The following is a 57,316-nucleotide window of genomic DNA, read 5'->3' on the forward strand; positions in this document are numbered from 1 at the left end:
GACTTTTTCATAATCTGACCCGATGTACAACCCTTCTGTGAGATTTCCGCGTCATGAGCCATCCCCTCAATCATCACACAAAAGAGGGAATCACAGAGAGAGACCTAAAACCAGAGGGTTTTTCGAACCCTCCATTTTTGTACAGAAACGGCTTTACCGCTTTTTTTGTGCGTGTGCGTCTGGGTTTCAACTTCATGCAGGCGCTGGCTGATTATGAGTAATTCCTTTGTCCGGCATGCGCGTTCTCATGCCACTTCAGTATGTCGCGGGTCTCGCGGGTTTGTTAAGGCAAGCTGTTCTTTAGTCGCACTCGGTCTGGCTGCTTTTGCCGCACCAGAGGAGGTGCGGGCAGAACAAACGCTTGTTTCCATTAAGGGCATCACCCTTCAGGGTGCGTTGGATATTGGTGGGTCTGCTTTTTTCCTGCCCAATACCAACTTTGGCGCCGGGTCTTACGGCACCAAATCCTCTGGTGCTCTGGTGCGCCATAAAAACAGCACGTATGGCGAATTTTACGGCAAGCCCATGCTTATGGGGTCTTGGCAGACAGGCTGGGGCTTTACCGTTATTGGCAAGGCTTCTGCTATTGGCGCCACCACGCTGGGTGATGGTGATGCGGAGGAAGTTTCTCAAACATCGGGTACGCCGCGCTCCATTTATCTGGAAGAAGCCAATCTGGGCGTAGAAGTGCCGCTCAAGATGGCGGGTGGTCACCAGATTCTGACAGTGCAGGGCGGCAGGCAGGCCTTTGCGGTGGATGATGGCTTCCTGATTGGTAAAGGCACCTACAGCGCGGGGGATAGAGGCGCATGGTGGTATGCCCCGCGATATGCGTTTTCTGGCCCCGGCGTGATCAAGCTGGAAGGTGATTCCGTGCGTGGGGATGTCTTTATGTTGGAAAGCAATTCCGACAACGACATTGACCGCGGATACGATCGCCCCAAAACCAAGTTTGTCGGGTTTGATGTCTCCTGGTTCAAGAACAAACCCGGTGGGCATGGTGGGTCTACATATGCAGATCGTGCGGCGTATGTAACGTTAACCTACTTCCATGTGCGTGATGCAGATGGGTCATCTCATTACGATTATTCTACACGTGCAGATCGTAACGGCATGAACGTAGCGGCCTTAAGCTGGGGTGGCACGTTGTTTCCCGTCAAGGCGTTAGGAATTTCAAAGAACTTTACGTTCTATGGAAACTTTGTATCTGAACAGAACAGCCACGCAGGCAATGGCTACAAATCTGTAGAAGCCTACGGCATGTTTTTCGAACCCGGCTATACGTTCTCCATGCTGCCGTGGAAGCCGCATCTGTTTTATCGGTACACGCGGTTTGGCGGCGGCAAGAATGCCGAAGGTTCGGTCAAGCGCAATTACGATACGTTCTTTTTGTATGATGGTAAGCGCTACACCTATGGCGGGTACTGGCCGGGTGAAATTGTGGGCATGTATCTGGCCCCGCTTTCTGATCTGGAAGTGCATCAGTTTGACCTAACAGGCACGCCGCCTGTGCACCTGTTCCGTAAAAAGGATGAGCTCAAGCTGGGTGTCCATTTTTACGATCTCTCCCTGCTGTATCCCTCCGGCATGGGGCTGAAGAACGTGGGCCGCCATGTTTCCAACGAAGTGGATTTTACGGCCGAATATATGCTGGACGAAACCACATCAGCCGCTGTTGCCGCAGGTACAGCCTTTAGTGGCCCGGCAGGGCGTGCGCTTTCTCGTGCAGGGGTACCAACGGGGTATCGCATGCACAATATCGGGCGGCATGCAGGCGTGCTGGAGGCCTATTTTTACAAGCATTTCTAACGAGAATTTCCCAAGACGTTTCGTTTTGGGGTAGAAACTTACAGGACAACAAGAATAAAGGATTTCCTGATGCCCGAACCGACGACCCTTCCTGCGGGAAAACCCGCAGACGGGCTGCGTAATCGCCACATAGCCATGATCGCTCTGGGTGGCACTATTGGGGCTGGTCTGTTTGTTGGCAGTGGCGCTGCCATTGCAGCAACGGGGCCTGCGGTTCTGCTGGCGTTTCTGCTGGTAGGATTTCTGGTTATCCTGGTTATGCGCATGCTGGGGGAAATGGTGGTGGCGGACCCCGGGCGCGGGTCCTTTGTGGAATACATTCGCGCCGCACATGGAGATAAGGTGGGCTTTACCGCAGGGTGGCTTTACTGGTTCTTCTGGGTGGTGGTGTTGGGAAGTGAGGCCATAGCCGGTGCCATTCTGTTGCAAGATTGGGTGCATCTGCCGGTTTGGCTGCTCTCTGTTGTGCTTATTCTTGTTCTTAAACTTATCAACTTTGCTGCCCCACGCGTTTTTGGTGAATGTGAATTCTGGCTTTCCGCCATTAAGGTTTTCAGCATTATCGCCTTTATTGCCATTTCCCTTTTGTATGCGGCGCATGTGTTTGGGCCGGGCGTTTCCGTAAAGGAAAATCTGCTAGGGCATGGCGGGCTTTTCCCGCACGGTGTTGTGGCGCTGCTTTCTATTATTCCCACCATTTTGTTCACCATGATGGGTTCAGAAATTGCCACAGTGGCCGCTGCTGAATCTCCAGAACCGGGTAAGAACGTGGCCCGCGTAACCCGCAGCCTTGGCCGCCGTATTACACTGTTTTACGTGGCCGCTGTGGGCATGATCCTGATTGTGGTGCCGTGGACAAACATTGTCGCCGGTAAGTCTCCTTTTGTGGCGGCTATGGATGTTATGGGTGTGCCCGGTGCCGGGCTGCTGATGCGCATTGTGGTGCTAAGCGCCATTCTCTCCTGCCTGAACTCCGCCATGTATATTACATCGCGCATTCTTACAGAGCTGGCGGCTCAGGGTGATGCTCCGGGCTTTCTGGCACGTAGCTCTGCCGCTGTTGTGCCGCGTAAGGCCATTATCGTCAGCAGCCTTGCGGGCACGTTGGTGGCTTTCTCATCCATTCTGGCACCGGGCACCATCTTTGCTTTCCTGCTAAGCTGTAGCGGTGGCGTTATCCTGCTGATCTACAGCCTGATTGTAACATCTTACATTGTTACGCGCCGTGCAGCGCGGCAGGCTGGCACAGAGGAAGAAAATTACACGCTGCCGCTTTTCCCGCTGTGCAATTACGTAACACTTGCTGGTGTGGTGCTGGTGTTCGTGGCCATGTTGCTCAACCCATCCGAACGGATGACAGCTCTGGCAACAATGGGCAGCTCGGTGGTGTGCTACCTTATGGCTGTTTACTTTGCCACCAATAACAAGAAAGCTGGCTGAGCTTTGTATTTACTGAGTATTCCCGTTGTTTAGGGAATACTCATTTTGTCCAGATGCAGGGCAAGAGGGTGGCGGCGCCAATGCAGCAGGCCACCCGCCGCAAAAACGGTAGCACCCGCCGCGGCAATACCAATTCCAACATTTTTATCAGAAACCAGAGTGCCAATGACGGCCCCCACAAACAGGCTGGCAATAGCGGCTAATCTGCGCCACGTGCCAGAGTTTGTGCCACCAGCCACCGTGCTGTTATGGGCCAGCCCGTGCAGCACCATAGTGGCAGCAGGCAGCACCATATCCGGTAGTTTGGCATGGCGCGTGGCAGAGGTTTGCAGCCCCATGGCCAGCGAGAGCATGCCAAGCGTAATGTAAATGCCGCCTCTAAGCTGTGCGCACCACACAAACGCGGCTAGCCCCACAAGGCAGCCAACACCTAGCAGGATATCCCCCACCACAAGGCGTGTATGGCGTTCTCGCCGTACCAGGCGGCCACCAATAATGGCCCCTGTAAAGTAGCAGGCAATGGCCTCCAGGCCAGAAAGAACAATGGCCTGAGACGTGGCAATGTTAACAGCCATAAGAATAATGGTGGCTGTCATATACCCTGCAAAAATCTTGAGATGCAGTAGGGATATGGCATCCAGCATGCCCATTGCCATTGTAACCATCAGAATGGCAATAACCAGCTTGGCATCATGTCCCGTACGGGCTGTCATAATGTCTCCTCTAAAGAAAAAGAATGAAAAGAGAGGTTTTATGCGCATTTTTTAATAGAAGGATGCGCGTTATATCACCATCTCTGCTCACGAAAAGATGATCTCTGGTAAGATGAGCCATGCCCTACGCTGGAGGCACAACCGTACAAACAAAACCCCCGGCGCACAAAAACGCCGAGGGCTGGGTGTATTCAGAGTAAGCTGATTAGTTCAGCGTCATCAGGCTGGCATTGCCACCCGCTGCGGTGGTGTTGATGCTGCGGGACTGTTCTTCCAGCACCACTTCAACAGAAGGCAATGTTGCGCCCGTTACAAAGGCGGAAACAATGGGGCCATTGGCTTCAGCCAGTGTTCTGCGTGCGCTGCGGAAGATGGCGTTATCATCTTCTCCTAGCAGAATAGAGCAGGGCAGGGCCGTTGCGCTGGCAACCGGGCGAATAGCCTGGCGCAGAATATCTGGCAGTCTATCCAGCCATCCTGTCAGTTCTTCTTCTGCCAGCACCAGTGCGGTGTTGCCACCAGCCAGTGCCAGAGAGATCTGATCATACAGCCCGGCCAGCGTGATAGGCACACACAGCACGTTGCCGCGTGCGCTCAGGCGGTAGATGTTCTGCTCACCCACAGGGCCGGGAAGGATGATTTCTCCGCCCACCAGCGGCAGGCGTGCAAGGTTGCCAGCAATCTGCGCGGCTTTGCTTTCACCCTTTTCACGCAGCCAGTCTGTCCACTGCGCCATTTCTGGCGTGGTGCGGCCACGCACAATCTGCGCCACGGTTGGGGCTTCGGATAGCAGGCGGCGCAGAATAAGCGGGCCACCCGCCTTGGGGCCGGTGCCAGAAAGGCCGCGCCCACCAAAAGGCTGCACGCCCACAACCGCGCCAATGGTGTTGCGGTTGACGTAAAGATTACCAGCCTCGACCTGAGAGAGCACGCTTTTGATTGTGGAATCCAACCGGGTGTGCAGACCGAATGTTAGCCCGTAGCCGGTATCGTTAATTTCCAGCAGCAGTTCTTCCAGCTTGTCACGCTCAAAGCGCAGAACATGCAGCACGGGGCCAAACACTTCTGGCCCAATTTCCCGAATGTTCAGCACTTCAATAAGCGTGGGTGGCACGTAGCTGCCGTTGGCGCAGGCTTCTGGCACAGGCAGCGCCATAACCGGGGCTTTGCGGGCCTTAAAGGCGTTAACATGCGCGGTAATGTTGGCAGCAGCTTCCTCGGTAATCACCGGGCCCACATCGCAGGAAAGATGCGCGGGGTTGCCAATGCGCAGTTCACGCATGGCGCCACGCAGCATGGCCAGAACGTGGTCTGCACAATCTTCCTGCACGCATAGAACACGCAGGGCGGAACAGCGCTGGCCTGCACTATCAAAGGCGGAGGCCAGAACATCGGCCACAACCTGTTCTGCCAGTGCGGAGGAATCCACGATCATGGCGTTCTGGCCGCCGGTTTCGGCCACAAATGGCACCGGCTGGCCTGTGGCTGTGCGCCGTTCCAGAAGCTGACGGTTGATAATCTGTGCCACGGTGGTGGAACCGGTGAACATCACGCCCATTACGCGCTCATCTGCCACGGCGGCAGCGCCTACGTCACCTTCACCAGTCAGCAGTTGCAGGGCTGCGGGGGGCACGCCTGCTTCTTGCAAAATGCCCACGGCCACGGCGGCAACAAGGGGTGTTTCCTCCGCCGGTTTGGCCAGCACAACGTTACCGGCAGCAAGGGCTGCGGCAATCTGGCCGATAAAGATGGCCAGCGGGAAGTTCCACGGGCTAATGCAGGTCACAATCCCTAGCGGTTTGTGGGTAGTGTTATCAAAATCCCGCCGGATAGTGGCACCGTAATAGCGCAGGAAGTCTACAGCCTCACGCACTTCCGCCACGGCGTTGGGGAGGGATTTTCCCGCTTCACGCCCCAGAAGTGCCAGAAGATCATCCGTGCGTTCTTCCAGAATGTCAGAGGCCTTTTGAAGAATGTCTGCGCGTTCCGCCGGGCTGCGGTTGGCCCAGTCCTGCTGGCCTTTCTGCGCGGCATCTACAGCTTTTGTCACAACATCTGGCATGGCGTAGGAGACCTTGCCCACCACATCGCGCCGGTCTGCCGGGTTGGTAACGGGGCGGAAAGCGCCTTTCTTTTTCACGCCCACAACCATGGGGCTGGCTTCCCACGTTTGCGGGGCATCTTTAATGCCGGTTGCCAGTGCGGACAGAACCTTGTCATCCGCCAGATCCACCCCTGCGGAGTTGATACGTTCTGGCGCAAACAGATCACGCGGGTTGCGGATTTCTGTGTGCGGTGCGCCATAAGGTGTGTAACGGCGGGCCACATCAATGGGGTTTTCAATCAGGGATGAAAGCGGAATGGCGCTATCCCCAATCTGATTGACGAAGGAGGAATTGGCCCCGTTTTCCAAAAGGCGGCGCACAAGGTAGGCCAGCAGGGTTTCATGCGTGCCAACAGGTGCATAAATGCGGCATGGGCGGTTGAACTTGTCTGCCCCCACAACCTGTTTGTACAGCGGTTCGCCCATGCCATGCAGGCACTGGAATTCGTAAGAGCCCAGCTCGAACTTTTCCCCCGCCAGTGTGTAAATGGTGGAAAGCGTGCGGGCGTTGTGGGTGGCAAACTGCGGGAAAATCACATCACGCGCGTTCAGCAGTTTGCGGGCGCAGGCAATGTAGCTGATATCCGTGTGGCACTTGCGGGTATAAACGGGAAAATCCGCCATACCTTCAACCTGTGCTTTCTTGATTTCGCTATCCCAGTAAGCGCCTTTTACCAAACGCACCATAATGCGGCGGTTGGTGCGGCGGGCCAGATCAATAATGTAGTCCAGCACATAGGGGCAGCGCTTGCCGTAAGCCTGCACCACAAAGCCAATACCGTTCCAGCCTTCCAGCCCCGGTGTAGCGCACAGGGCTTCCAGAATATCTAAAGAGACATCCAGCCGTTCTGTTTCTTCCGCATCAATGTTCAGGCCGATATCGTATTTGCGGGCCAGCAGCGTAAGTTCCTGCACAACCGGCAGCAGTTCACCCATCACGCGGTCATACTGCGCGCGGGCATAGCGTGGGTGCAGGGCAGAAAGTTTGATGGAAATGCCGGGCCGGTCATACACATTGTTGCCGGTTGCGCTGCGGCCAATGGTGTTGATGGCGTTGATGTAATCCTGTCGATAGCGTTCAGCATCATGCGCGGTAAACGCGGCTTCGCCCAGCATATCGTAGGAATAGGAAAAACCCACGGCTTCCAGTTTGGCGCTGTTCTTGCGGGCCTGATCAATGGTCTGGCCCAGCACAAACTGTTCGCCCATCAGGCGCATGGCGGCATCTACGGCCTTGCGGATAATGGGTTTGGATGTGCGTTCGGCAAAGTTGAGCAGAGAGCTGGCCAGCGTGCCTTCATCATGCTCGGTCACCAGCTTGCCGGTCAGCGCCAGCCCCCATGCGGCGGCGTTGGCAAACAGGGGCTTGCCGCGTGCTACATGAGAAAGCCAGTTGCTTTCACCAATCTTGTCCTGAATCAGCGCATCGCGCGTGGCAACGTCTGGAATACGCAGCAGCGCTTCGGCCAGACACATCAGGGCCACGCCCTCGGTGGAGGAAAGCGAGAATTCCTGCACCAGTGTTTCCACCAGCCCCGGGCTGCGGCGCGCACGCAGGGCTTCGGCCAGTTTGGCAGCCATGCTGGCAACAGAGCCGTTTTGCGCCTCTGTTAATGTGGCATCTGGTGTCAGGGTTTCCACGCACTGGGCTTCGGGGCGGCGCATGGCTTCAATGATGGCCTGCCGAAGTGGAGTGCGGGATGCAAAATCAGGAGCGAACGTGTCTGTGGATGACATGGGCTTTTCATTCCGGATTGGTGAGCCAGAACCGGGCCTGCCATGTGTGCAGGTAGTTTTGGCTTCATAATGATTATTCCCTCCTGACATGATAATATATGATTTGCAACATAATATATTATCCAGAAATGCACAGGTGTTCCGCTCTTTAAATCCGACCTGTAGCGCTGGGGTTTTTATGAATTCCCGTGAGGGGAATTCAGGTGCCTGTTGCGGCGGTTTTTGCGGCTTTGCGGCTGCGGAACACATCTATGGAAATGGCAGCCGCTTCCAGAATATGCGCGCGTGTGAGTTTGGCGCACAAATCGGCATCGCGGTTGCGGCAGGCATCCAGAATCGCCTTGTGTTCCAGATCTGTAATATCCTTGCGGCCCTCTATCACCAGATGCCCACGGATATAGCGATCAAGCCGCACGTGCAGGTCTTCTATCATTTCAAGCAGGCGGGGGCTGCGGGCCGAGGCGTAAATGGAATTATGAAAAGCCCGGTTGAGCGCGCCAGAGCGGATACGCCCAGAAGGGCCATGCACACCTTCTACAAAGGCTTCATACGCATCTTCCACGCGGGCAAAATCAACGCGTGTCATGTTGCGCACACCTTCTGCGGCGGCGCGTTCCTCTAAAATGGCGCGGATCTGGGAGTATTCCAGAATATCCGACTCATTCATGCCAATCACCATCGCCCCTTTGTTGGGCATGAAGGTGACAAGTCCTTCGGCTTCCAGATGTTTCAGGGCCTCGCGTACAGGAATAATGCTTACACCAAAGCCACTGGCCAGTTCAGATTGCGGCAGGGGTTGGCCGGGCTGAATCTGGTCTTCCAGAATGGCGCGGCGCAGGGCATCGCATATGGCTTCAGAAGCGGTGCCGTGGCCTGTTATTTCTGTTTTTGCAAAAAGGCTGGCTGGCAGCATGCCTGGATATTCCCGCTTGTCGTTTCTTTTTCGATACAAGTTAACGTTGTACCCTGCTCGCTGGCTGGCTGTCCAATCTTCGGTGGAAGTTGGGCGTATATTTGAGTAGGTGGCCTCACTTCGCCTATGCACTCACTAGATCGTGATCTGGCGTGAGGGCTGAAAGAAGCCGTCAATAATAGCTGTCGGGTACTTTGTTATAACATACACAGATCACTCAGGACTACCCGCTCATCCGGGGTAAGCGCAACAGCGAAGTTCACAAAAATCCGACTTTTCGTGTTGTGGTGGAATTGAGAAAAGTGAGGCAGATTCACCAATATTCGTATCTTTGCCATGCATAAGCGGGCAGGCGGCGCTTGCGGTGCTGGCGCTATATACAGGCAGGTGCATAGGACACGTAACGTAAGCGCTGGATGAGGGGTTGCGGAAAAACCCTGATATATCTGTGGTCTGCCATGTGCGGGGTGCGCAATGGGGCTGCTTGATCTTTCGGGCAGATACAGGGCAGTTTGAGGCATATTCCGCTAGGGAGATTCTGAATGAAACTGATTGCCGTACGTGCCCTGTCGGCGCTTGCCCTCACCACATCTCTGCTGGCAGGGGCTGCTGTGTCTGCCCATGCGCAGGAAAACACAGATGCGCCCGTAACACGCGCCGGAGATACGTCCCGCCTGACAGATGTAGATCCGTCTGGCTTTGTTGGTTCCATTGATCCGGCAGAAAATGCTGGCCTGCTGAACTACTGTGTGCAGAACGAATACGTTGATTACGACGACGGCTGGCGCACGCTGCAGGAATACAACAAAAAGACCAACGCCGTTCCAGAAGGGCAGGAAGGCAATATGTCTTACGCCAATGGTTCTGCCGGTCTGCTGCATGCCAACAACCGCACCTACACCATTGCCATGGCTATTCTGCCAGTGCGTCAGAAAACCTGTAAGGCTGTGCTGGAACGGGCCAAGGCTTCTCTGTAAGCACAAGGCTGTTATTCCGGTTTTGTTGATAAGGCCGGATCACGCTGAACACGGCATGATGGAAGGGTCAGTCACGCAAAGTGGCTGGCCCTTTTTCTGTATGAACGCACTTTATTTGGTGTTCATGCGGTGCAGGGTCTTTCACGCAGGCGTGCAATATGGTCAAACCAGTTCTGTTTCGTAACAAGAACAACAGAAGCCGAAAGGGCCAGACAGAGTGGTAGATGCGTTTTTCCCCGCAACGGATAACCCCGTTTCTGATCGGTATCAGGATCTTGTGCAGCGGGCGCAACGTGATCCGGAGGAATTCTGGCTGGCTCAGGCGCAAAGGCTGGCATGGCATACGCAACCCATGCACGCATCTCGCTCTGACTTTACCGGTGATGTGCGGATTTCCTGGTATGAAGACGGGCAACTGAATGCGGCTGAAAACTGTCTGGACCGGCACGTTCTGTATCAGCCCGATAATGCCGCCCTGATCTGGCAGGGGCAGGAAGACGGCCACCGCGAGGTACTTTCATACCGTGAACTGCATGCCCGTGTGTGCCGCTTGGGCAATGTGCTGCGCCGTTTGGGTGTAAAAAAGGGAGACCGCGTGGCCATCCATCTGCCCATGGTGGCAGAGGGTGTTATTTCCATGCTGGCCTGCGCCCGTATTGGGGCCGTGCACGTGGTGCTGTTTGGTGGTTTTTCTGCCGAGGGTCTGGCAGAACGTTTGACAGATAGCGGCGCTGTGGTGGTGATTACCGCAGATGTGGCACGCCGTGGGCCCAAGAAAATCCCCAGCAAGACCACAATGGATGAGGCCATAAAATTGTGTGGGGCACAAAGTGCCGTGCGCAATGTGCTGGTGGTGCCTGTAACAGGTGCTGATGTGCCCATGCAAAAAGGGCGGGACCTGTCCTACACAGCAGAAGTGGCGCTTGAAATACCGGATTGCCTGCCAGAAGTGATGAACGCGTGTGATCCGCTGTTTCTGCTTTACACATCCGGCAGCACGGGCCGCCCCAAAGGGCTGGTGCACAGCACGGGCGGGTATCTGGTGTGGGCATCTTTCACACAGGAGCTGGTGTTTGATGCCAAACCCAGTGATGTGTTCTGGTGTACGGCAGATACAAGCTGGATTACCGGCCACACCTATGTTGTGTATGGGCCGCTGGTAAATGGTGGCACCATTCTTGTGTATGAAGGCCTGCCATCATGGCCACAGCCCGGCCGCTGGTGGGATGTGATAGACCAGAATCAGGTTTCGGTTTTCTATACGTCTCCCACGGTTATTCGCGCTGCCATGCGTGAGGATGATTCCGTGGTGCAAAGCCGCTCTCTGTCCAGCCTGCGTGTGCTGGGCACGGTGGGTGAGCCTATCAGCCCGGAAGCATGGAAGTGGTTTTATGCAGAAGTAGGGCGCAATGCCTGCCCGGTGGTGGACACATGGTGGCAGACAGAAACCGGCGGTGTGATGATTACCGCCTGCGCCCAGAATGTTGCAGGCAAGCCGGGGGCCGCTGGGCTGCCTTTGCCGGGTGTGGCCGCTACGCTGACAGATACCAAAGGGCAGGATATTGAAGGCGAGGGCGAAGGCCTGTTGTGCCTTGCGCAATCCTGGCCCGGGCAGGCCATGACGCTGTGGCAGGACCACGAACGGTTCCGCAAAACCTATTTCACCACATGCCCGGGCCATTATTTCTCGGGTGATGGCGCACGACGGGATGCCACCGGTTATTACTGGATTACCGGCCGCGTGGATGATGTGGTGAACGTATCTGGCCACCGCATTGGCACGGCAGAAATTGAAGATGCCGTGGCCGAAGATCATGCTGTGGTGGAAAGTGCCGCCGTTGGCGTGCCGCATGATCTGAAAGGGCAGGCCCTTGTAGTGTTTGTGGTGCCCAAGGCGGAGGGCGCGTTTGATGCCACAGCCGTAAACAAGGCCGTGGCCGCAGGCGTGGGCCGCTATGCGGTGCCAGAAAAAATTTACGTGGTGCCGGATCTGCCCAAAACGCGTTCGGGCAAAATTGTGCGGCGTTTGCTGCGCAAAATTGCGGCGAATGATCTGGAAAATATGGGGGATCTGTCCACTCTGGCAGACCCGGATATTGTGGCCGAACTGGTAAAGCTGGTGGCTCAGCAGAACGGCTGATGAACCTGTAAAAGGCCGGGGCGTTTATGCCCCGGTTTCTGCCGCGTTGGTGGCTTTTAGCAACGTAAAGCGCGGTACGCCGTTTACACTTTCCTGCCACATGGCAAGGGGGCGCACCCAGTAATCTCCACGTGCCTCACTGCGGTAGGTTACAAGCCATTCTTCGGTTTCACTGTGGCGGCCTGTGCAGATCACAGTATAAAGTCCGCCCTTGTAATGTTTATAAAGACCGGGGCAGGGCATTTCTGGCACTTGGGTATCTGTATTATTCTGGTTATGTTCTATCATGATCGGGGTATCCTGCTGGGGTAGGTTATGATCCTGTGTTGCGGAAGGAGCGCACTTTTGAACCATCGTGTTGTGCTGTGTCAGGCGTTAACTGGCTTTATGTTTCTGTTTTGCGTTAATCCCGGCCATGCCACAACCACGGGCCATGCCAAAACGCATGCGCATACATCCAAGCGCACGCACCATGCCGCAGCAGCAGCCCGCAGCCCCGCTGGTGGCGCTCCGGTTGTGCTGACAAGCCAACCCGGTACATCGCTGGACAAGGAAGCCCGCCGTCTGAATGCCGAGGATATGGCCGCCGCCGCCCGGCATAAGGAACGGCCATTGGTGCTTATTGGCTCTGCCCCGCTCAGCACCAGTGGTGGCAGCATGGCGCTGTTTGTGCAGGTGCAATCTGCCAGCCTGTGCGGTTCTGCCGGGTGTTCAACAGACGTGTATCTCAAGCGCGGGAATGATTGGGACAAGATTCTGGATTCCGTCAGCGGGCCGATTGAGCTGATGTCTACCTCCCACGGGGGCATGAAGGATATTGTGGTGGATGGCACAGACCGCTGGGTCTGGAAGAACAATACCTATGTAGATACCATTGTGGCGCAGGATGTGCCGGGGCTGAAAGATTCCATCGAGCAGCATCAGGCGCAGATGCGCAAACACGGTAAGTCTTCTTCCCGGTAATTTGTTACGTGCCCGCACCTCAACCCGGTTTGGCCTATACGGCGCTGAAAACACTGGCCACGGTGGCAATGACCGTGGTGTTGATTGCCCTTTTGCGTGGCGGTTTGGCGCTGCTGCCAAAATTTGATTCTGCAACAGGAGGGCAGGTGGGTACACATCTGCTGCAACTTCTGGCAGGAGATGGGCAGGCCCGCACCCAGAATGCAGTATCCATCGGGCTGATGTTGGGCTGTTTTATTCTGGCTGTTCTGTTGGTGCAGGTGCTGGAAAAATGGTGGCGCAGGCGGGCCAGATAACGCCCTGCTAAAAAGTGGGTGTTATCTGGTTTTTGGCATGTCACTCTTACATTCGGTGTGTATTTAAGCGTCTTCTTGCGTAAGATTTGTGCCTGCCAATGTGGGCCTGTTTTCGGCTGCGGCTGTTTTGTTCCAGAAAAATGTCAGCTCATGTTTGTTATGGGCCAGATGCGCCAGGCTGCCACCCGGAATGGCCTCAAACGCGGCTACAATTTCATGGTCTGTTTCACCCTGAAATTTCACCGTCAGCACAATGTTGTCTGTGTTGCCAGAGGCTATCCAGTTTTGTGTTAGCCGTAAAAGGCGCTGCGGGTAGGCAATAATGTCTGAAAACATCCAGTCCACACCAGGAAGTTTTTCTGGTTCCAAACCAAAGGCGCTGGCCTGTTGGAAGGAGACGCCCGGCATGGCCGCCACTTTGGGGTCAAGCGGTGCGCGGTCAAATGCCGTTACCTGTGCACCAAGGTTGGCAATAGCCCATGTCCAGCCGCCGGGTGTGGCGCCCAGATCATAACAACGATCTTCCGGCGTGGGCCAGCGGCCAAGGCGCGTGCAGGCTTCCCACAATTTCAGATAGGCGCGGGAAGGTGGGCCAGTGCGGTTTTCTACAAACTGTGGCGCGCCGTTTACAAACGGGCTGGTTTTGCGCGCAGAAAAAAGCAGCGTGTTGGTGTCCAGCAATGTCCACGCACCCAAGGGGCTTGTTGGTGGCAGCGTGGGAAACACCAGTGGCGCGGCTTTAACCGGGGGCAGTTTGTCTGTGATCAGCGCGGTACGCCGAAAGTGATCGATAGTATACAGGCTCCAGTTCCGCTGGATGGCGCGCAACGTATCTGCGGCATTGCGGATGGAGGTTATCTCCACCACCTGAGGATCCAGCCAGATATCCAGCGCCCAAGGGGAATACACAGGCTTGCTGCTGGAAAGGGCCAAACGGCCATGCCAGCGGTCAATTGTTACGCCGCGCCATGCCAGATCAGCTTCTAAAACGGATGTCAGCCCATCGGCGGCCAACCATGCGGTGCGAATGGTGCTCATGCCCGGCACATCCAGCCAACGGAAAGCAAGAGCCACGAAAGAATCAGCAAACTGCCACCGGTTGGGGCAACGTGGGCTGCGTGGTGGCCCGTAAAGGCTGTGTAATACACGCCCGCGCAAAACAGCAGCGTGCCCAACACCAGCCCGCACCCGCCAGCCAGCAAGATGCGGCCTGCCTGAGGTTTAGCTGTAAGGCCCAGCGCAACAAGGGCAATGCCTTGCCACATCTGCATTTCCATGCCGCTATGGGCCATAACGCGGCCACCGGCAGCAAAGGCCGAATCTGGCAGGTGGGCGGTAAGTGCGCCCATAACGGTGCCGGTAGCGGCCAGAAGGCCCCCGCATATGCGCCATAGGCGCGGAAGAAGAAGTGAAAAGGACATAAGTTCTGCTGTATAGGCGCAGCCGCCGGAATGGAAAACAGGAAAGGCAACATGCCCGGCCATTTCCTGCATGGGCCTTTACTAAAGTGTGCGCCGCATTCTGGCGGAACAGATGCAAAAATGAGAGCAGGAAAATCTAAAACATGAGCATCAGGCTGGACCGAATTGTGACGCGCGGTGGAGATGGAGGGCAGACATCTTTGGGCAATGGCGCGCGTGTTGCAAAAAGCAGCGCACGGATAGAGGCCCTGGGCACGCTGGATGAAGTAAACGCCATAACCGGCCTTGTGCGTGCCCACGCCCCGCAAGAGAGCGCCGTGGTGGGCCAACTGGCAGCCGTGCAGAACATGCTGTTCGATATGGGGGCAGATTTGTGCCAGCCAGAAGAAGGCCCAAAAGCAGCCCGTGCCAAGCGTATGCAGGAAAGTGCCGTTTTAAAGCTGGAAGAATGGGTGGAGCAGTTGCGCGCTGCCCAAAAGCCATTAACCAGTTTTGTGTTGCCCGGTGGTTCTGTTCCCGCAGCGTGGGCGCATCTGGCCCGTACACAGGCGCGTGCGGCAGAACGGCGTATGGTGGCGCTGGCTGAGAAAGAAACAATCAATCCTGTTCTGCTACAGATCATGAACAGGTTATCTGATTACTTTTTTGTTCTGGCGCGTCACTTTAATGCAGATGGGCAGACCGATCTGGTATGGATTCCTGAAAAATAAGAGAAAACCTTATGAAATCCCTGTCTTGTGCTTGAACATGGCAGGGAAGACATGATAATAGTAATCAGTAAGAACCAAAACACATTATAAAACGTGTGTAATAATTCTGTCTGTCCGTTTGTAATGTGTGCCCTCATGCCTGCTGTAACGCATCATGAAGGAGTGGCTGGAACCGTGTTGGGTATCGCGCGGGCAAATGCCAGAATATAACGGCTGATGGAATGTTTAAGAACTGTATCAACAGACCATTTTTCTTAAAGTGACTTCCAGATTTATGAACACAACATCTTTTATGCCACCCTTGGATGCCGATAGAGAACGGGATGAAGGGCTGGAAGAAGCCTCCATGCGCAATGCGCTGGAACGGCTTGGCGCATCTCACAAAGGGCGCTCTGCGCCGTCCTCCCCCCGCCCTGCGGCAGATGCCACAGGCAACAAGCGGCGAAGATTTGTGCGTGATGGCGAAGTGCCAGTAGAAAAACATTCTCTGGCCCGTATTACGCCCCGCACGGTTGCAGCCCCCCGCACTCCCACCACATCTCGCGCTGTTCATTTTTCTGAAGAAGAAAATAGCGAAGTTTCTCGTCTGCGCCGTTTGGTGGCAGAAGAAAAGCTGCGTGTGGAAGACATGGAACGCCAGATGGGTGAAGTGCAGGCCGCCCAGCGTGCTCTGCAAACCCAAAAAGGCCACGCCGATATGATGGTGCGTGAGCTGAAGGCCAAAGTGGCGGAGCAGGAAGCTGAACTGGCTGAATCTGGCCGCCAGTTGCGGGCTGCGCACCGTTTGGTAGCAGAGCGTGATGAAGAAATTACCAGCCTGAAACGGCAGGTAGAAGCCAAGCCGCGTGGCCGCCCGCGCCGCCAGTATGAACTGGCAAAAGAAGAAGTGGTTGAAGATGAACCACAGCCCGTAAAGTGGTGGAAGGACTAATATCCTGCTTCTGTTTGTAAAAAGACACTCTGCGTGAGAAATCCTCCTGTCACGCCAGCGTTGGTGTTGCTGGTGGCGGATATTGCCGTAGGGGTGGCCTGTGTGTTGCTGCCGCCTCTTGTTATGGGTTTTCTGGCCCTGTTGAAGGATATTTTTGGCGTGCTTATTCTGCCGTTCAGCTTTTTGTTTGGGCTGGCAGGGTGGTCATCCGATATGTCCTCTCTGGAAACCATGCAGGGCGGATTGGTGCCAGATATGATGGCCCATCCGTTCCGGGCCGCTTCTGCCGCTGCGTTGCTGGTGGTAGGGGGCGCGTGCTCTCTTATGGCGTGTGGCACGCCAGATGGCGCACGTATGGAGCGTAACCTGGCACCGGTGTTCACCTTTGCCGCCATGGTGCTGGTTGGGGTTGATCCGGGGCTTGTTGTGCTGCCTGCATTTGTTTTGCAGCTGCTGGCGTTGCGTTATCCTGCTATGGATTTTTTAAAAATCCGCCGGTAATTCTGTAATCTGGAATATCTGTTCAAGTAATAAAAAGGGCGACCATTGAATTGGCCGCCCTTTTTCTTGTGTAGAGTATTATATTATTTTCAGGCTGCGGGAAAAATCTTGCCCGGGTTCATCAGGTTTTTGGGGTCCAGCGCATTTTTGATCCGGCGCATGGTTTCCAGCTCCGCACCGCCACGCCATTCGGGCATCATGTAGGTTTTAAGCTGCCCCACGCCGTGCTCGGCAGAAAAGGAACCGCCAAGTTTGCGCACAATAGCTGCCACAGTGTCCATCATGGCATGATCCTGCGCCAGAAATGCCTTGGGGTCAGCGCCTTCGGGCTGCACCAGGTTGAAGTGGATGTTGCCATCCCCAATATGCCCAAACGGTGCCACCCGAATACCGGGAATAAGGGCTTCACACGCTTTGGTGGCTTCATCAATAAAGGTGGGAATAGCGGCCAACGGCACGGACACATCGTTTTTAACAGACGCCCCGGCACGTTTCTGGGCTTCTGCATGTTCCTCACGGATCATCCATAGGCTCTGGCGCTGGGCTTCACTTTCTGCCAGCACGGCATCCGTTACCAAACCATCTTCCAGCGCGGTGCCCAGCACGTCTTCCATAAGAGAGCGTAGGCTGTCATCTCCACGTGGGCTGCCCAACTCTACCAGCGCATAGGCGGGTGCGGGTTCGCTGAGTGGCAGTGGCGCGCCTTCAATCAGTTTGTTCACCAGCGCCATGCTTGTGCCGGACATGAACTCAAAAGCCTGAATGGCAGAAGGGTCCTGCTTGCGGAAAGCAGCAAACAGATCCAGCGCACCCTTGGCATCCGCCACGGCGCACAAAGCCGTCTCGCGCGAGCGGGGAGCTGGCTGAAGCTGAATAATGGCCTGCGTAATAATGCCCAGCGTGCCTTCAGACCCAACCAAAAGCTGCCGCAGGGCGTAGCCGGTGTTATCCTTGCGCAGCTTGCGCATCAGGTTCAGCACGTTGCCATCGGGCATTACGGCTTCCAGCCCCAATGCCAGTTCACGCGCATTGCCGTAGCGCACGGTGTTGTTGCCGCCCGCATTGGTGGCCAGAATGCCCCCAATATCAGCAGAGCCTTCGGATGAAATGGAAAGCGGCAGCAGCAGGCCTTCCTTGGCGGCGGCATCCTGCGCGGCTTTAAGCGTTACGCCAGCTTCTACCGTCATGGTCAGATCAGCATGGTCAATGTCATGAATGCGCGTCATGCGGGTGGTGGAAATCACCACAGCCTTACCGGTATCATCCGGTGTGGCGCCACCCACCATGCTTGTGTTGCCACCTTGCGGCACCATGGGCACGTTGTGCTGGTTACACAGGGCTACGGCTTTTGCACATTCTTCCGTGTTGGCCGGGCGCAGAACAGCCGCGCATTTACCATGATAAAGCGCGCGCCAATCTATGCAGAACGGATCTATGTCTGAAGCCGCAGTCAGCAGGCCAGCAGGGCCCAGAAGCTGTAAAAGGGCATCATGCAGGGGTTGGGGAAGGGCGGCGTTTTCAGGCATGGGCGCGGGTTCCTGCAAAAGGGGTGAACACACAAAATAAAGAAAACATCAGTAAAGGTAACGGGCGTTTTCTGCCGCAGTATTGATGTGCGGTGGAAAAAAGGCGTGAAAAAGCTGGGTGCCAGCAATACCAGCCAAAAGCCCGGCAATAGTGGCAATAACGATGGTCATGCGCCGCTGATACTGGCCAAAGCTTTGTATCTGCGCCATCTGGGCCTGCATTTCGGCGCGGGCCTGTAAGGTAAGATATAGCTCAGATTTAAGGGTTTCGTTCTGGGCAGTGGCGGTGCGCAGTTTACGATCCATAGAAACAATATTGTTTCTTAGTTCCTGTAACTGGGCGCGATAGGTATCAGACATATCCGCCTGCCCCTTGTTGGCAGAAGCGCGGCTGCTGGTGCGTGTTTTGCTGGCGCGGGCGGGCTTTGCCTTTTCGGGGTCTTCTGCAATGGTCTGGAACAGGTTTTTAAGTGCGCCGCCTGTTGTGGCATTGCGTTTGGCCCGGTTGCGCAGGGCTTCCAGTGCAGTGGTAGATTGGCCCGGCTGATCTTCCAGCACCAGTGCCAGAATATCCGAAAGGATTTTCAGTTCTTTTGGGTCAATATCGCTCATGCGGGCAAGTCTTCCGGGGGCAGGGCGGGGCGCGGTGCTGCCGCACGGTTAAGCCGATCTTGTATGGCAAGCCCAAGGCCGTGCTGCGGAATGGGCTGTACTGCAATGCCACGCAAATGGTGTCTCTGACCTTGCTTGTCCAGCGTGCGCAGGCCGGTAAACAGGCGGGCGGCGGCTTCTTCCAGATTGCCACTTTCGCTCAGGTTCCAGCTAATGGCGGCCCCGCTGGGCTGTGTGTTGCCAAAGGCCAGCAAGGCTTCATCTGGTGCAACATCCGTGGCGTTCAGCCGCACGGGCAGATGCGGCGCATAGTGTGAAAGCAGCCTACCGGGAGAGGCCGGGGCGGCATCTACCTCGGTTTCCGGCATAAATATGGTGCCGCAAACAGTTTGCAGGGCTTCCAGCGTAATGCCGCCGGGGCGCAACAGGGTGGGGCGTTTGGGGTTGGAAATATCCAGCACGGTGCTTTCCACCCCCACTTGGCAGGGGCCACTATCCAGCACGGCATCAATACGGCCATCCAGTTCTTCCAACACATGCGCGGCATCTGAGGGGCTGATGCGGCCTGAACGGTTGGCAGAAGGTGCTGCAATGGGGCGTTGCACCAGCTTGAGCAACGCCTGCACGGTTTCTCCTTTAGGCACGCGCACGGCCAGAGTAGGCAGGCCATCGGCAGCCAGATCACTTACCGTGCTGTGGGGGGCGCGGGGTAGAATGAGGGTAAGTGGGCCGGGCCAGAATGCCTCTGCCAGTTTATGTGCAAGCGGGTTGGCAACAACCTGAGTGAAGGCGCCCTGTGCATCTGCAAAATGGCTGATAAGCGGGTTAAAGCGTGGGCGGTTTTTGGCTTCAAAAATCCGGGCCACGGTTTTGGGCCGCGTGGCATCTCCGCCAAGGCCGTAAACGGTTTCTGTTCCAAACGCCACCAGGCCACCTTCGCGCAGAATGCGGGCAGCTGTTTGAAGGCCAGAGGAGGAGGCATCCAGAAGGTTGGTCATACTTCTCTGTAATGGCAGCAAAAGGGGCGGCCTGTTTGCTGCATTGGCCAGCCTTTGCGCAAGGTTGGCCAAAGTGCAGCGTAATGGGTTTACAGCGTTCCGGTACAGACAAACGGCGGATTTTTCCAGCCCGTTTTGCCATAAACCAGCGGAGAACCGTCCAGTAGCGTAATATTTCCGCCAGCGGCTTCCACAATAGCCTGCGGGGCTGCGGTATCCCATTCCATGGTGGGGCCAAGGCGTGGGTAAAGGTCTACCAGCCCTTCGGCCACGCGGGCAAATTTTACGGCCGAGCCAATATTGCCCAGTTTGGCAACCGGGCGACCATTCAGATATTCGGCCAGACGTTTGTCATCTGCATGGTGGCGGGATGCCAGAACAGTCAGTCCTTCTGCCGGAGCCTTGCGTACATGAATGGGCTGTGTGCCGTTTTTATCCGTGCGGTGTGCGCCCAAGCCTACGCCACCTGTATAAAGCTGATGGTAAGCTGGCAGTGCCATAGCCCCCAGCACCGGGCGGCCATCACGCACCAGCCCGATATTTACGGTAAAATCATCACGCCCGGCGGCAAATTCACGCGTGCCGTCCAGTGGGTCCACCAGCCAATAGGCGGGGGCTACGGCAGTCTGTTTGCCAGCAGCCACTTCTTCTTCCGCGATAACGGGAATATCCGGCGTTGCTGCCCGCAGGCCGCGCAGAATATGCGCTTCTGCAGCGTGGTCTGCCTCCGTTACGGGGGAAGAATCGGTTTTGGTTATGGTTTCAAAGCCGCGCGCACGAATTGTACGAATAATTTCAGCAGCTTCATCGGCCAGTCTGGCGGCAAGGGCCAGAAGGTCGGCATCGGTATGGCTTGTCATGGCTGCTAGCATACGCCAGCACGCGGGCTGCGTCATGCCTACAATTGCAAGCGCATGTCATGCACTCGCGGGCTTCCTATTGCCAAGCCGCCGGGGGAGACGTACGCAGGAAGGATGAGTTTACAGAAAGGGCAGTAAACACCATGCTTCAGATCAAGTTTTCTTCCGCTTCGCTGCCAGCAGGTGGCGCTCTGGCCATTTTGGTGCCGGAAGGGGAAAAACGCTCTGCCATTTTTCAGCAAGCCGATAAAGCCACCAACGGCGCACTGACCCGCGCTGCCAAAGCGGATGATTTTACCGGCAAGGAAGGCTCCGCCTGCGTTGTGCTGGCACCATCCGATGCGTTTGAGCGCGTGGTGCTGATTGGCATTGGCAAGCTGGAAGCCGTAGATGCTTGGGCCGCAGAAAAGGCCGGTGGTGCAGCCGCATCTCGTCTGGGCCGTGATGAGCAGGCAACTTTGGCAGTGGGTGATCTGTCCGGCGCGTTGGCAGCACATGCTGCACTAGGTGCCGTGCTGGGGGCTTACCACTTTGGCCTGTATCATGGCGCGCCAGAAGCCAGCAAAAACCATCGCCTTGCCGAGCTTTCTGTTCTGACAGACCACGTGGATGCCGCAGAAGAAGCATGGCCATCCCTTTCCGCCGTGGCGCGTGGTGTGGTGCTGACGCGTGATTTGGTGACGGAACCTGCAAATGTGCTCAACCCGGTAGAATTTGCAGAGCGCGCCACCACCTTGAAGAGCCTGGGGCTGGAAGTGGAAGTGCTGGACCGCGCGGCCATGGAAAAGCTGGGCTTTGGTGCGCTGCTAGGCGTGGCACAGGGCAGTGCGAATGAACCGCGCACCGTTATCCTGCGCTGGAATGGTGCCGCTAATAAGGATGAAGCCCCGCTGGCCTTTATCGGCAAAGGCGTGACGTTCGATTCCGGTGGTATCTCCATCAAGCCTGCTGCTGGCATGGAAGACATGAAGTGGGATATGGCCGGTGCCGCTACGGTAACAGGTCTGCTTACAGCACTGGCTGGGCGTAAAGCCAAGGTCAACGCTGTTGGTGTTGTGGGGCTGGTGGAAAACATGGTGTCTGGCACTGCCCAGCGCCCCGGCGATGTGGTGCGCAGTGCTTCTGGCCAGACCATTGAAGTACTGAACACCGATGCCGAAGGCCGCTTGGTGCTGGCAGATATTCTCTGGTATGCGCGTGAACGCTTTGCACCGCAGATTATGGTGGATCTGGCAACGCTTACGGGTGCCATTATCATCAGTCTTGGGCACGAATATGCAGGCCTGTTCTCCAATAACGATCAGCTTGCTGCAGGCCTTGCAGATGCTGGCGCGTTTGCGGGTGAAAAGCTGTGGCGTATGCCCATGGGCAAGGAATACGATGCCCTGCTGAAATCCGACATTGCGGATATGAAAAACATCAGCGGTGGCCGTGCGGGTGGTTCCATTACCGCAGCGCAGTTCCTCAAGCGCTTTGTGGGTGAAACACCTTGGGCGCATCTGGATATTGCCGGTGTGGCTTGGGCTTCCAAGGCGCAGAATGGCCAGCCCAAAGGCGCAACTGGCTTTGGTGTACGTCTGCTCGATCGTTTTGTGCGCGATGGCTACGAATACGAACCGAAAGACTGAACCCGCTGTAATTTAAAGCAGTTGGTATAAGATCAAAGGCTGGAAAGGCGTTGCGGTAGGTTTACCGGGCGCGGTTCCAGCCTTTTTCTTCCTGCCGCCAGTAAGCTAGTTCATGCCCGGCAGCTTTGGCGGCGCTCCAGCGGGTGCGGGCGGCGGCTACGGCTTCCTCATCATGGCCGTCAAACAGGTCAAACACCCGTTCAAATGCTGCGAGATCGGGAAAGCTGCGGTTTTCCAGCAAAAACAGAAAGCGCGCATTGTTAGGGGTATCTTCCCCCATGCTCAGCCAGATAGGTTGCAGATCCGGGCAGGCAATGCCTTCGCGCCCATGTGGCAGCCATGTTGGGGTGGTCACTTTCCACAAGGCTTTATCCAGATCATCCAACATGGGTTTGCTAGCACACCACACAGTGGCTTTTTGCCCGCTGGCCAGTGTGCGGGCCAACAGTTTGGGCAAGGCCTCGGTCACGCTTGTGCGCGTAAGGTGGTAAAAACCAATCTGAGTCATACGTGTTAGTATATCCAGCCTTACCTGCGGGCAGAAGGCTGATTGAGCGCGTTTAGAAAATTAACAGGCAGATAAGCCGCCTGTTTTGCAAAGGAGAACCGGCGCAATGGCAAACACAGTAACGCTGGCTGATGGCACTGTTCTGCCCGCTTTGGGGGTGGGCACTTGGAATATGGGGGAAAACCCCGCCCGTTGGCCAGAGGAAGTGGAAAGCCTGCGCTATGCCGTATTAAACGGTGTGCAGGTGGTGGATACAGCCGAAATGTACGGCAATGGCCGCTCTGAAAGTGTGGTGGGAGAGGCCATTTATCCTTACCGCAAAAAGGTTTTTCTGGTGACCAAAGTGTTGCCTTCAAACGCATCATCCCAAGGTGTGGCGGAAAGCTGCCGGAAGTCTTTGCGCCGTTTGGGAACAGATTGGATAGACCTGTACCTTCTGCACTGGCGGGGCGGTGTACCGTTGGGCGAAACGGTAGACGCATTTAAAAAGCTGCAACGTGAAGGTTTGATCCGCCATTGGGGTGTTTCAAACTTTGATACGGATGATGTGTATGAATTGGATGGATGTTCCCGCGTTGGGGAATGTGTTGCCAACCAGGTGTTGTACAATCTGGAACATCGCGGCGTGGAATATGATCTGTTGAAAACGGATTATCGCCGCAAAATTGTGACCATGGCCTATTCCCCCATCGGGCAGGGGCAGGAACTGCTCAAAAACCCGGTTTTGGCAGATATTGCCAGCAGGCACAGCACGGTGCTTGGCCCGGCCACACCAGCACAAATTGCGCTGGCATGGGTGCTACGCCAGAACAATGTACTGGCTATTCCCAAAGCAGCCTCGCACGAGCACATGAAGCAGAATCTGGCTGCGCGAGACCTTGAATTAACAGAGCAGGATCTGGCGCAGTTGGATGCAGCGTTTCCGCCGCCTACCAAAAAAACACCGCTGGATATGATCTAAAAAGCCGGAATGGGGGCTATTTGCCCCCGTTGCCATCCTCCCATTTAGGGCGGCGGCCAATGTGGATAGTCAGTGTTATTGGCTGATTATTGCGTAGCACGTTCAACTGCGCATCCAGCCCCGGCTTGGCAGATGCAACGGCGCGTATCATGGCGCGGGCGGTTTCTACGTGTTCGTTGTTCATGCCCACAATGATATCACCCTTTTTCAGCCCGCCTTTGGCAGCGGGGCCGTTATGGTCCACCTCTGTTACCTGCGTGCCATTATGGGTCATGATATCTTCCAGCGTGGCGCCTAGCCAGCCACGCTCGATATGTCCGGCCTGCCGCAGTGTTTCCACAATGGGGATGACAATTTCGGAGGGAATGGAAAACCCAAGCCCCACAGAGCCACCGGTGGGGGAAACAATGGCGGTGTTAAGTGCTACCACCTGCCCGGCAAGGTTAAATGTGGGGCCGCCGGAATTACCGGGGTTTATGGGTGCATCCAGTTGCAAAAAATCATCAAACGGGCTGGTGCCAATATCGCGCCCGCGGGCGGACACAATGCCTGCGGTAACGGATGATCCAAGGCCAAACGGGTTGCCCGCAGCCATAATCCAGTCTCCCACCTGCACCAGTCTGCTATCCCCCCATGTGACGTAGGGAAGAGGCTGTGGGGAGCTGATTTTTATAACGGCAATATCCGTTAAGTTATCTATGCCTGCCAATGTGGCTGTAAATTCCTTACCACTGGCAAGGGCTACAGTAATTTTGTCTGCATCTTCCACCACGTGGCCATTGGTAACAATTGTGCCTTCGGGGTCTATAATAAAGCCCGAACCCGCACCAAGCAGTTCATCCCTGTGGCGGCGCATGCGTTCGCGGTAGCGCTTTTCCAGCGGGGTGCCTTTAACGGTGGATGGCAGCTTGTGTTTGGCGCTGGTGTCCGAATCTCGCGTTACAGAAATATTCACTACTGCGGGCACAACCTTGCGCACCAAAGGCGCAAAGCTGATAGGCCCGCCAGAAACCAGCGGCACTGCGGGCTCAAATGTCGGGAGAGATGCAGCCTGTGCCAAATGGTGCGCGCCTGTTTCCTGAAGGGAAAAGCAGGCTACGGCCAGTGCGGGCAGGTTCCGTAGAAGCGTCTTCATGGAAATGGCAATAAAGCTCCAGACATTACAAACTTGTGGCCCGGATTATCTGCTTTATGCAACCGGCTATACGGGTTTGCCCTTGATCTGGTACGTTTTTATGGCGCGAGGGTGTTGTTTGCGCCACGTCCATAGGCCTTAGTTGCGTTTGGCGCGTGGGCGCGCCGGGGCCAAAGCAGGGTTTTCTGGCCATTCATGCTTGGGGTAACGCCCGCGCATATCGCGCCGCATATCTGCCCAACCCCCTTGCCAGAAACCAGCCAGATCCGCCGTAATGGCCTGCGGCCGCCCTGCGGGAGAAAGCAGTGCCAGCCGCAGCGGCACGCGCCCTCCGGCCAGTTTGGGTGTTTCCGCCGTGCCATAAAAGGCCTGCGCTCGGGCCGAGGCCACAGGCACGGGCTGCGTATAATCCACCTCAGCCACACCGCCGGGGAAGGGCAGAGAGGTAGGGAGCTCCTTATCCAGCCAGCTTGTGCGGGCGTAACCCAGATAAGTACGCAGCAGGTTGAGGATGTCCAGCTCCCGCAATGCAGTAATGGATGTGCAGCCTTCAACATACGGGGTCAGCCATTCATCCATACAACCAGCAAGGGCTGTGGAGGAAAAATCTGGCCACTCTTCTTCCATGCCGGTGCCACCGGGCAGGGTGCGGGCCAGTTCCACACGGGCCTGAAGCTGTTTTACGGCGTCTGACCAATTGAGCGTGGTTTCCGGTGCCTCCTTGGCTTGTGCCAGCAGCAGCGGGCCTGCATCTTCCGGTTTTACTTTTTCTGTGCGGTCTCGCAGCACAAGGCAGCCAATGCGGGTGCGCCTGCGGGCCATGATATTGCCCGATACAGGGTCCAGCGTGGTTTCAACCTGTTCACGCGTGCGCTCCAGCAGGGCTGGGGGCAGGGCGTTGCTATCCAACGGGGCCGCCATACGTATTTCGGCAGCGGTGCGCAGGTGCAGGCCCGCTACTGCCAGCAGCTTGTGTTTGGCTAGTCCATCATCTCGGCGTAGGCGGGCATTGCTGCCATTGGCCATGCGGTAACTGCCCATATCTCCCCGGCATAGGGCGATACGATCAGGAAAGCCTGCGGCCAGAAGGGCTGCGGCATCACCTACTGCCGGGTGGCGCGCCTTCAGCCCCATGCGTGTGCGAAAACGTGCGGCTGCCTGTCGAATGCGGGCCAAAGCGCCTCGGTCTGCCTGTGGGGTGTTATCTTCACCCGTAATCAGATCCAGCCGGAGGGTAATATCTGCGGGCGGAATAGGCGGCGGTCCACCACGCCCGGCAGCGCGTGGGCGCAGGGGGTCTCGTTCTTCCAGCAGGGCGGCAAGGTCTGCGGCCAGTGCGGCTTCCTCCGGTGTGCGGGCAGCCAGCATCATGGCGGCAAGGCGCGGGTGTGTGCCCAGATCGGCCATGCTGCGCCCCAGTTTTGTAATCTGGCCCGCATCATCCAACGCGCCCAGCAGAATCAGCAGTTCCTTTGCGGCGGCTACCGCGCTGCCGGGGGGCTGATCTGGGAGGGGAAGCGGCGTATCGGCAGATCCTACCGTATCGGCCCACAAGGCGGTGGCCAGCACAAAATCAGACAGATCGGCTTCCAGAATTTCTGGCCTGTCATGCTGGGGCAAGGCGCGCTCAGTATGGGCAGACCACAGGCAATACGCCATACCCGGAGCCTCTCGCCCCGCGCGTCCTGCACGCTGCCGCGCTGCGGCTTTGGAGATACGCACCGTATCCAGCCGGGAAAGCCCAGCCCCGGCATCAAACCTTGGCACACGGCGGAAACCGCAATCCACTACAACGCGCACACCGGGCACGGTAAGGGATGTTTCGGCTATGGAGGTTGCCAGAATAACCCGCCGTTCCCCTTCATTTCCGGGGCGCAGCACGCGAGCCTGTTCTGCCGGGTGCAGTTCACCATGCAGGGGCAGCACTGTGGCGGGCACACCATCCAGAAGCTGCATCACCCGGCGGATTTCTCCCGTGCCGGGCAGAAAGGTGAGAATATCGCCTTCTGTTTCCGCCAGAGCTTGCCGCACGCCTGTTGCCGTGGCGGTGGCAATATCGCGCAGGCTGGGAATATCGTGCTTGGCATGGTGGACGGTAAGCGGGAACATTCGCCCTTCGCTTGTTAGCACAGGGGCGTTCATTAGCGTGGCAAGGCGTTCTGTTTCCGCCGTGGCAGACATGGCCACAAGGCGCAGATCAGGCCGCAAGGTGCGTTGCAGATCCAGGCAGAAAGCAAGCGCCAGATCTGCATCTAATGAGCGTTCGTGTATTTCATCCAGAATAACGCAGGCCACGCCCTCCAGCATGGGGTCACCCAGCAGGCGGCGCAGGAACAGGCCTTCTGTCAGCACCTCAATACGGGTGCGGTCAGAAACAGCGGATTCCAGCCGGGTGCGGAACCCTACAAAACCGCCAACCTCTTCCCCCATTAGGGATGCAATGCGCTGGGCAGCGGCACGGGCGGCCAGCCTGCGGGGTTCCAGCATAATAATTTTATCAGATGGTGCGCGCCATGCCGCAGCCGCCAGAACGGGTGGCACGGATGTGGTTTTACCCGCGCCCGGAGGCGCCACCAGAATGGCGGATGCCGGATGGTCTGTGGCGGGGTTTTGAGCCAGCACTGCGCAAAGTTCTGGCAGCACATCCTGCACAGGCAGACCCTGCGCAATGGAAAACGGGTTCAGACTGGAGGCGGAAGCGGTCATGCCCTGCTTTATGGCGGCCCCACCGCCGCAGCGCAATGTTGTGCGGCGGTGGGGGCTATATGCGCTAAGTATTCAGGCGCTTTGCTGAGGATAACAGCCTTATTGAGGCTGAGACGGCAGCTTGAGATAACCCGGTTTAGGGGATGTCGCCTTTGTAGAGGATGAGCTTGAGGACGAATCATCATCCTCACCCGCCGGGAAGATGGCGTTGGGTTCACTATCCTGCGTTTTGGAGGTTGCGGCAGGTTTGGCTTCCGTGCTGCTGGTGGTGGACGGCGTTGCCGCATCGGTAGAAGGTGCAACAACAGGGGCGTTTTCCGGCACCGTTACGGGGGATGTAGCCTGCCCGGTTTTAGCTGCTGAAACGGGAGAAAGCGCCTCTTGTGTAGCTGCGGCACCAGCGCCCGTGGTGGCAGGAGCGGGCGAGCCATCAGATGTGAGAGGCTGGGCCTGAATGGCACCATCTACCGGCATACCCCCGGCATCCACCAGCCATTTGCCAAGGGCGCGATGCACCTGTGTATCCAGCTCGGTATTGATGCTGTCCATCATCCCTTTGGTGACGTTGTACAGATTGGCTTGGCTTTCTGTATCTTCCGTGGGGTCCGGGTGCAGGCTTTGGGTGGCGTGGGCTTCTGTATGGGCAGTTTTGCTGCCATCGGGGTTCAGAATATCCAGATGCACATCTATCTGGCCCTGTAGCGTGCCGCCGGGTTCGTGCAGGATGGAGGCCCGATCAATCACAAACTGGGCGGAATTGGCGCTGGTAATGCCCCCTTTGGCGGCCAGCCTGTCCTGCACCATCTGGCGCAGGGCCTGTACTGGTGGGGTGGGGGATTTATAACCGATATCGCCCGCAACCGGGAGGGTTGCCGTGTTATCCACCAATGTCAGGGTGTTTACGTTAAGGTTGATCTGGCTGAGGTTATCATACCGTAGCGGTGCAAACTGCGTAGGCTGTTTCTGATCTGCGCAGCCTGCCAGCAGGGCAGGAAACAGCAGCGCGGCTGTTAGGCCAGAAAGGCGCATGCGGGAAAACAGCATCATGGCGCAAAACCTCTTGTGAACTTTATCTGACATTTTAAAAAATGCCTGCCCTGTGGCAGATACCTTATACCAGCAGCGCCTTAAGATATTGCGCTTAGGGCCCTGCTGGCAAACTTTGCGGCTATATTTACTGTTTTACTGTGCCTGCGTGGCAATGTTTTTGCGCGCAAAGCGGAAATCCACATTACAGAATTCGCACGTCATCACGATGTTTCCATCATCCTGGCACATGTGGTCCAGATCATCTTGCGGGAAGGTTTCCAGCACATTGGCCAAACGCGCGCGGGAGCAACGGCACCCAAATGCCAAAGCCCGAGGCTGGCTGATATGCAGGTCTTCTTCATGGAAAAGCCGGTGCAGAAGCTGCAATGTTGGCAGGCTATCGTCCAGCAGTTCCTTGGTGGAAAGGGTGCCTGCCAGAATGGTGGCTGTTTCCCAGCTTGCTTCTGCGGCTTCGTCTTCCACCACGTGGCTGCCGCCTTCGCCCGCAATGCGTTCCAGTATCAGACCGCCTGCGCGCCAGCCTGCATCTGTCATCTGGCAGGCCAGCATAATCCAGCATGCGTGCTGCTCACTGCTGGCAAAGTAATGCATGGCCATTGCAGACAGATCATCACCGGCAATTTCCACAATACCCTGATGCCGGTCCATTTCCGGGCCTTGGTCCACCGTAAGGGCCATATAGCCGTTACCCAGCAATTCGCGGTCTGTGGGTTTGGGTGTTTCTTCCAGCAGGGCTGCCAGCGCCTCATCATCCGTGCGGGCGTAAAAGCGTAGCGCGCCGGTGTTGGTGCAGTCTGCCACCAGCATGGAAACAGGGCCATCACCCTTCATCTGAAGGGAGAAAGAGCCCTGAAACTTAAGGGCAGAGGCCAAAGCTGCCACCAGTGCCAATGCCTTGCCAGCAAGGCGCGTAACAGGGGCTGGGTGATCATGCCGTGTGAGCAGCGTATCGGCCAGCACGCCCAAACGCACCAACCGGCCACGCACGGGCCGACCAGCCAGATAAAAAGGCGTTACACCACCGGGCACCACCAAATCGGGCACATCTGGGCGGTCACGATCAAGAAAAGCGGGTTTTTCCATGGGAATTTAAGTTTGTCCTGAGTCCATCAAGAATACGGGAATATCAAGAACATGCGCCTGATGCGTGCGGACTCTGGTGATGCTTTTCAGGCGGACAAAAAGGAAAAGGTGGAAAGCAGGGGGGTTACGCCCCTGCGGAAATATCCAGCTCCAGCTTTTCCAGCTTCTGTTCAAGGGCACGGCCGGTTTCTGAATCCATGTTCAAACCGTCCTTAAGCGCAACAAGCAGCCCCTTGCGGCAGGCATCGTGCTCGCTATCCAGATCTTCCGTACGGCCACAGCCAGCCAGACAATCCAGATAGGCGCTACGGAACGGTGCCAGCTTATCTGCCGGGAACGGCAACGTCGCCAGAATAGCATCCAGACTGCTTTCCACCCAGCCGGGGGTGGCGGGTGTATCTTCGGTAGATGTCATGGAAACTGTTCTGTCTGTGCCGCTCATGTGCTTATTCCTTGCCGAAAGAGGTCCAGTTTGTGCCACCCATTGTCCATGCAAGCACGCCTTTCTGGGCATGAAGGCGGTTTTCCGCCTCATCAAACACCACAGAATGCGGGCCTTCAAACACGTCCTTGGTTACTTCTTCCCCTATATGGGCAGGCAGGCAGTGCATGAACAGGGCATCTGGCGCAGCAAGGGCCATTAAATCTGCATTTACGCGGTAGGGTTCCAGCTTGCTCATACGTGTGGCGGCTTCCTTGGGGGAATCAGACATGCTGATCCATGTATCCGTCACCACGCAATCGGCACCTTTTGCGGCGGCTTTGGGGTCTACCGTCCATTCCACATCACCGCCTTCGGCACGGGCCCAGTCCAGCACGTCCTGCGGGGGCTTCATGTCTGCGGGGGTGGCGGCACGCAGGGCAAAGCCAAAACGCACGGCCCCTTCAATAAGGGAGACAAGCACGTTGTTGCCATCACCCGTCCACGCAAAGGTGCGGCCACGCACGGGGCCACGATGTTCCTCAAACGTCATGATATCGGCCAGAATCTGCACCGGGTGAGAATGCGGGGTAAGACCATTGATAACTGGCACCGTGCTCCACTGTGCCAGTTCGTGCATGGTTTTTGTGTTGCCAGTACGCAGCATAATGGCATCTACAAAGCGGGAGAGCACGCGGGCTGTATCGGCAATGCTCTCACCACGGCCAATCTGCATTTCCTGCGGGCTGAGCACCACGGCATCGCCCCCAAGCTGGCGAATGCCCACTTCAAAGGAAACACGGGTGCGGGTGGATGGCTTGGAAAGAATAAGCCCCAACTGCCGCCCGGCCAGCGGCTGGCGCGGGTGCAGCGGAAACCGGCGGTTCTGCTGCATGCGCTTCATGCTGGCGGCTACATCCAGAATCTGGCGCAGGGTTGCGGCATCCAGATCTTTCAGATCCAGAAAATGGCGGGGCGTTGCCAAGGAAGAAGAGGGCAGGGCAGTGGTCATGTTGGCGGCGCTCACGCTGTTGGCTCCAGAACTGTCTTGTTGTTATGATTTTTTCTGAGTGTGCTGACAGCCTGCACCAGCAGGGCCACAGCTTTGCGGCATTCTTCTTCGGAAACAGTAAGCGGCGGCACAAGGCGCAGCACGTTATCACCCGCGGTTACACACAACAGGCCTTCATTTTGCGCGGCACCCTGCACATCACCCACTGCGGGCACGCAGCGCAGGCCTATCAGCAGGCCAAGGCCACGGCGCTGGGCAAAAATATCCGGCGCATCAGCCACAAGGCTGTCCAGAAGTTCATCCAGCAGGGCCGCACGGGTGCAAACCTGATCTAAAAAGCCGGGGGCCAGAATAACATCCAGCACAGCGTTACCAGCCGCGCAGGCCAGCGGGTTGCCGCCAAATGTGGTGCCGTGTGTGCCCGGCGTCATGCTCTTGGCAATGGTTTCTGTGGTGAGGATGGCCCCAATGGGGAAGCCCCCGCCCAAACCTTTGGCCGTGCTGACAATATCGGGCTTGATGCCAGCCCATTCATGCGCAAACAGGCGACCTGTGCGGCCAACGCCACACTGCACCTCATCCAGCGCCAGCAGCACGCCGGTTTCATCGCACAGCGCGCGCAGGGCACGCAGATATTCCGGGCTGGCCACCTTAATGCCGCTTTCACCCTGAATGGGTTCCAGCATAACGGCTGCGGTGTTAGGGGTAATGGCGGCTTTTACGGCTTCAATATCGTTGAAAGGCACGTGCAGGAAGCCTTTTACAGGCTCACCAAAGCCTTCCAGATATTTGGGGTTGCCGGTGGCGGAAAGCATGGCCAGCGTGCGGCCATGAAAAGCCCCATCCATGCAGATAATGTCTGTGCGTTCGGGGTGGCCTGCCATCATCTGGGCGCGGCGGGCCATCTTCACCATGCCTTCGTTGGCTTCTGCGCCGGAATTGCAGAAGAACGCGCTATCGGCAAAGGAGTTTTCAACCAGCCTGCGTGCCAGCTTTTCTGCCTGCGGAATCTGAAACAGGTTGGAAACGTGCATGACCTTGGCAGCCTGCGTGCTTACGGCTTCCACCATCTTGGGGTGTGCGTGGCCAATGGAGCACGTGGCAATGCCCGCAGCAAAGTCCAGGAATCGTCGCCCGTCCGACGTTTGCAGCCAGGAGCCTTCTCCCCGCTCAAAGGCGAGATCAGCGCGCTTGTATGTCGGCATCAGGGCAGAAATCATGGAATCTGGTCTTTGTGTTGGCGGTTGTTGAACCTGCATGGTGAGAAGTGGAGTGCAGAACGAAAAACGCCCGCTGCCTTGATATAAGGTGAGCGGGCGGCCCGTATTGCGGGCGTATCATGGCCTTTTGTGCAGATTAAAGTCAAATATTCTGTGTGAAAAAATTCTGCATACGAAACATGCGCGGCATGGCCCGTTGCGTATTTTCCTGCACGTAAGGAGTGGGTAAGAAAGAGGGATGACGCATTCTGGTTCTTCCTCATCTGCCCACACATCATCGGGGTTTCCGCAGCTTGATCGCCGCGTGTTGCGAGAGGCCGCACTGGCGCATCTGGCACGTTTTGGTACCACGCGCCACGGGCTGGAACAGGTGCTTTTGCGCCGGATTGCACGGTGGGAAAAACAGGCCCTCAAAGCCGGAGCCGATACGGAGGAAGTGGCTGAAGCTGCACAGGCGCTCCGCCCCGTAGTAGCTGAAATAGCAGAAGAAATGGTGCGCCTTGGTGCGGTGGACGATGCCAGTTTTGCAACAGCCCGCGCACGCAGGTTGGTGCGCTCTGGCCGCTCTGGCCGGGCGGTGCAGGCGCATCTGGCTGCGCGCGGCGTGGAGGCTGATCTGCGCGATGCCGCCTTGCAGGATGCGGTGGAAGGGTTTTCTCCTGCGCAAAGGGAATTATGTGCCGCACTGGTTCTGGCCCGCAAGCGCAGGTTGGGGCCATTTGCCACGCCTTATGTTGCGGATGATGAAGATGCTGATACCGAGCAGGCTCTGGCCCGCAGGCACAAGGCGCTGGGTGTGCTGGCCCGTGCGGGATATGCGCGGGATGTGGCGGAGCAGGTTTTGGATATGTCCCCCACAGAAGCGGAGGACTGGATGCAACGTTTGAGGGCCGAATCGTGAAGCGTAGCCTTGTTCTTGTTCTGCCTTTATTACTTGCAGCCTGTGCTGGCGGGCGCGGAAGTTGGAACGGATCTGTGCAATGCGCCCCCTATGCGCGGGAACATTCTGCCGTAAACCTGCGCGGTGCGGCAGCAAGCTGGTGGGGGGAAGCGCAGGGGCAATATAACCGCACGTCCTCCCCGCGTGCGGGGGATGTGCTGGTGTTCCGTTCTACAGGCAGGCTGCCATCGGGCCATGTGTCTGTGGTCAAACAGGTGCGAAATTCCCGCCTTGTGTTGGTGGACCACGCAAATTGGGAGCCGGGGGAAGTCACGCATCGTGCCCCCGTTGTTGATGTTTCCCCCAATAATAACTGGACCCGCGTGCGCGTGTGGTGGAGCCCCATTCATGCCATGGGCAAAACGGTTTATCCGGTTTATGGCTTTATTGAACCAACAGGCACGGGCGGCAGTTAGCACCCAATTGGCGGGTAGGCCGCGCAAGGAAAAACTTGCAAGAAAGTGTTTCCGCCATCATGTACAAACAAGGATGTGTGGTATGCGTTCATTTTGGGTGCGTATCGCAAGTGTAGGGGACTGGTTTGATGGGTAGCTTAAGTATCTGGCACTGGCTGATCGTGCTTGTGGTTGTACTTGTGGTGTTTGGCGGCGGCGGCAAAATCAGCTCGTTGATGGGCGATATGGCCAAGGGCATCAAATCCTTCAAGAAACACATGGCGGATGATGAACCGATGGATGATGGCACGGCACGCCCCGGTAACGGGCATATTGCCCCACCGCCCGCATCTTCCACAGTGGAGCAGCGCACAGCTGCACCAGCGGATAAATCTGTTCAGCCGTAAGGCTCTATCAGTTCAAGACGGGCAGAGAACGCCATGGATCAAACCGTTACGGATTTTGCCCGTGCCGTGCAGGATATTCTGTTTGCCGGGCAGCGGATGGATCAGCGCGGGTGGGTGCCAGCCACGGCAGGCAATATCAGCCGCAAGCTGGCAGATGGCCGCATAGCCATTACGCGCTCCGGCTGCCACAAAGGCTTTTTGCAGGCGGCAGACGTTATTACCGTGGATATGCAGGGCAAACCGCATAGCCCGGAAAACCGGCCCAGTGCGGAAACGCTGTTGCATTGCCAGATTTACCGCCATTTCCCGCAAGTGGGCGCAGTGCTGCATGGCCATTCCGTGGCCTCCACTGTTCTGTCCATGGAAGAAAAAACAGCAGCACTTACGCTGGCTGATTACGAAGTTCTGAAAGTGTTTGAAGGGCAGACCACGCACGAAACATCCGTGCAGGTGCCCTTGTTTGAGAACGATCAGGACATTGCGCGGCTGGCGGAAGTGGTGGAACCATTTTTTGGCACCGGTATGTCAGCGGGCTACATTATTCGCGGCCACGGTGTGTATGTGTGGGGCAAGGATATGCCCACCGCCCTTGCGCGGCTGGAAGGGCTGGAGTTCCTGCTGGCCTGCGCGCTTGAGCGAAGGAAACTGCACGCATGAGTTCCCTGACAGTTTACAAAGATACCACCCCCGAACACCCCGTGCTGCAAACGCAGGACCCGGCAGAAATGGCCCGCGTTCTGGCACCACTGGGCGTGCGGTTTGAACGTTGGGAAGGCCCGCAAATTCCCCCAAGGGATGCAGATGAGCAGGCCGTGCTGGATGTGTATGGCCCATTTTTAGACAAGCTGATGGGCGAAACAGGTGCAGGCTCTGCCGATGTGCTGCGGGTTAGCCCATCTACACCCAACCGCGAGGCCTTGCGGGATAAGTTCTTGTCCGAACATACGCATAGTGAAGATGAAATTCGCTTTTTTGTGCACGGTAGCGGGCACTTCATCCTGCATATTGCAGGCTATGTTTACGATGTGGAATGCACGCAAACTGATCTGATTTCTGTGCCAGAAGGTACAAAGCACTGGTTTGATGCCGGGCCAGAGCCAGATATGGTTACGCTGCGCATTTTCACACACAAGGAAGGCTGGGTGGCCCGCTATACAGGCACCGATATTGCCCGGCAGTTTCCTTCTTACGCAAACTGATTGAGGGCATGATGGCCGATACCCGGATTCCTCCGCGCGTGGTGCTGCTGGATATTGAAGGCACCACCCTGCCAGTGGCTTTTGTGCATAAAGTGTTGTTTCCCTACGCGCGCAAACATCTGCCCGCATTGCTGGAACAGCGCGAAAATCCGGTAGTGCAGGAAGCACTGGCACAGATTGCCCAAGCTGCCCCCGGCGTGCCGCCGCTGGAGCAGCTTGAACGCTGGATGGCGGAAGATGCCAAGGTTGCCCCGCTTAAAAGCCTGCAAGGCCTGTGCTGGCAGCAAGGGTATGAAAAAGGGGAACTGGAAGCCCAACTTTACCCAGATGTTGAGCCCACCTTAAAGGCATGGAAAGCCGCAGGCCTTACGTTGGCTGTGTATTCCTCCGGTTCCGAAGCTGCGCAGAAGCTGATTTACGGCTATACCGAGCAGGGGAACCTGACCTCGCTTTTCAGCGCGTTTTTTGATCTGCGCGTTGGTGGTAAGAAAAGCGCGCAAAGTTATCGCCATATTCTGGAACAAAGTGGCTGGCAGGGGCAGGATGTGCTGTTTCTGTCCGATGTGGTGGCAGAACTGGATGCAGCAGCCCAAGCGGGCCTGCGTGTATGCCAGATTGCCCGCCCGGAAGATGGCACGGTGGCAGGTACTACCCACCCTGTAGCGCAATCTCTGCCGCAGGCGGGGCAGATGTTTGGCCTGCCGGAAGGAGCATAAAAAGTGCTGAAAGCACAGTTGCACACAAACTGGCGGGATATTCCGCCGGAAGCGCACGGCTGTGCGGCAGCGCTTGGCAATTTTGATGGTGTGCATCTGGGCCACGCCCATCTGGTTCATTCCACCCACGCGGCGCGGCCAGATCTGCCTTTGGCGGTTGTCACGTTTGAACCTCACCCGCGCGAACTCTTTCGCCCGCAGGACCCACCATTCCGCCTGAGCCTGCCGGATGAGCGTTTTGCCGCCCTGCAGGCGCTGGGTGTGCAACATGTGTTCCAGATCGGGTTTGATGAAGAATTCTCCCGCATGACGGCGGAACGGTTTGTAGAAGACGTGCTGCACGATGCCCTGTGCCTGCGCCACGTTGCCTGCGGGCCGGATTTTGCATTCGGTTATCGGCGCGGGGGCGATGTTACGTTTCTGGCCGAACGCACGGGTGAACTGGGCATGGGTTTTACATCCGTGCCCGCACTGGCAGATGCCGCAGGGCCATATTCCTCCACCCGTATCCGGCGGTTGTTGCAGGAAGGATATCCTGAACGCGCAACGGAAGAACTCGGTCGCCCGTGGTTTATTCGTGGCCAGGTGCAGCATGGTGATAAACGCGGCCGTCTGCTGGGCTTTCCCACAGCCAACATTCCGCTTGGGCGGCATCTGGAGCCCGCACGTGGAGTTTACGCCGTAACGGTGCGCCTGTCTGGTGGCTATACGCGTCCCGGCGTGGCCAATATTGGCCGTAGACCCACCATTAACGATGGGCAGGAAAGCCGCGTAGAAGTGAACCTGTTTGACTTTGATGGTGATCTGTACGGCCAAACACTTTCTGTGGCGCTGCACAAAATGCTGCGGGCAGAACAGCGCTTTGCCGGGCTGGATGAACTCAAGGCCCAGATCGCGCAGGATGCGCAGCAGGCCCGCATGGTTCTGAACGCCGAACTGGCGGGCATATAACCCCCTGTAAAAGTACGGGCAGATAGGGCAGAATATAATTTGCGGCTGCAATGTGGCCGTTCATGCTTGACCCTGCGCTTGTCCTTTTTGATAAGAGCCTGAATGCAAGATGGTTTGACCAGCACATGCGGGGCCAGACCATGAACCCGAACTGAAGTGACATCACCCGCTCATGACCACATCCAGCAGCGACCAGGACACCCAATCCCCCGCCGATCTGTATCGTGATACGGTGTTCCTGCCCCGTACCTCTTTCCCCATGCGCGGGGGTCTGCCAAAGCAGGAACCGCAGTGGCTGAAAAAGTGGGAAGAAACCGGGCTGGATGCGCGGCTGAAACAGCAGGCAGAAGGGCGGCCAGTTTTTACGCTGCATGATGGCCCCCCGTATGCCAATGGCCACCTGCACATTGGCCATGCCATGAACAAGATCAACAAGGATGTGATCAACCGCGCCCATCGCATGTCTGGTTACGGCGTGCGCTATGTGCCGGGGTGGGATTGCCACGGCCTTCCGATTGAATGGAAGGTGGAAGAAAAATACCGCAAGGCAAAAAAGGACAAGGATTCCGTGCCTGTGCTGGAATTCCGTGCCGAATGCCGCGCCTATGCGGGCGAGTGGCTGAATATCCAGATGCAGGAATTCAAGCGCCTTGGCGTGCAGGCGGAATGGCAGAACCGCTACGCCACCATGGATTTCTCATCCGAAGCAGCCATTGTGAACGAAATCGGCAAGTTCCTGCTGAACGGGCGGCTGTATCGTGGCCTGCGCCCCGTGATGTGGAGCCCGGTTGAAAAAACCGCTCTGGCCGAAGCTGAAATCGAATATCACGATCACACCTCAACCACCATTCTGGTGGCCTTCCCGGTTGTGCGGGACCCCACGCCAGCCCATGCGCTGGAGGATGTATCTGTTGTCATCTGGACCACCACACCGTGGACCATTCCCGGCAACCGCGCCTTGGCTTATGGGCCAGAAATCACCTACGTGGTGCTGCGGGTGGATGAAACGGGTGAGGGCGCATTGCTTGAACCCGGCGCAAAGGTGCTGGTGGCCGAAGCACTGGTGGATGCCTTCTGTCAGGAAGCTCACGTTACTGCGCACCATATCCTTTACACCCTGCCGGGCAGCGCGCTGAAAGGGGCTGTATGCTCCCATCCGCTGCGTGGTGCCGGGTATGATTTTGATGTGCCCATGCTGCCGGGTGAATTTGTCACCACCGAGGCCGGCACCGGCCTTGTGCACATGGCGCCTTCTCATGGTGAGGATGACTTCCAGCTTTGCCGCATGTACGGCGTGGAAGTGCCAGAAGTGGTGCAGGCCGATGGCACATACGCCCCGTGGGTTTCAGGCTTTGCAGGCACGCATGTGTTCAAGGCGGCAGATGTTGTGTGCTCCACGCTGGAAGCGGTAATGGAACATGCCAACGCCAACGGCACAGCCCCGGCTGGCTTGGTGGGGCGTGGTGAAATTGTGCACTCCTACCCGCATTCATGGCGTTCCCGCGCGCCGGTAATCTACCGTGCCACGCCGCAGTGGTTCATCCGCATGGATGGTGAAGATTCGCTGCGTGAAAAAGCCCTTAAGGCGCTGGAAGACGTTACTTTCGTGCCCGCACAGGCGCGCAACCGCCTGACATCCATGATCCGCACGCGCCCAGACTGGTGCATCAGCCGCCAGCGCGCATGGGGCGTGCCTATTGCCGTGTTTGTTGAAAAACGCACAGGCGAAGTGCTGCGTGATGCCGATGTGATGCAGCGTGTTGTGGATGCCTTTAAGGAAGAAGGTGCAGATGCGTGGTATAGCTCTGAACCCGCACGCTTTCTCGGCCCGGATCGGAACCCGGATGATTACGATCAGGTGTTCGATATCGTGGATGTGTGGTTCGAAAGTGGTTCCACCCACGCCTTCGTGCTGGGCCAGCCGGGGCTAAGCTTCCCTGCCGATCTGTATCTGGAAGGTTCGGACCAGCATCGCGGCTGGTTCCAGTCCTCCCTGCTGGAAAGTGTGGGTACGCGCGGCGTTTCACCCTACAAGGCGGTTGTGACCAACGGCTTTGTTCTGGATGAACAGGGCCGCAAGATGTCCAAATCCCTCGGCAACGTGATTGCCCCGCAGGATGTGAATGACAGCCTGGGTGCAGACGTGCTGCGCCTATGGGTGGTGAACTCCGATACCAATGATGATCTGCGCATTGGCAAGGAAATTCTCAAACAACAGGGTGAACTGTATCGCCGCCTGCGCAACACGCTGCGCTGGCTGCTGGGTGCGCTGGATGGCTACACGGAAGCAGAAGCCGTGCCGTATGCCGAACTGCCAGAGCTGGAACGCTGGGTGCTGCATCGCCTTACAGAACTGGGTGGGCTGATTGCCCGCGCGGTGGAAACGCATGAATGGGTGGGTGTGTATCCGGCCCTGCATGGGTTCTGCACCACGGATCTGTCTGCTTTCTACTTCGATATCCGTAAGGATGCGTTGTATTGCGATGCACCCTCCAACCCCACACGCCGCGCAGCCCGCACGGTGCTGGATATTCTGCAACGCTGCCTGACAACATGGCTGGCCCCCGTGCTGGTGTTTACGGCGGAAGAAGCATGGACATCCCGCTTTGGGGCAGAGCAGAGCGTGCATGAACAGGCCTTCCCTGAACTGCCCGCGGAATGGAATGATCCGGCATTGGATGAACGCTGGGCGCGTATTCGTTCCGTGCGGCGCATCATCACCACGGAAATTGAAGGCGCACGGCGCGGAGGCACCATTGGTTCCTCCCTTCAGGCGCAGGTTGAACTGACATTCTCTGAAGAAGAAGCCGCACTGTTTGCCGGTGTAAACTGGAGCGAACTGGCCATTGTCTCCCACGTGGATGTGGTGGTGGACCCCACGTCTTCCTCCATTTACGTGGAAGGGGATGAAGGCGGCACGCTGCATGGTGCGCCAGTTGTGCAGGTTGCAGACGGTGAAAAATGCGTGCGCTGCTGGAAGGTTCTGCCAGAAACCGGCACGCGGGATGATTACGCAGGACTGTGCCTGCGCTGCGCCGATGTGGTGGAACAACAGGGTGGCCCGCGCACAGGGCAGGAGGACGCGTGAGTTCTCGCCCCTTCATGCTGCGCCCGGCAGGCCTCGGCCTGCTGGTGCTGATGCTTACGCTTTCAGCAGATCAGCTGAGTAAATACTGGATTCTGTACGGGCTGGATCTGCCCGCACGGGGTTCTGTTAAAGTGCTGCCGTTCCTTAACTTCACTATGGTATGGAACCACGCCGTTACTTTTGGCATGTTTGGCGGGCTTGGCGGGGCGGGGCGCATTGTGTTTTCCGCTATTGCGCTGGCCGTGGCCTGCTGCCTTCTGGTATGGATTTTTCGCACGCCCAGCAAACTTACCGCTGCGTGTGTTGGGGCCATTACAGGTGGGGCCATTGGCAACGTTATGGACCGTGTGCGCTATGGGGCCGTGGTGGATTTTCTGCATGCCCATGCTTTTGGGTGGTCATGGTATGTATTCAACGTGGCAGATTCCGCTATAGTATGCGCCGTATGCATGCTGCTGGTGCAGAATTTTCTGGCAGGCGGGCAGCAACAAGACAACGTAAAAACCGGGTAACCCCCAAAGGGCTGGGTGTTTTTTCAGGATGAGTGGAAGGCAGACGATGGCGCGCCGTGTTTCGACACTGATTTCTCCGCTGCTGCTTCTTGGCGGCTGCTTTTTGCTAAGTGGCTGCTCAGGGAACGAAGCCGCCCGTGCTTTCGGGCTGGAACGCAGCCTGCCGGATGAATACACGGTTACAACCCGTGCCCCGCTTTCCATGCCGCCATCAGATGAGCTGGTAAAGCCCACAAAGGGTGATGACCGGAGGCAGGATGAAAGTGAACGCCTGCAGGCGCTGGAAACACTTTCCCCCGATGTAGCGCTGCGCGGCACAAACGGTGATACCAGTGAAGGCCAGACCATTTTGGTGAACGAGGCCACAGAGGCATCCGATGCACCAGACCGGGGTGAACTGGGTGAAGCCGGTTCGGGCTTTGTGCAGGAACTGATGTTCTGGAAAGGTGGCAAGGCCGGGGCTGTGGTGGATGCAGATGGAGAAAACCGCCGTCTGAAAACCAATGCTGCCCTTGGCAATTCCCCCACCAAAGGGGTTACGCCCACACAGCATGCCAAAGGCTCCGGTCTGTTCTGATCGGAAAGGTCTGACCCATGTCCGGCCTGTTTGCTGAACCCGGTATGGATATACACCAGCCCGAAACGCCGCCCCATGTGCGGCGGCTGCCAGAGGTTATTGTTAACCGCATTGCTGCGGGTGAGGTGATAGAACGCCCCGCCGCAGCGGTGAAGGAACTGGTTGAAAACGCCATAGATGCAGGAGCTCGCAGGCTGGAGGTTTCTCTGGCTGGCGGGGGTGTGGACCGCATTATCGTCACCGATGATGGTGTGGGCATGTCAGCCGATGATCTGGCTCTGGCGGTAGATCGGCACTGCACATCCAAACTGCGCGATGAAACATTGGTGCATATCAGCACGCTCGGTTTTCGGGGGGAGGCTCTGCCTTCCATCGGGGCGGCAGCGCGGCTGTGCATTACCTCCCGCCCAAGGGGGGAAAGTGGCGCATGGCGTATTCGGGTAGAAGGGGGCAAGGTTTCCCCCGTTGAACCCGCAGCCGGTGCGCCGGGCACCAGCGTGGTGGTGGAAGATCTGTTTTTTGCCACCCCCGCCCGCCGTAAGTTTCTGAAAAGCGCGCGTGTGGAAGGCCGACACGCTGAAAACGTGGTGCGGCGTCTGGCCTTGGCTGTGCCGCAAACGGCTTTCCGGTTTATGCTGGATGAGCGCGTGCTGTTTGATCTGCCCGCGCAGGATATGGCCGCCCGTTCTGCTGCCTTGCTGGACGCCAGCGAGGCCGATGGTTTTTTAGAAATTTCAGGTGAGCGCGATGGCATGACCCTTAGCGGGTTTATCTGCCCGCCATCAGTCCATCGGTCCACGGCCAATGGGCAGTTCATGCTGGTAAATGGCCGCCCTGTGGTGGACCCGGTGCTTAAAACCGCTGTGCGCGTGGCCTATAGGCGCGTGATCGAACCCGGCAGGCACCCTGTTGTGGCGCTTATGCTCACGGTGCCGCCGGATAGGGTGGATGTAAACGTGCACCCGGCCAAAACGGAACTGCGCTTTGCGGATGAAGCCAGCGTGCGCTCCCTTGTTATTGGCACCATTCAGCGCGCGTTAGAGCATGGGGCAGGTAGCGTAGGTGTGCGGCCTGTTCTCTCCTCCGCACCACGGCAGGCACGTATTTGGTATCCGCCAGAAAAAGGGGCAGCCCCACCTGTTCCTGCCCCTGCGTTTCATGCTCCCACGCCAGAGGGCGTGCGGTTTGCAGAAGGCCGTTTGCAGTTTGGGGATGCCCCGGCAGCCAGAACCTTGCCGCCTGTGGCCATGCCTTCACCCCATGCCGGGTGGGATGCTCCGGCAGTTAACACGCCAGCAACCGGGCAGGCTGAACCTGCTTATACAGCCTCTGCACAGCCAGTGGCGGCAGATCATCCCTTGGGTGCGGCTATTGCACAGGTGCTGGACACCTATATTCTGGCCGTGGCCGCTGATGGCAGCGTGGTGTTGGTGGATCAGCACGCTGCGCATGAACGGCTGACGCATGAACGTTTGCGGGCACAGTTTTTAAGCGGGCATGTGCAGGCGCAGCGTTTGCTGGTGCCCGATGTGGTGGATCTGCCCCGTGTGCAGGTGGACCTGCTGTTGGCACGCCAACCCACGCTGGAAAAACTGGGTGTGGAAATTGAAGCCTTTGGCGGCGACTCCGTTCTGGTAAGGGCCTTGCCTGCCATGCTGCGCAGCAGTGATGCCGTAAGCCTGCTGCGTGATCTGGCCGATGAACTGGAAGCGGATGAAAATGGCGCCCCAGATGAAATGGCAGCGCTTGATGGGCGGTTGGATGCCGTTATTGCCCGTATGGCCTGCCACGGCAGTATTCGGGCCGGGCGCAGGCTGAGCGTGGAAGAAATGAACGCGCTGCTGCGCCAGATGGAAGAAACACCCCGCGCAGGCACATGCTCACACGGGCGGCCCACGTGGCTGAAGCTCAGCAAGGCCGATCTCGAAAAGTTGTTTGGCCGCCGTTAGGGATATGGCTGTTCTGCGTAGTGTGATCGGCTGAACGTGAACGGCCGCCTGCTGGCATCAGCCCGCAAAAAAGAGCAGGTTTGCAGCATCTTCATATAACCTGAATGGTGGTGATGCCGTGCAGCCCATCCTGCTTTCGCTCATAACCTATCTTCCTCTTGTTGCGGCGCTGGTGGCATTTTGTGCCCCCGGCAGGCCAGAACAGCAGGATAGTACAGCCCGGTGGGTTGGGCTGTGGAGCAGCCTGATCACCCTTGGCCTTAGCGTGCTGATGTGGCTGGAGTTTGATCCTGCCCAGCCCGGCCTGCAATTTGAAACACGCCTGCGCTGGATGGGGGATTACGGTATTTCCTATCACACGGGGGTAGATGGCATCAGCCTGGTGTTCATTCTGCTTACAGCGTTTTTGACTCCGTTGGCACTGGGGGCAGGCTGGCGCAGCGTGCACACACAGGGGCGGCAGTTTGTGGCTGCCATGCTGGCGTTGGAAACAGCCTTGTTTGGCCTGTTTTCTGCGCAGGATATGCTGCTGTTTTACGTGTTTTACGAAGCAACGCTTATTCCCGGTAGCCTGATGATAGGCGTTTGGGGTGGGCCAAAGCGTGTTTGGGCTTCGCTTCAGTTCTTTCTGTTTACGTTTGGTGGTTCGCTGTTCATGTTGGTGGGGCTTATCACCATGTGGCTGCAAACGGGCACCACGGATATTCCGGCCTTAATGCACGCGGGCTTCTCCCAGCCTTTGCAGGGATGGTTGCTACTGGCCTTTCTGTTGGCCTTTGGTGTCAAACTGCCGCTGTTTCCGCTGCACGCCTGGCTGCCCGATGCGTATTCCGAAGCCCCAACACCGGCTTCAGCGATGCTGTCTGGCGTACTTTCCAAAACCGGCGCTTACGGGCTGCTGCGTTTTGGGGTGCTGATGTTCCCCGATGCCGTGCGGCTGTTTGCACCCTATGTGCTGGCGCTTGGGGTTGTGGCCATTATTTACGCGGCCTTTGTGGCCTTTGCTCAAACAGACATGAAGCGCGTGATTGCGTATTCCTCCTTTTCCCACATGGGCATGATTGCCGTGGGCCTGTTTACGCTGACAGCGGAAGGCATTGATGGCGCAATCTTTCAGATGCTCTCGCACGGGGTGGTCATTGCCGCGCTGTTCTTCTGCGTAGCAGCGGTGGCGTGGCGGTCTGAAACCCAGCAGATTGATGCGCTGGGTGGCGTTGCGCGCCAGATGCCGGTGCTAGCTTTGTTGGCTATGCTGTTCACAATGGCCAATGTGGGGCTGCCGGGCACAGGCTCCTTTGTCGGAGAACTGCTGGTGCTTATGGGCGCTGTGCATGTGTCCTTCTGGGTGGCATTGCTGGCAGGCAGCACCATGATTATGGGGGCGGTTTACATGCTCTCACTGTATCGGCGGGTGCTGTTTGGGGGCGTAAAAGGCACGGTCAGCCTGCTGCGAGACCTCACCGCCGCAGAAATTGCCGTGCTGGCCCCATTGGCAATCGTAACATTGTGGATGGGTGTGCATCCGGGCAGCTTTACCCGGTTGTTTGACCCCGTGATCATGCAGGCCATTCACGGCAGTGCGGCCAATATGGCTTCGGCTGCCGGCCACACTGTTTTGCATGTGGCAGCCCGTTAACAGGGTTTGAAAGCTAAGTTCTTCTAGTTGGGCAGTTCTGGCACATCGCGTGCTGGAGCTGCCTTTTGTTTTGATGAGCCGGGGCTGAGAATAATACCGGCCGATGCCGCCACCACGCACAAAATGCCGCAGAGCTGAAGGGGGGATGGCGTTTCGTGCAGGATAACCGCGCCAGCCACTGTGGCGCATACGGGTTCCAGACTACTCAGGATACCGATATCGCGAGCGTTCAGGTTCTGCATGGCCAGCATTTCCAGAGAATAGGGCAGAGCGGAAGAACAGAACGCCACCAATACGCCCAGCCCCAACATGGCAGGGGCAGAAAAGCCGATAATCAGGGCTGGCACAAAACAAGGCAAAAACACAACGCACGCACCACACGCCATGCCGAGTGCACAAGCATGTGCCCCCGGCACTTTGCCAGCCACGCGCTGCCCGAACAGAATATAAAGCGCCCAGCAGAGTGCAGCCAGCAATGCAAAACCTACACCAACAAGATCTGCTCCAGTGGAGGCTGAAGGATTAAGCACCAGTGCCAGCCCCAGCACAGTAAGCAGAATCCAGCCGATATCAGACAGCTTGCGAGAGCCCACAAAAGCCACAACAAGTGGGCCAATGAACTCCAATGTCACCGTTGTGCCCAGAGGTATGTGCTGGAGCGCCAGATAGAAGCAAAGGTTCATGCCTGTCATGGCTAACCCGTAAGGGATGACCAGCCGCAGAACAGGAACGGACAGAAACCTCCAGCTTCTAAAAAGCGGCACCAGCATAAAGGCTGCCAGGCAAACGCGCAGGCCAACAACCCCGGATGTGCCAAATACCGGAAAGATGGATTTGGCAACGGAAGAGCCAAACTGAATGCACACCATGCTGACCAGCAGTTGAGACAGAGCCAGCAGGCGTGTGCGAAGGGGCAGGGCAGCAGAGGCAGAAGATGGAGCCGCTGTCATGCACACCCATATGGAGGCAGATGCACAAGCCCCATGCCGCGTTGCCCATCTGCTGCGTTGGAGAGCAGGTTAAACATCCAGCAGGTCATCTACGGTGCGTGCATGTTCCTGAATAAAGGCAAAGCGCAGTTCTGGTTTACGGCCCATCAGGCTTTCTACCCGCTGGCGTGTTGAAAGCCTGTCCTCCTGCGGGGTGACCACGCGCAGCAGGGTGCGGCGCTTGGGGTCCATTGTTGTTTCTTTCAAATCCCCCGGCGGCATTTCCCCCAGCCCTTTAAAGCGGGAGACATCAATTTTGCCACGCGTCTTGAACTCGGTTTTCATTTTGCGGTCACGGTCTGCGTCATCCATGGCGTAAACCGATTTTGCGCCTTGTGTCAGGCGGTACAGCGGGGGCTGGGCCAGATATAGGTGGCCGTTACGGATAAGCTCCGGCAGTTCACGGTAAAAGAATGTCATGAGCAGCGAGGCAATGTGCGCGCCGTCCACGTCTGCGTCGGTCATGATAATCACGCGGCCGTAGCGCAGTTTGGAAAGATCGAATCTATCGCCCGATCCACAGCCCAGTGCTTCAATCAGATCACGCAGTTCCTGATTCCCGCGCAATTTTTCTGCCGTGGCGCTGGCAACGTTCAGAATTTTACCGCGCAGGGGCAAAACGGCCTGTGTTTCACGGTTACGGGCCTGTTTGGCAGACCCACCTGCCGAGTCGCCTTCCACCAGAAAAATTTCTGTGTCCGGGGCAAATTCCTTGGTGCAATCCGTCAGCTTGCCGGGCAGGCGCAGGCGGCGCGTAGCACTTTTGCGCGGTGTTTCCTTCTGCTCCTTACGGCGCAGGCGTTCTTCTGCGCGTTCTATGGCAAAGCCCAGCAGTGTATCGGCCTGTGGTGGGTTTTGTGCCAGCCAGTGGTCAAACCTGTCACGCAGAGCCGTTTCCACCAGTTTGCTGGCACCGGATGAGGTGAGTTTTTCCTTGGTCTGGCCCTGAAACTGCGGATCACGAATAAATACGGAAAGCCGCCCGGCACTCATGCCCAGCACATCTTCAGCCGTAATGGCGGAGGCTTTTTTGATGGACCGCTGGTCCCCCCAAGCACGCAGGCCTTTTACCAGTGCGTTGCGGAATCCGGTTTCATGCGTGCCGCCCTGCGGGGTGGGGATGGTGTTACAGTAAGACACCAGAGAGGCTGGGCCGTGTTCTAAAAATGCTACGGCCCATTCCACCTTGCCGTTATCTGTGCCGTCTGCTGCGGGGGGCAGAGGGGCCTCTCCAGCCCACAGAGGGGTGAGCAGCGGGGCCTTGGGGCCAAGCTCATCCGTCAGGCTGTCAGCCAGCCCACCGGGGAAGTGCAGGGTGGCTTCTGCCGGGGTTTCATCCCCCGCTTTGATTAACGCCGGATCGCAGGACCAGCGGATGGTAACGCCACGGAACAAAAACGCCTTGGAGCGGCAGAGCCGGTACAGGCGGGAAGGCACAAAAACATGCGTGCCAAAAATTTCCGGGTCCGGCTGAAAGCTGATCTGTGTGCCGCGCCGGTTGGGGGCTGCGCCCACTTTTTCCAGCTTGGTTACGGGTTTGCCGCGTTCATACACCTGTTTCCACACGGTGCGATCACGCGCAATTTCCACTTCCATACGGGTGGAAAGCGCATTCACCACAGAAGAGCCTACCCCGTGCAGGCCGCCAGAGGTGGCATAGGCCTTGCCAGAAAACTTACCGCCCGCATGCAGGGTGGTGAGAATAACTTCCAGCGCAGAACGATCGGGAAAGCGCGGGTGGGGGTCTACCGGAATACCGCGCCCGTTATCCCGAATGGTCAGGCGGTTTTCCGTATCCAGCCGCACATCAATGGTGTTGGCATGGCCTGCCACGGCTTCATCCATGGCGTTATCAAGAATTTCCGCCGCCAGATGGTGCAGCGCACTTTCATCCGTGCCGCCAATATACATGCCGGGGCGGCGGCGTACGGGTTCCAGACCCTCCAGAACCTCAATGGCGCTGGCATCATAGGCCTGTGCCGAGTCTGCCTGCGTGCCCGGCTTGGCATCGCGGGTTTTGCCGGTGGAGGATTTGCGGGCTGGTGGGGTATTGGAAAACAGATCGCTCATGCGGGAAATCTGTCCCGCTTTGGCGCTGATTCGTCAAGCGTAGTGGTGAGGGGGCGGCAAGCTTTTAACAGCTTCCTTGCCAAAGCCCCCTTACCAGCAGGCTTTTTAGGCGCGGCGTGTGGTACGGCGGCGCGTAGTGGTGTGCGTTGTGGAACGGGAAGAGGAAGGCGCTGCGCAGGTTTCAAAGGAAGCAGGCTGCGTGACGTCCTTGGCATCGGAATAGCTGGAAAGATCTTCCCCGCTTTCCAGTGCATTCACTTCATCAAACATGGCAAGGCGCTGCTGACAGAAAATAGTGCCAGACTGCAGGCCACGTTCAGACTGCACATTGGCCAGCTGCGTGATGTAATCATCATGCTCCTGCTGGGCACGGCGGCCATAGGTGGTGCGGAAGTAGCCGTTAAGGCGATCTTCTTCCCGCAGGAGGGTGGTGCGGAATTTGGCCACGAATGAGTTGTAGCGGTCCTGCGCATTGCAAGACAGCGCAGTCACCATCAGTTCGCTTTTAAGGCCCTGCACGTTAAAGGCTTCATGCGCAGGGGAGTGGCCACATTCGCTGGCGGCAAAGGAAGCCGAGCTGTGCAGAACGCCCGCGGCAAGAACCCCCGCGGCAAGGAAACGGGAAAAGGACATAGTACCTCCGACAGATGCTGGGAAGGGAATACCGCATTCACGCAAGAAAGAAACCGGTATTTTTTCATACCGTCTGCCTGCTTTGGGGGGTGCGGGTAAGCCAGCATGTTATTTTGGCGTAAAAGTTGGAAAAATAGGCGGCTCTGTTTAACAGAATATTTGCGGTTAAAAGATGTTTTCGCGCAGTTGTGTGTAAGTTGATATGCGACAAGCTGCCCAGCTGTGCTGTATGCCTCTTCCTTCCTGCAGCGGGATGTTTTAAAGGCAGATGCGAATCATGCTTTGCGGGTAAGGGGCAGGTGCCCGGTTTGGGCCTCTTTCCATTCCGCCCCGAAGCGTGCAGAAGAGATTGCAAGTTTAATTGATACAACAGAAGCGGAGCTGTCGAGTGCGCTTACGAGGAATTGCCGGTTTGGCGCTAACTGGTGGGATGCTTGCCGGCTGTGCAACAACGGGCGGCCCTATTCATGTCGGGTCCCCCAATCCCTTTGGGTACCTTAAAAAGTCTGCCGTGTGCAGCACAACGCCTATCAAGAAAGAAGCTGATGGCTCACTTTCCACCACCATGACCGTGCGGTCTGATGATGGGCTGTGCGAAGTGCTGGTAGATCAGCCCGGTGGCAAGCCGTATGCATCCTTTGGGGTTTCCCCTGCGCCAGAACACGGCAAGGCGTTCCTGTACACGCTGGATAGCGATACGCACGTAACCTATACCCCTACACTGGGCTATGCTGGGCAGGATAAGTTTACGGTTATCCTTATTCCCGGCCCCGGCCAGCAGCGCACCCGCCTGACAGTGACGGCGCAGGTGGATGCAACGGGCGTGGTTATTCCGCACGCGGCTGTAACGGCACCTGCGGCAGAAGCTCCTAAAAAGAAAGCAGTTGTGCGCAAGGCTGTTACGCGTAAGCGCTAATCTGCCCCACTGCCCAGCTTTTGGGTGATGAAATTAAAAAAAACGGTGTTCCAGAAATGGAGCACCGTTTTTTTTATGCCGTAACGCTCCGGGCAAAACCCGGCAGCGTGTGGGGCAGAATAGAAATTAAATGGAAAATGTAATGGGTTCGGCCAGCGGGCGTTTCAGCCCCGCGGATTCCGCCTGTTTGACCAGATCATCCAGCGTAGTTTTGCTCATCTGTGTAATCAGCTTCTGATCAAACTTGTCCCAACATGGGGCCAGAACTTTCTGGAACAGTGCACCCTGCGGGCCATCATTGGCATCTGCATCTGTGTTCAGCACGGCTTCAATAATATCCACCAAGGAAATATCGCGCCGGGGGCGGCCAAGCCGATAGCCCCCGCGTGGGCCACGAATGCTTTCCAGTAAACCAGAACGGGAAAGAGCCTGAAGCAATGGTTCTATACCACGCCGCGCCAGTTCGGAGCGTTCTGCAATATCAGCAGCACTTACCGTGCCGGAACGCCCGGCGTGAAACGCAACATCCAGCATAATAAGAACGGCGGTCATGGCTCTATCACGACGGAGGATCATGCAAAACAGTCCCTGTCCTGGTTGGGGGTATGGTTGATCATGTTTTATTTCCAGATCTTATGTTCAGTATAGCAGCACAGATATGGTTTATCTACGCTATAAATTCGTATTATATGGGTCTGAGATTTGTAAAACAGACATGGGAGAGCTTCTAATGGCAGCATCAACGCAGGAAAAAGAGGATTACGGCTTTGCCGCACCCAGAGGGCGGGTTTACGAGTCTGTCCTTAATCTGGTGGGGGGCACGCCGCTTGTTGCGTTGCCACGGCTGACACAGGAAGATGAACTAAAAGCCCGCGTACTGCTGAAGCTGGAGTTTTTTAACCCGCTTGGTTCTGTAAAAGACAGAATTGGCACCGCCATGGTGCTGGATGCTGAACGCAAGGGCCTGATCACACCGGGCCGCACTCTGCTGGTAGAACCTACATCCGGCAATACGGGCATTTCTCTGGCGTTTGTGGCGGCCGCACGGGGCTACCGGTTGATTGTAACCATGCCAGAGGGAGCCTCTATTGAGCGGCGCCGTATGCTGCGCCTGATGGACGCACAGGTGGAACTCACCCCCTCGCGTTTGGGTATGGCAGGGGCCATTGCCCGTGCGAACGAAATTTTAAACGAAACCCCAGATGCATGGATGCCAGATCAGTTTGATAATCCGGCAAACCCCGCAGTGCATGCCGCCACCACGGCAGAAGAAATCTGGGTGGATACGGATGGCAAGGTGGATGTGGTTGTGGCTGGTGTTGGCACTGGCGGCACGGCCACAGGTATTGCAGAAGCCCTAAAGCCCCGCCGCAATACTCTACAGGTTTTTGGTGTGGAACCAGCAGAAAGTGCGATTCTGAATGGTGATGAACCCGGCCCCCACGGAATTCAGGGTATTGGCCCCGGTTTTTGCCCCGCTACACTGAATACAAAGCTGCTGGATGGTGTCATTACCGTTTCAGAGCGTGAGGCCATTGCGGCGGCGCGCCGTTGTGCGCGTCTGGATGGTATTCCGGTAGGTATTTCTTCCGGCGCATCCTTGCATGCTGCACTGCAACTGGCCGGACAGGATGAATACAAGGGCAAGACCATTGTAGCCATTGCGCCTTCCTTTGCTGAACGTTACCTGTCCACTCCTCTGTTTACCGGTCTGTAAGGCCGGTTTTCAGTCATCAGGTTTGGCCTGTTGGCCACAAAAAAGCCCGTTTGGCCATGTGGCCAACGGGCTTTTTTTGAAGCTGTAAAGCTAAAGCAACTTTTTAGCGGAAAATAATTTCCACGCGCCGGTTCTGGGCTTCCTTGGTGTTGGGGCCTGTTGTGACCAGCGGATGTGTTTCACCATATCCGTGAATATCAATGGTGGTGCCCGGCACGCCATCACGCATCAGCTCGGCTTTCACCACTTCTGCACGGCGGAGGGAAAGCCGCATGTTGTATTCTTCACCCGCTTTCTGGCCCGGGTGGGCGGAGGAGTTATCCGTATAGCCAGAAACCGTAATGCGGGTGAGCGCCACATGGGCTGCTGCCTGTGCGGCTACGCCAACAATGGAACGCGCCCGATCTGTCAGGTCGGATTTATCCCAATCAAAGAACACTAGGTAGCTGCGGGCGGCTGCCGGGGCAGGTGCTGCCACAATAGGTGCTGGCGGTGGGGGCGGCGGGGCCGGATTGAATTCATACCGCAGCCCCAGCATGAGGGTGTGGTTGAAATCGGTTTTGGTATCGTGGTGGCCGCTGGAGAACTGATACGAGTGTGTCTGGTTGATGCTGTTGATGGTGCCGCCAATGGTACCCCATGACGTAGCGCCATGAGACTGCGGGCCAAGCATGGTCCAGAACCGATATTCCGCTGTGGCGGAAAGCCCTACAACCCAAGGAATGGGGAAGGCGAGGCCAAAAATGCCCTGATAGGCAAAGTTGCCAAACGTGCCGCCCATTTTTTCTGCAAGCTGGTTGCCCGGTGCGGTTATGGATGTGCGCATGGCTGTCCAGCCATAGCCAATGCCAGCCCCAAAATACGGGAACAGCCACGGTTTTCCAACATCCAGATCAAACAGCGCATTGGCCATAACGCCATAGGTCTGGCGGCGGCCATCTGCACGGCTGTTGAAGGTGTTGGTCACAAACCGCTGGTAACCCATGCTGCGGTAATCGCCTTCAACTTCCACACGGAAGCCGTTGCCCAAACCCCAACCGATGGAGCCAATACCCGCAGCGCCCGTGCGCCAGCGGTCTCGCCCATCAGGAAACTGGGCGGACGTACGTACGCGCTGATCCTGGTTAAAGGTGGCACCGCCTTCACCCGCAATATAAAGCCCCTGCACAGGCTGGGCTTTTGCGGTTACGGCAGCACACAACAGAAGCCCCGCGGCCAGCGGCGCAGAAAGCAGCGTTTGCGCAAGCAATTTCTGGCGCGGCTTCATGGTCTTCTCCCTGCTATGGCAGTAGTCGCGCGATACGTCCGGCATCGCATCTAATAGTACGAAGGCACACATGCTTGCCTTCTTTGCTGTAAAGTTGCCCGCTGTGCAACAGGTAGAACGGCCAGTTGACACAAACAGACAGGATTTATGTGTAATAAATGCCGCAGGCGTGTGCGATAAGCCACAATTAAGGAAATTGTATCAGAGCAGTATTGCTTCAAACGAAGGGCTGAAGCTGTCCGATTCAATTTCCAGAACCCATAAGTCGGGGTCAAACTTAACCTGACGTTCTATAAACTTCTGAATCTGTTCCGCATCAACAGGCGTATTACCTGTGGCACGCAGCCATGCGGGTTCACCTTCTGGTGTACGGGTCTGGCTTAAAACCACGCCAGAACCGTTGCGCGCCGCCAACACTACCAGAATCCCCCCTGCGTCCGGGTCTCCCTTGCGCAACAGCATGGCGGAGCTGCCATCCTGCCCACTTTGGCGGAGTATGGCGCGGGCCATGATATCGGTTTTAAGGCGGGGTGGGGGTGTCATGTATCCTGCCTTACGGGGCTGCGGAAATCTGGGGGGCCGTTACGGCATCATCCGGAATGGCGTTGATGGCCGTTTTATACCATTCCGGATTCTCCAGCACGTTACGGGCCACGTTCACATCCCGGTCAGTGCCCAGAGCGGCCGGGCAGGTTTTGCGGATGGCCATGATCTGTGAAACGGGAATCGGAAAGCGCGCGTTGCGAGATGCCGTAATGGCAGCCTGATTGGCTACTTGCCCTTCTGCCAGATCGTGCAGGTTTTTTTCTACATCTGCGGCACCAAGGCTGGTGCAAACCTGTGGCATCACGCCAAGGCCCTGCAACGGCCAGCGCAATGGGGCTATCACGCGGCTCCATGTCACAAACAGCTCACCTTCATCGGGCAACTGGGCCACGGTTTGCACCAAGCCTTTGCCCAATGTAGCGCTGCCAATCACCACAGCGCGGCGATGGTCCGCCAAGGCTGCGGCCAGAATTTCTGCCGCACTTGCAGTACGCCCATCTACCAGAATGGCAATGGGCAGGCCGTTTGTCATATCTCCACCCTGCACGGCCCAGATATGGTTGGCCTGAGAATCCCGCCCGCTGGTTACGGCTGCCACGCCTCTATCAAGCAGCAGGGCGGCAGCGGGTACGGCTTGTTGCAACACGCCGCCACGGTTGCCGCGCAAATCTATAATCAGACCTTTTAGGTGCGTATCCTGCACGGCCTGATCCAGATATTGGCTCATTTCCTCCGCAGTGTCGGCGGAAAAGGCTGTCACGCGCAGCACCACAATGGAACCACTGGCAAAAGCAAATACGGTTTCAGGCGGTGTTTTGGCGCGGCGGAGGGTTACAGTGCGCGCACGGCGCTGGCCGGGTGTGAGCAGGCGCAGCACCACAGGGGTATCTTCTTCCCCCCGCAACCAGTCCATAACCATTTCTGGCGTTTTGCCTGCCGTTAAGCGGTTGTTGACGGAAAGCAGCCGGTCACCCGTATCTACGGCGGCTGTCCATGCCGGGCCGTTGGCATTTATGGCGGAGATAACAAGGTAGCGGCCACTCTGCCCAAGGCTGACACCAATATCTGCTTCCCCCCCCACACGTGCCGCCCGGTCCGAGGTGGCGGAACTGGGGCCAATGTAGCGGGAGTAGGGGTCTAGGTGGTTAAACAGCTCATCAAAAAAGGCCTGCACCAGTTCTTCACGGCTGGTTGTGCGCACGGCAAGGGAATGTGCGCGTGCAGTATCCAGAAAATCCACGGCAATTTGTGCCCAATCATCCGCTGAGCCATCTGTGGGGGCCGGGCGGGAGAGCAGACTGGTCTGTCCAGAAAGAAGCTGGATATTGGCGCCGCGGGAATCGAAGGACAGTGAAGGATCAAGCGCTGAAAGGCTTGCCAGCCCCCAAAGCGTAAAATCCCGATAGCTGTGAGCTTCCAGCGTGCGCGGCTGCAAAAACTGGAGCGCGGTGCTGATAACGGATTTCACCATCAGCATATCTGGCACGGGGGCCTTGTCTGGCACAGCAGCGGAAGCAGGCTGTTGCTCAGTCGCAGGAGAAGATGCAGATGCGGCAGCCTGTGTTGTGGAGGCAGAACCCGGAGCACTTTCTGGTGGCGGTGTATCGGCTTTGCTTTGGGCGTGCAGGGGCGCAGGCTGGCAAAAAAGCAACACAGCCAGCACCATGCCCGGCAAGGCACGCGGCAGACCACGCACAAACCAGATGGCGGTATCAGTGCTCATATACGGCATCAGTCAGCATCAGCGTACCTCGTGCCGGGCAGGTGCCCGCCAAGGTAACTGAAAGCACAGCCCCACTTTGCACGTGGGGGTGATGTGCCGAGGCATGGGTGTGCTGCGAGTCGTCATTCATCCCTGTGCGATCCGGAAAAGCTGACCATGCAAGGAAAGACGGAGTTCCGGTTTTCGTCAATCTCACCCGCAAGCCATGCCGTGTTGCTGTCATGACATGGGCAGACATTCTCTGGCCAATAAACGGGGCAAGAAAGATGGCAGCCAGCCGGTTCAGACTATCCTGGATGATGGTAGCTGCCCGGCGTTCTGTAAAGTTTAGCTGTGATGCCAAAGCCACATCTGGTGTGTGGGCAGATGTCTCGGCCTGCGCAGAGGAGTCGTTTGCTTGGGTTAGGATGCGGTGTGCCAGCAGGTCTGCATATCGGCGGATGGGGCTGGTAAAATGCGTGTAATGGCCCAGCCGTAGGCCATAATGGGGCGCTGCACGGGTGCTATAGCGCGCCATGGGGCGTGGGCTATCTGGGCTGGGCTGCGCATGGGTGCGGAATAGTGCTGGCAATGCCTGCGCTTGCAATTTTTCCGCCGCGATCTGATTAGCCAGAATCATGCACGCCGCCACCATATAATGTGCTTCCTGAGTGTTACGCGGCATAAAGGCACAGGGTTGCCCGTTGGCATCAAACTGTACGCTCCAACCCGTTTCTTCCCGTTCCATCACACCGCGCTGTGTGGCGGCCTGCCGAATAATAGCCCCCACCTTGCGCAATGTAGGAAGCAGGGCAGGCGGCAACAGGGCTGCAGGATGTTCGGGCGGCAAGGTGGGTTGGTGAGTTGGAGCATCAAATACGTGCTGCACCGTCTCATATGTCAGCCGGGCCGTGCTTTGCATGATCCCGCGGCTGATTTGGGCAGAAACCACATGCCCTTGCGGGGTGATGTGCATATCAGCAAACAGGCAGAGCCGATCCTGCCCCGGCAGCAGTGAACACGCCTGCGCAGAAAGGGACAGAGGCAGCATGGGCACTACTTTGTCTGGCAAATAAATGGAATTGCCCCGTTCTCGCGCTTCCTCATCCAGCGCGGAGCCGCGCTTTACCCAATGCGCCACATCGGCAATGGCCACGATAAGATGAAAGCCATCGGCTGTTTGCTCGGCCCAGAGCGCATCATCAAAATCATGTGCTGAGGCATCATCAATGGTGATGAGTGGCAGGTGGCGTAAATCTGTGCGGCCAGAAGGTGCTGGTGCGCCCTGTAAGGCGGCACTTTGCTGTGCGATTTGCCGGGCTTCGGCCTCGGCCTGTTCTGAAAATGCGGTGGGTGGATGATGGATCAGCAGGCTAAGGCGTGAGGGCATGTCTGCATCATCAGCGCACCCCAAAACGCTATGCACACGCCCCGCATAAGTGCCATCGGGCAGAGCATGAGGCGTTGCCAACCCAATCTGTCCTAGCGTGAGCGGGAGAGAACTGGCGTTTTCTTCTGGCGTAAGCGGCAGGTTTAGCCGGGCATCACATGGCAGCAGTAGATGTTCTGGCGTGCGTGCAGGGGTAACGGGCAGGTTGTTATCAAGCCGGGTCAGCAGCCGCAGGCCACGTGCCTCGCGCTTTTGGGTGCCGGTTGCCGGGCGCAGGCGCACCAGCACGATATCGCCGGGAAAGAGATACGGCGTATCCGGCGGCTTTATCAGCAATACAACGGGGCGGGAGAGAGCATCATCAGCCAAAAAGCCAGCCGCGTTGCCATCATCCCGAATATAGGAAACCCGCATAAGGGCTACATCTGGCAGGCCGATGGATGCCTTGAGTGTTCCGGGAGCAAGGTCGAGCAACTCCCCCGCAACAGCCATATCGTGCAGCAGGGTGCGTATGGCGGCCTTTTGCCGCATGGGAAGCTGGAAATTGCGTAGAATGTCCGTGAGCCCAGTGGCGGCTCCGGCGCGGCTTTCAAGAAAAGCCCGTAGCTCCTGCACAGATGGCAGGGCAGAAGCGTACGGGCTTGCCGACATGACAGATTACTCGGTCTCGGCTTTTTTCTTGCGTGTTGTGGTGGTGGCCTTCTTTTTAGCGGGCGCCTTTTTCTTGGGAGCCGCTTTTTCCGCACCCTCTGCATCAGCCTTGGCTGTGCTTTTGGTTGCGGTTTTCTTTTTGGCCGCCGTTTTGGTGGTGGTGGCTTTCTTTTTGGCGCCAGCCTTGGCTTTTAGGGGTTTGCCCTTATCTGCCAGCAAAGCCACGGCCTCATCCAGCGTTACGGCATCCATATCCGTACCGCGTGGCAGGGTGGCCACCATCTGGCCATGCTGCACATACGGGCCAAAGCGGCCCTTGCGCACCATAACCGGTTCACCATCCTTGGGGTGCACGCCCAGATTGCGGATGGAAGCCAGCTTTTTAGCCAACGCATCCACAGCACGGTTGAGGCCGATGGTCAGAACATCATCGTCCTTGTCCAGCGAACCATACACAGCACCCATTTTTACAAACGGGCCAAAGCGCCCAAGCCCGGCCTGAATGGGCTCACCCGTTTCTGGGTGAATACCAACAAGGCGTGGCAGGGAGAGCAGGCCAAGGGCCTGATCCAGCGTAATGCTTTCCCCATTGATGTTTTTGGGTAGGGAGGCGCGTTTGGGCTTGGCTTTTTTGTCTTCCGGGTTGGGTTCACCCTGCTGCACATATAGGCCCCACGGGCCTTGGCGCAC

52 protein-coding genes (1 of these 52 cut by a window edge) are annotated in these 57,316 nt (G+C 57.2%); 25 read left to right on the forward strand and 27 right to left on the reverse strand.

What is annotated here, in order from left to right:
• The first annotated feature begins 213 nt into the window (after positions 1-213).
• Both APA10_RS11955 and APA10_RS11960 read left to right on the forward strand, forming a co-directional pair.
• Entirely contained in the window at positions 214-1,809 is a 1,596-nt protein-coding gene (locus APA10_RS11955) for a hypothetical protein (RefSeq protein WP_003628469.1), read from the forward strand.
• Positions 1,810-1,878: 69 nt separating this feature from the next.
• Entirely contained in the window at positions 1,879-3,249 is a 1,371-nt protein-coding gene (locus APA10_RS11960; protein WP_003628468.1) for an amino acid permease, read from the forward strand.
• 29 nt (positions 3,250-3,278) lie between these two features.
• On the opposite strand, the gene APA10_RS11965 is transcribed toward APA10_RS11960, so the two are convergent.
• From APA10_RS11965 to APA10_RS11975, 3 genes are all read right to left on the reverse strand, one after another.
• On the reverse strand, positions 3,279-4,010 hold the full coding sequence (locus APA10_RS11965) for a YoaK family protein (protein ID WP_003628467.1): 732 nt from the start codon (positions 4,008-4,010) through the stop codon (positions 3,279-3,281).
• Between the two features lie 157 nt (positions 4,011-4,167).
• On the reverse strand, positions 4,168-7,893 hold the full coding sequence (putA, locus tag APA10_RS11970) for a bifunctional proline dehydrogenase/L-glutamate gamma-semialdehyde dehydrogenase PutA (protein ID WP_003628466.1): 3,726 nt from the start codon (positions 7,891-7,893) through the stop codon (positions 4,168-4,170).
• 109 nt (positions 7,894-8,002) lie between these two features.
• Positions 8,003-8,716, reverse strand: coding sequence for a GntR family transcriptional regulator (locus APA10_RS11975; RefSeq protein ID WP_003628465.1), 714 nt, complete (start codon positions 8,714-8,716; stop codon positions 8,003-8,005).
• A gap of 542 nt (positions 8,717-9,258) precedes the next feature.
• Here APA10_RS11975 and APA10_RS11980 point away from each other — a divergent pair.
• Together APA10_RS11980 and acs are read left to right on the forward strand one after the other, a co-directional pair.
• The gene (locus APA10_RS11980; protein ID WP_003628464.1) at positions 9,259-9,693 is read left to right on the forward strand and encodes a DUF4148 domain-containing protein; all 435 of its coding nucleotides are present in this window, start codon (positions 9,259-9,261) and stop codon (positions 9,691-9,693) included.
• A gap of 217 nt (positions 9,694-9,910) precedes the next feature.
• Positions 9,911-11,833 (forward strand): acetate--CoA ligase, encoded by a 1,923-nt coding sequence (gene acs, locus APA10_RS11985; RefSeq protein WP_003628462.1) that lies wholly within the window; start codon positions 9,911-9,913, stop codon positions 11,831-11,833.
• Positions 11,834-11,857: 24 nt separating this feature from the next.
• Here acs and APA10_RS11990 read toward each other — a convergent pair whose 3' ends face one another.
• Complete coding sequence (locus APA10_RS11990; RefSeq protein ID WP_231111123.1) at positions 11,858-12,121, reverse strand: DUF1653 domain-containing protein; 264 nt, start codon at positions 12,119-12,121, stop codon at positions 11,858-11,860.
• A gap of 99 nt (positions 12,122-12,220) precedes the next feature.
• On the opposite strand from APA10_RS11990, the gene APA10_RS11995 reads away from it, so the two are divergent.
• Both APA10_RS11995 and APA10_RS12000 read left to right on the forward strand, forming a co-directional pair.
• Entirely contained in the window at positions 12,221-12,796 is a 576-nt protein-coding gene (locus APA10_RS11995) for a hypothetical protein (protein ID WP_174714313.1), read from the forward strand.
• 8 nt (positions 12,797-12,804) lie between these two features.
• Complete coding sequence (locus APA10_RS12000; protein WP_003628457.1) at positions 12,805-13,092, forward strand: hypothetical protein; 288 nt, start codon at positions 12,805-12,807, stop codon at positions 13,090-13,092.
• A gap of 63 nt (positions 13,093-13,155) precedes the next feature.
• Here the strand turns inward: APA10_RS12000 and APA10_RS12005 are convergent, their stop codons facing one another.
• Together APA10_RS12005 and APA10_RS12010 are read right to left on the reverse strand one after the other, a co-directional pair.
• On the reverse strand, positions 13,156-14,130 hold the full coding sequence (locus APA10_RS12005) for an SAM-dependent methyltransferase (protein WP_035365468.1): 975 nt from the start codon (positions 14,128-14,130) through the stop codon (positions 13,156-13,158).
• A complete protein-coding gene (locus APA10_RS12010) occupies positions 14,127-14,585 on the reverse strand; it encodes a DUF423 domain-containing protein (RefSeq protein WP_003628454.1) in 459 nt (152 codons plus the stop codon). Before APA10_RS12010 ends, APA10_RS12005 begins: the two co-directional genes overlap by 4 nt.
• Before the next feature lie 71 nt (positions 14,586-14,656).
• Between APA10_RS12010 and APA10_RS12015 the strand changes: the two genes are divergently transcribed.
• The 3 genes from APA10_RS12015 (at position 14,657) to APA10_RS12025 (ending at position 16,655) form a co-directional block, all read left to right on the forward strand.
• Positions 14,657-15,223: a cob(I)yrinic acid a,c-diamide adenosyltransferase gene (locus APA10_RS12015; RefSeq protein WP_003628453.1), complete on the forward strand. Its 567-nt coding sequence runs from the start codon at positions 14,657-14,659 to the stop codon at positions 15,221-15,223.
• 274 nt (positions 15,224-15,497) lie between these two features.
• Positions 15,498-16,154: a hypothetical protein gene (locus tag APA10_RS12020; protein ID WP_003628452.1), complete on the forward strand. Its 657-nt coding sequence runs from the start codon at positions 15,498-15,500 to the stop codon at positions 16,152-16,154.
• 33 nt (positions 16,155-16,187) lie between these two features.
• A complete protein-coding gene (locus APA10_RS12025; protein WP_003628451.1) occupies positions 16,188-16,655 on the forward strand; it encodes a hypothetical protein in 468 nt (155 codons plus the stop codon).
• 89 nt (positions 16,656-16,744) lie between these two features.
• Here the strand turns inward: APA10_RS12025 and APA10_RS12030 are convergent, their stop codons facing one another.
• The 4 genes from APA10_RS12030 to cysQ all read right to left on the reverse strand — a co-directional run bounded on the left by APA10_RS12030 (position 16,745) and on the right by cysQ (position 20,651).
• On the reverse strand, positions 16,745-18,214 hold the full coding sequence (locus APA10_RS12030; RefSeq protein ID WP_003628450.1) for an FAD-binding oxidoreductase: 1,470 nt from the start codon (positions 18,212-18,214) through the stop codon (positions 16,745-16,747).
• Positions 18,215-18,229: 15 nt separating this feature from the next.
• Positions 18,230-18,793 (reverse strand): hypothetical protein, encoded by a 564-nt coding sequence (locus APA10_RS12035; protein ID WP_003628449.1) that lies wholly within the window; start codon positions 18,791-18,793, stop codon positions 18,230-18,232.
• Positions 18,790-19,791 carry an L-threonylcarbamoyladenylate synthase gene (locus APA10_RS12040; protein WP_035365466.1) on the reverse strand — a complete coding sequence of 334 codons (1,002 nt, stop codon included), beginning with the start codon at positions 19,789-19,791 and terminating at the stop codon, positions 18,790-18,792. The genes APA10_RS12035 and APA10_RS12040 overlap by 4 nt, the downstream gene beginning before the upstream one ends.
• A gap of 89 nt (positions 19,792-19,880) precedes the next feature.
• Entirely contained in the window at positions 19,881-20,651 is a 771-nt protein-coding gene (gene cysQ, locus APA10_RS12045) for a 3'(2'),5'-bisphosphate nucleotidase CysQ (RefSeq protein WP_174714300.1), read from the reverse strand.
• A gap of 143 nt (positions 20,652-20,794) precedes the next feature.
• On the opposite strand from cysQ, the gene APA10_RS12050 reads away from it, so the two are divergent.
• Positions 20,795-22,279 (forward strand): leucyl aminopeptidase, encoded by a 1,485-nt coding sequence (locus APA10_RS12050; protein WP_003628446.1) that lies wholly within the window; start codon positions 20,795-20,797, stop codon positions 22,277-22,279.
• A 61-nt stretch (positions 22,280-22,340) separates the two neighbouring features.
• Here APA10_RS12050 and APA10_RS12055 read toward each other — a convergent pair whose 3' ends face one another.
• Positions 22,341-22,787: a DNA polymerase III subunit chi gene (locus APA10_RS12055; protein WP_003628443.1), complete on the reverse strand. Its 447-nt coding sequence runs from the start codon at positions 22,785-22,787 to the stop codon at positions 22,341-22,343.
• A gap of 106 nt (positions 22,788-22,893) precedes the next feature.
• Here APA10_RS12055 and APA10_RS12060 point away from each other — a divergent pair, with 106 nt between their 5' ends.
• Entirely contained in the window at positions 22,894-23,748 is an 855-nt protein-coding gene (locus APA10_RS12060) for an aldo/keto reductase (protein WP_003628442.1), read from the forward strand.
• 16 nt (positions 23,749-23,764) lie between these two features.
• On the opposite strand, the gene APA10_RS12065 is transcribed toward APA10_RS12060, so the two are convergent.
• The 7 genes from APA10_RS12065 to APA10_RS12095 all read right to left on the reverse strand — a co-directional run bounded on the left by APA10_RS12065 (position 23,765) and on the right by APA10_RS12095 (position 32,414).
• Entirely contained in the window at positions 23,765-24,883 is a 1,119-nt protein-coding gene (locus tag APA10_RS12065) for a S1C family serine protease (protein ID WP_003628440.1), read from the reverse strand.
• Between the two features lie 138 nt (positions 24,884-25,021).
• Positions 25,022-27,589: an ATP-dependent helicase HrpB gene (gene hrpB, locus APA10_RS12070; RefSeq protein WP_003628438.1), complete on the reverse strand. Its 2,568-nt coding sequence runs from the start codon at positions 27,587-27,589 to the stop codon at positions 25,022-25,024.
• Positions 27,590-27,688: 99 nt separating this feature from the next.
• Positions 27,689-28,669 (reverse strand): hypothetical protein, encoded by a 981-nt coding sequence (locus APA10_RS12075; protein WP_250697615.1) that lies wholly within the window; start codon positions 28,667-28,669, stop codon positions 27,689-27,691.
• Between the two features lie 102 nt (positions 28,670-28,771).
• Positions 28,772-29,722 carry an Hsp33 family molecular chaperone HslO gene (gene hslO / locus APA10_RS12080; protein ID WP_003628434.1) on the reverse strand — a complete coding sequence of 317 codons (951 nt, stop codon included), beginning with the start codon at positions 29,720-29,722 and terminating at the stop codon, positions 28,772-28,774.
• 124 nt (positions 29,723-29,846) lie between these two features.
• Entirely contained in the window at positions 29,847-30,164 is a 318-nt protein-coding gene (locus APA10_RS12085) for a hypothetical protein (RefSeq protein WP_003628432.1), read from the reverse strand.
• 4 nt (positions 30,165-30,168) lie between these two features.
• On the reverse strand, positions 30,169-31,155 hold the full coding sequence (argF, locus tag APA10_RS12090) for an ornithine carbamoyltransferase (protein ID WP_012812654.1): 987 nt from the start codon (positions 31,153-31,155) through the stop codon (positions 30,169-30,171).
• An 11-nt stretch (positions 31,156-31,166) separates the two neighbouring features.
• On the reverse strand, positions 31,167-32,414 hold the full coding sequence (locus APA10_RS12095) for an aspartate aminotransferase family protein (RefSeq protein ID WP_174714301.1): 1,248 nt from the start codon (positions 32,412-32,414) through the stop codon (positions 31,167-31,169).
• A gap of 199 nt (positions 32,415-32,613) precedes the next feature.
• Between APA10_RS12095 and APA10_RS12100 the strand changes: the two genes are divergently transcribed.
• The 12 genes from APA10_RS12100 (at position 32,614) to APA10_RS12155 (ending at position 44,745) form a co-directional block, all read left to right on the forward strand.
• Positions 32,614-33,276: a RecX family transcriptional regulator gene (locus APA10_RS12100; RefSeq protein WP_003628428.1), complete on the forward strand. Its 663-nt coding sequence runs from the start codon at positions 32,614-32,616 to the stop codon at positions 33,274-33,276.
• Positions 33,273-33,731 (forward strand): CHAP domain-containing protein, encoded by a 459-nt coding sequence (locus APA10_RS12105; protein WP_003628427.1) that lies wholly within the window; start codon positions 33,273-33,275, stop codon positions 33,729-33,731. Before APA10_RS12100 ends, APA10_RS12105 begins: the two co-directional genes overlap by 4 nt.
• A 128-nt stretch (positions 33,732-33,859) precedes the next feature.
• Positions 33,860-34,117: a twin-arginine translocase TatA/TatE family subunit gene (locus APA10_RS12110; RefSeq protein WP_004448930.1), complete on the forward strand. Its 258-nt coding sequence runs from the start codon at positions 33,860-33,862 to the stop codon at positions 34,115-34,117.
• Between the two features lie 33 nt (positions 34,118-34,150).
• Entirely contained in the window at positions 34,151-34,774 is a 624-nt protein-coding gene (locus APA10_RS12115) for a methylthioribulose 1-phosphate dehydratase (protein ID WP_003628425.1), read from the forward strand.
• Positions 34,771-35,316, forward strand: a complete 546-nt coding sequence (locus APA10_RS12120; RefSeq protein WP_003628423.1) for a 1,2-dihydroxy-3-keto-5-methylthiopentene dioxygenase — start codon at positions 34,771-34,773, stop codon at positions 35,314-35,316. Before APA10_RS12115 ends, APA10_RS12120 begins: the two co-directional genes overlap by 4 nt.
• Positions 35,317-35,327: 11 nt before the next feature.
• The gene (gene mtnC / locus APA10_RS12125) at positions 35,328-36,032 is read left to right on the forward strand and encodes an acireductone synthase (RefSeq protein WP_012812658.1); all 705 of its coding nucleotides are present in this window, start codon (positions 35,328-35,330) and stop codon (positions 36,030-36,032) included.
• Between the two features lie 3 nt (positions 36,033-36,035).
• On the forward strand, positions 36,036-36,983 hold the full coding sequence (locus APA10_RS12130) for a bifunctional riboflavin kinase/FAD synthetase (protein WP_003628417.1): 948 nt from the start codon (positions 36,036-36,038) through the stop codon (positions 36,981-36,983).
• 172 nt (positions 36,984-37,155) lie between these two features.
• Positions 37,156-40,071, forward strand: a complete 2,916-nt coding sequence (gene ileS / locus APA10_RS12135; protein ID WP_003628416.1) for an isoleucine--tRNA ligase — start codon at positions 37,156-37,158, stop codon at positions 40,069-40,071.
• Positions 40,068-40,583: a signal peptidase II gene (lspA, locus tag APA10_RS12140; RefSeq protein ID WP_003628414.1), complete on the forward strand. Its 516-nt coding sequence runs from the start codon at positions 40,068-40,070 to the stop codon at positions 40,581-40,583. Before ileS ends, lspA begins: the two co-directional genes overlap by 4 nt.
• A 46-nt stretch (positions 40,584-40,629) precedes the next feature.
• Positions 40,630-41,160, forward strand: coding sequence for a DUF3035 domain-containing protein (locus APA10_RS12145; RefSeq protein WP_003628412.1), 531 nt, complete (start codon positions 40,630-40,632; stop codon positions 41,158-41,160).
• 17 nt (positions 41,161-41,177) lie between these two features.
• A complete protein-coding gene (gene mutL, locus APA10_RS12150; RefSeq protein ID WP_003628410.1) occupies positions 41,178-43,109 on the forward strand; it encodes a DNA mismatch repair endonuclease MutL in 1,932 nt (643 codons plus the stop codon).
• Between the two features lie 118 nt (positions 43,110-43,227).
• Positions 43,228-44,745 (forward strand): complex I subunit 4 family protein, encoded by a 1,518-nt coding sequence (locus APA10_RS12155; protein ID WP_003628408.1) that lies wholly within the window; start codon positions 43,228-43,230, stop codon positions 44,743-44,745.
• A 23-nt stretch (positions 44,746-44,768) separates the two neighbouring features.
• Here the strand turns inward: APA10_RS12155 and APA10_RS12160 are convergent, their stop codons facing one another.
• The 3 genes from APA10_RS12160 to APA10_RS12170 form a co-directional block, all read right to left on the reverse strand.
• Positions 44,769-45,695, reverse strand: a complete 927-nt coding sequence (locus APA10_RS12160; RefSeq protein WP_003628407.1) for an EamA family transporter — start codon at positions 45,693-45,695, stop codon at positions 44,769-44,771.
• Between the two features lie 69 nt (positions 45,696-45,764).
• Positions 45,765-47,804: a DNA topoisomerase IV subunit B gene (gene parE, locus APA10_RS12165; protein ID WP_003628406.1), complete on the reverse strand. Its 2,040-nt coding sequence runs from the start codon at positions 47,802-47,804 to the stop codon at positions 45,765-45,767.
• 105 nt (positions 47,805-47,909) lie between these two features.
• On the reverse strand, positions 47,910-48,437 hold the full coding sequence (locus APA10_RS12170; RefSeq protein WP_003628405.1) for a hypothetical protein: 528 nt from the start codon (positions 48,435-48,437) through the stop codon (positions 47,910-47,912).
• Positions 48,438-48,825: 388 nt separating this feature from the next.
• Here APA10_RS12170 and APA10_RS12175 point away from each other — a divergent pair, with 388 nt between their 5' ends.
• Positions 48,826-49,353: an Ig-like domain-containing protein gene (locus tag APA10_RS12175; protein ID WP_012812660.1), complete on the forward strand. Its 528-nt coding sequence runs from the start codon at positions 48,826-48,828 to the stop codon at positions 49,351-49,353.
• Positions 49,354-49,479: 126 nt separating this feature from the next.
• Here the strand turns inward: APA10_RS12175 and APA10_RS12180 are convergent, their stop codons facing one another.
• Entirely contained in the window at positions 49,480-49,929 is a 450-nt protein-coding gene (locus tag APA10_RS12180; protein WP_012812661.1) for an RrF2 family transcriptional regulator, read from the reverse strand.
• Between the two features lie 139 nt (positions 49,930-50,068).
• On the opposite strand from APA10_RS12180, the gene cysK reads away from it, so the two are divergent.
• On the forward strand, positions 50,069-51,070 hold the full coding sequence (cysK, locus tag APA10_RS12185; protein ID WP_173328351.1) for a cysteine synthase A: 1,002 nt from the start codon (positions 50,069-50,071) through the stop codon (positions 51,068-51,070).
• Between the two features lie 103 nt (positions 51,071-51,173).
• On the opposite strand, the gene APA10_RS12190 is transcribed toward cysK, so the two are convergent.
• The 5 genes from APA10_RS12190 to topA all read right to left on the reverse strand — a co-directional run.
• Complete coding sequence (locus APA10_RS12190) at positions 51,174-52,409, reverse strand: OmpA family protein (protein WP_174714302.1); 1,236 nt, start codon at positions 52,407-52,409, stop codon at positions 51,174-51,176.
• 129 nt (positions 52,410-52,538) lie between these two features.
• Positions 52,539-52,880: a DUF1491 family protein gene (locus APA10_RS12195; RefSeq protein ID WP_003628397.1), complete on the reverse strand. Its 342-nt coding sequence runs from the start codon at positions 52,878-52,880 to the stop codon at positions 52,539-52,541.
• Positions 52,881-52,890: 10 nt separating this feature from the next.
• The gene (locus tag APA10_RS12200; RefSeq protein WP_196218998.1) at positions 52,891-54,549 is read right to left on the reverse strand and encodes a S41 family peptidase; all 1,659 of its coding nucleotides are present in this window, start codon (positions 54,547-54,549) and stop codon (positions 52,891-52,893) included.
• A gap of 46 nt (positions 54,550-54,595) precedes the next feature.
• Positions 54,596-56,626, reverse strand: a complete 2,031-nt coding sequence (locus tag APA10_RS12205; RefSeq protein ID WP_003628393.1) for an RNB domain-containing ribonuclease — start codon at positions 56,624-56,626, stop codon at positions 54,596-54,598.
• Positions 56,627-56,632: 6 nt separating this feature from the next.
• Positions 56,633-57,316, reverse strand: partial view of a type I DNA topoisomerase gene (topA, locus tag APA10_RS12210; protein ID WP_003628391.1) — the final stretch only. It continues 2,010 nt past the right edge of the window; 684 of the gene's 2,694 nt are visible here — the last part of the coding sequence; its start codon lies beyond the right edge, outside the window; the stop codon is at positions 56,633-56,635.

It is taken from the genome of Acetobacter pasteurianus subsp. pasteurianus LMG 1262 = NBRC 106471 (assembly GCF_000285275.1).
GTDB lineage: Bacteria > Pseudomonadota > Alphaproteobacteria > Acetobacterales > Acetobacteraceae > Acetobacter > Acetobacter pasteurianus.

What these genes read in the sequence shown, in the direction of transcription:
- APA10_RS11955 (WP_003628469.1), top strand. Translation starts at nt 214, where the DNA reads ATGAGTAATTCCTTTGTCCGGCATGCGCGTTCTCATGCCACTTCAGTA.
- APA10_RS11960 (WP_003628468.1), top strand. Translation starts at nt 1,879, where the DNA reads ATGCCCGAACCGACGACCCTTCCTGCGGGAAAACCCGCAGACGGGCTG.
- APA10_RS11965 (WP_003628467.1), bottom strand. Translation starts at nt 4,010, where the DNA reads ATGCGCATAAAACCTCTCTTTTCATTCTTTTTCTTTAGAGGAGACATT.
- putA (WP_003628466.1), bottom strand. Translation starts at nt 7,893, where the DNA reads ATGTCAGGAGGGAATAATCATTATGAAGCCAAAACTACCTGCACACAT.
- APA10_RS11975 (WP_003628465.1), bottom strand. Translation starts at nt 8,716, where the DNA reads ATGCTGCCAGCCAGCCTTTTTGCAAAAACAGAAATAACAGGCCACGGC.
- APA10_RS11980 (WP_003628464.1), top strand. Translation starts at nt 9,259, where the DNA reads ATGAAACTGATTGCCGTACGTGCCCTGTCGGCGCTTGCCCTCACCACA.
- APA10_RS11990 (WP_231111123.1), bottom strand. Translation starts at nt 12,121, where the DNA reads ATGATAGAACATAACCAGAATAATACAGATACCCAAGTGCCAGAAATG.
- APA10_RS11995 (WP_174714313.1), top strand. Translation starts at nt 12,221, where the DNA reads ATGTTTCTGTTTTGCGTTAATCCCGGCCATGCCACAACCACGGGCCAT.
- APA10_RS12005 (WP_035365468.1), bottom strand. Translation starts at nt 14,130, where the DNA reads ATGAGCACCATTCGCACCGCATGGTTGGCCGCCGATGGGCTGACATCC.
- APA10_RS12010 (WP_003628454.1), bottom strand. Translation starts at nt 14,585, where the DNA reads ATGCAGGAAATGGCCGGGCATGTTGCCTTTCCTGTTTTCCATTCCGGC.
- APA10_RS12015 (WP_003628453.1), top strand. Translation starts at nt 14,657, where the DNA reads ATGAGCATCAGGCTGGACCGAATTGTGACGCGCGGTGGAGATGGAGGG.
- APA10_RS12020 (WP_003628452.1), top strand. Translation starts at nt 15,498, where the DNA reads ATGAACACAACATCTTTTATGCCACCCTTGGATGCCGATAGAGAACGG.
- APA10_RS12035 (WP_003628449.1), bottom strand. Translation starts at nt 18,793, where the DNA reads ATGAGCGATATTGACCCAAAAGAACTGAAAATCCTTTCGGATATTCTG.
- APA10_RS12040 (WP_035365466.1), bottom strand. Translation starts at nt 19,791, where the DNA reads ATGACCAACCTTCTGGATGCCTCCTCCTCTGGCCTTCAAACAGCTGCC.
- cysQ (WP_174714300.1), bottom strand. Translation starts at nt 20,651, where the DNA reads ATGACAAGCCATACCGATGCCGACCTTCTGGCCCTTGCCGCCAGACTG.
- APA10_RS12050 (WP_003628446.1), top strand. Translation starts at nt 20,795, where the DNA reads ATGCTTCAGATCAAGTTTTCTTCCGCTTCGCTGCCAGCAGGTGGCGCT.
- APA10_RS12055 (WP_003628443.1), bottom strand. Translation starts at nt 22,787, where the DNA reads ATGACTCAGATTGGTTTTTACCACCTTACGCGCACAAGCGTGACCGAG.
- APA10_RS12060 (WP_003628442.1), top strand. Translation starts at nt 22,894, where the DNA reads ATGGCAAACACAGTAACGCTGGCTGATGGCACTGTTCTGCCCGCTTTG.
- APA10_RS12065 (WP_003628440.1), bottom strand. Translation starts at nt 24,883, where the DNA reads ATGAAGACGCTTCTACGGAACCTGCCCGCACTGGCCGTAGCCTGCTTT.
- hrpB (WP_003628438.1), bottom strand. Translation starts at nt 27,589, where the DNA reads ATGACCGCTTCCGCCTCCAGTCTGAACCCGTTTTCCATTGCGCAGGGT.
- APA10_RS12075 (WP_250697615.1), bottom strand. Translation starts at nt 28,669, where the DNA reads ATGTCAGATAAAGTTCACAAGAGGTTTTGCGCCATGATGCTGTTTTCC.
- hslO (WP_003628434.1), bottom strand. Translation starts at nt 29,722, where the DNA reads ATGGAAAAACCCGCTTTTCTTGATCGTGACCGCCCAGATGTGCCCGAT.
- APA10_RS12085 (WP_003628432.1), bottom strand. Translation starts at nt 30,164, where the DNA reads ATGAGCGGCACAGACAGAACAGTTTCCATGACATCTACCGAAGATACA.
- argF (WP_012812654.1), bottom strand. Translation starts at nt 31,155, where the DNA reads ATGACCACTGCCCTGCCCTCTTCTTCCTTGGCAACGCCCCGCCATTTT.
- APA10_RS12095 (WP_174714301.1), bottom strand. Translation starts at nt 32,414, where the DNA reads ATGCAGGTTCAACAACCGCCAACACAAAGACCAGATTCCATGATTTCT.
- APA10_RS12100 (WP_003628428.1), top strand. Translation starts at nt 32,614, where the DNA reads ATGACGCATTCTGGTTCTTCCTCATCTGCCCACACATCATCGGGGTTT.
- APA10_RS12110 (WP_004448930.1), top strand. Translation starts at nt 33,860, where the DNA reads ATGGGTAGCTTAAGTATCTGGCACTGGCTGATCGTGCTTGTGGTTGTA.
- APA10_RS12115 (WP_003628425.1), top strand. Translation starts at nt 34,151, where the DNA reads ATGGATCAAACCGTTACGGATTTTGCCCGTGCCGTGCAGGATATTCTG.
- APA10_RS12120 (WP_003628423.1), top strand. Translation starts at nt 34,771, where the DNA reads ATGAGTTCCCTGACAGTTTACAAAGATACCACCCCCGAACACCCCGTG.
- mtnC (WP_012812658.1), top strand. Translation starts at nt 35,328, where the DNA reads ATGGCCGATACCCGGATTCCTCCGCGCGTGGTGCTGCTGGATATTGAA.
- ileS (WP_003628416.1), top strand. Translation starts at nt 37,156, where the DNA reads ATGACCACATCCAGCAGCGACCAGGACACCCAATCCCCCGCCGATCTG.
- APA10_RS12145 (WP_003628412.1), top strand. Translation starts at nt 40,630, where the DNA reads ATGGCGCGCCGTGTTTCGACACTGATTTCTCCGCTGCTGCTTCTTGGC.
- mutL (WP_003628410.1), top strand. Translation starts at nt 41,178, where the DNA reads ATGTCCGGCCTGTTTGCTGAACCCGGTATGGATATACACCAGCCCGAA.
- APA10_RS12160 (WP_003628407.1), bottom strand. Translation starts at nt 45,695, where the DNA reads ATGACAGCGGCTCCATCTTCTGCCTCTGCTGCCCTGCCCCTTCGCACA.
- parE (WP_003628406.1), bottom strand. Translation starts at nt 47,804, where the DNA reads ATGAGCGATCTGTTTTCCAATACCCCACCAGCCCGCAAATCCTCCACC.
- APA10_RS12170 (WP_003628405.1), bottom strand. Translation starts at nt 48,437, where the DNA reads ATGTCCTTTTCCCGTTTCCTTGCCGCGGGGGTTCTTGCCGCGGGCGTT.
- APA10_RS12180 (WP_012812661.1), bottom strand. Translation starts at nt 49,929, where the DNA reads ATGATCCTCCGTCGTGATAGAGCCATGACCGCCGTTCTTATTATGCTG.
- cysK (WP_173328351.1), top strand. Translation starts at nt 50,069, where the DNA reads ATGGGAGAGCTTCTAATGGCAGCATCAACGCAGGAAAAAGAGGATTAC.
- APA10_RS12190 (WP_174714302.1), bottom strand. Translation starts at nt 52,409, where the DNA reads ATGTGTGCCTTCGTACTATTAGATGCGATGCCGGACGTATCGCGCGAC.
- APA10_RS12195 (WP_003628397.1), bottom strand. Translation starts at nt 52,880, where the DNA reads ATGACACCCCCACCCCGCCTTAAAACCGATATCATGGCCCGCGCCATA.
- APA10_RS12200 (WP_196218998.1), bottom strand. Translation starts at nt 54,549, where the DNA reads ATGGTGCTGGCTGTGTTGCTTTTTTGCCAGCCTGCGCCCCTGCACGCC.
- APA10_RS12205 (WP_003628393.1), bottom strand. Translation starts at nt 56,626, where the DNA reads ATGTCGGCAAGCCCGTACGCTTCTGCCCTGCCATCTGTGCAGGAGCTA.